This window comes from Amycolatopsis albispora, from assembly GCF_003312875.1.
Lineage (GTDB): Bacteria > Actinomycetota > Actinomycetes > Mycobacteriales > Pseudonocardiaceae > Amycolatopsis > Amycolatopsis albispora.
Genome location: NZ_CP015163.1, coordinates 2,204,426 through 2,259,753, shown reverse-complemented (window position 1 = coordinate 2,259,753; position 55,328 = coordinate 2,204,426). Strand labels below are relative to the sequence as shown.

The window sequence follows — 55,328 nt, the reverse complement described above, 5'->3', positions numbered from 1 at the left end:
GCATCCAGGTCCGCGACGGGCACCTCTACGGCACGCTGATCGACATCCTGCGCTTCGGCGCGCCGCTGATCCTGGTCGCGCTGGGCATGACGCTGGTGGTGGCCACCGGCGGCATCGACCTCTCGGTGGGCTCGGTGGTCGCCATCGGCGCCGCGATCGCCTGCGCGCAGATCAGCGCGCTGCCCGACCAGAACTCCGTCGGCGGGGTGTTCGGCGCCTTCGGCATCGCGCTCGCGCTGTGCCTGGTTCTGGGGTTGTGCAACGGTTTCCTGGTGTCGGTGATCGGGATCCAGCCGATCATCGCCACGCTCATCCTGATGGTGGCCGGGCGCGGGCTGGCCCAGCTGGTCACCGGCGGGCAGATCATCACCGTGGACTCCGATCCGTTCCGGGTGCTCGGCGGCGGGTACTGGTTCGGCCTGCCCGCGCCGATCCTGGTCGCGCTCGGCGTGGTGGCCGCGACCGCGCTGGTGGTCCGGCGGTCCGCGCTCGGGCTGCTGGTCGAGTCGGTCGGCGGCAATCCCGAGGCGAGCAGGCTGGCCGGGGTGCGGGCCCGCGGCCTGCTGACCCTGGTCTACGTGTTCTGCGGGCTGTGCGCGGGACTGGCCGGGCTGATGGTCAGCTCGAACGTCTCCAGCGCGGACGGCAACAACGCCGGGCTGTGGATCGAGCTGGACGCGATCCTGGCCGTGGTCATCGGCGGCACGCTGCTCTCGGGCGGGCGGTTTTCGCTCGGCGGCACCGTGCTCGGCGCGCTGCTCATCCAGACGCTGTCCACCACCGTCTACACCGTCGGCGTGCCACCGGAATCGACGCTGCTGGTCAAGGCGCTCGTGGTGACGGTGGTCTGCCTGGTCCAGTCCCCGGCGTTCCGGGCCCGGCTGCGGCGGCGGCGAAAGCCACCGGCGCCCGCACCCGCCGAACCCGCCGCGAAGGTGGAGGTGCCCGCATGAGCACGGTGACCGCCACCCCGGTGCGCGGCGGCTGGCGGCAGGCGCGGTACCTGCCGATCGCCGCGTCGCTGGCCCTGCTGATCATCGCCTACGGCTTCGGCGCGACCCGCTACCCGGCCTTCGGGGACGGGCAGGTGGTGCTGAACATCCTGATCGACAACGCCTTCCTGCTGGTGGTCGCCGCCGGGATGACCTTCGTCATCCTGACCGGCGGCATCGACCTGTCCGTCGGCTCGGTGGTCGCACTGTCCACTGTGCTCTGTGCCGAGCTGCTGGCCGCTGGCCTGCCCGCGCCGGTGGTGATGGTCGCGGTGCTGGCGGCGGGCGCGGTGCTCGGCCTCGGCATGGGCTCGATCATCCACTACTTCGAGATCCAGCCGTTCATCGTGACGCTGGCGGGCATGTTCCTGGCGCGCGGCATCAGCTACACGCTGAGCACGGAGTCGGTTTCGCTGGAGGATCCGCTGTTTGTCACGATCGCGCAGACGCCGGTCGAACTGCCCGGCGGACTGCGGGTCTCGGTCAGCGTGCTGATCGCGGTCGCCGTGCTGCTGGTGGCCGGGTACGTGCTGCACTACACGCGGCTCGGCCGCACGGTGTACGCGATCGGCGGCAGCAACCGGTCGGCGCTGCTGATGGGGTTGCCGGTGGCACGGACCCGCGTCGGCGTGTACACGATCAGCGGCTTCTGCTCGGCGCTCGGCGGCATCCTGCTCACCTTCTACACGCTGTCGGGCAATTCCTCGCACGCGGTGGGCATGGAACTGGACGCGATCGCGGCCGTGGTCATCGGCGGCACCATTCTCACCGGCGGGTCCGGGTACCTGGCCGGCACCGTGCTGGGGGTGCTGGTGCTGGGGGTGATCCAGACGCTGATCACCTTCGAGGGCACGCTGAGCTCATGGTGGACGAAGATCGTGATCGGCGCGCTGCTGCTGGTGTTCATCCTGCTGCAGCGGCTCATCGTGGGTCGTGCCCGGTGAACCGGTCGGTGTGGATCGACCGGCCGGGTGAGCTGGCCGTGCGGGACGGCGAGCCACCCGTGCCGGGCGCCGGGGAGGCGCTGGTCCGGGTCGCGTGGTCCGGGATCTGCGGGTCCGACCGCGAGATCATGCAGGGCACGCGGCCCGCCGAGTACGTGCGCTACCCGGTGGTGCCGGGGCACGAATGGTCGGGACGCGTCGCCGCGGTCGGCGACGGCGTGGGCGCGGACCTGGTCGGCGCGCCGGTGGTCGGTGAGGGCATCCGGTCGTGCCAAGTGTGCTCGGCGTGCCGTCGCGGGGACACGAACCTCTGCGACGGGCCGTACGAGGAAACCGGGTTCACCCAGCCGGGTGCGTGGTCGGACCACCTGGTGGTGCCCGCGCGCCTGCTGCACCGGCTGCCGGAGACCGCGGACCTGCGCGCGGCGGCGGGCCTCGAACCGGCCGCGTGCGTGGCGGCGGCGTGCCTGAAGCTGGCCGTGCAGCCGGGGGAGCGGTGTGCGGTGGTCGGCGCGGGCATGCTCGGGCTGCTGGCGGTGCAGCTGCTGCGGGCGGCGGGGGCCGGGGAAATCGTGGTGGTGCACACGCGCCTCGACCGCTCGGCGCTGGCGACGCAGTGCGGTGCCGATTCGCTGGTGCTGCCGTCCCAGCTGGACTCGCTGGCCGGTGCCTTCGACGCGGTGCTGGAGGCGGCGGGCGCGCCGGGCACGGCGTTCAGCGCGGTGCGGCTGGCGCGGCGCGGGGGCCGGGTGGCGCTGACCGGCATTCCCGGCGCGGACGACCAGCCGCTGGACCCGGTTTCCCTGGTGCTGAACGAAATCACCGTGCACACGGTGTTCGGCGCGCCACCGCGGGCGTGGACGCACGCTGTGCGTGCCTTCGCTTCGGGAGCGCTCGACCCGGGCCTGCTGGTGACCCACGAGGTGGCGCTGGAGGACGCGCACGAAGCCTTCCGGATCCTGGCCGAAGAACGCCACAAGGCGGTGAAGGTGCTGCTCGCACCCTAGCGGCTACGAGCGCCGTGGCCTGTTCGAAATTTCGGACGCGGGCGGGTACAGTCCAGGCACCAGGTCTTCGGGTGTTCGGAGGGTCCCATGAGCCGTGCGGTTCCGGCGGTCAGCCGCGCTCTCGACATTCTCGAGCTGTTCCGCGACGAGGAGGAGCTGGGCGCGCCCCAGATCGTGAGCAGGCTGGGGTTGCCGCGCACCACGGTGCACGAGCTGCTGAACACCCTGGCGGACCGCGGTTACCTGAGCCGTCTCGGCGACGAGGGCACGCGGTACCGCCTCGGGGTGCGGCTGTTCGAGCTGGGCGGCGCGTACGAGTCACGGCTGGACCTGGCACGCGAAGGCACCATCGCGGCGGCGGCGGTTTCCGCGCGCAGCCAGGAAACCGTGCACGTGGCCGTGCGCGACGGCGACGAAGTGCTGTATGTGGCCAAAACCGACAGCACGCATTCGGTGCGCATGGTCTCGGCGGTGGGCAGGCGGCTGCCCGCGCACTGCACGGCTGTCGGCAAGATGCTGCTGTCGGCCTTGTCGCGCACCGAATTCGACGTGCTCTACCCGCCGGGGCGGCAGCTGACGAGGATGACCGCGCGGAGCCTGGGCACGCCTGCCGAGTTGTGGCAGGCGCTCGACCGCGTTCGTGCCGACGAGCTGGCGCACGAGTTCTGCGAATCGAATGACGCGGTGAGTTGCGTGGCCGCACCGGTTCGCGACCGGACGGGCAAGATGGTGGCCGCGTTGAGCCTGTCGGTTCCGGTGCACCGCTGGACTTCCGTGCCCGGCACGCAGTGGGACGAGTGGGCCCGCGAAGGTGCGGAGAGCTTGACGCGCGCCCTCGGCGGCCGCTGATCCCGTTCGGTATGCCGCACAACGTCTGAATGGCCCTTGACCGGGCGGGTGTTAGCGCTCACAGTTGACGGAGCATCTTCGCTGTCGAAGGGACCGTTCAATGCCGAACCCCCATCGCCCCGCCGTTTTCGGCCGCCGTGACGCCCTGCGTGCCGGGGCCGCGATCGCCACCGCCGGACTGTTCGCCGGCGCCGCCGCTGGCGCGGCGAGTGCCGCCCCGGGCCGGGCCGGTGCCGCCTCAGGCCAGGCGGGTGCCGCCGCGGGCCACGAAGCCCCGGGCCTCGCCGGTGCCACCCGCCAGGTGGTGAACCCGCTGATCCGCCAGCGTGCCGACCCGTTCATCACCCGCCACCGCGGCCGGTACTACTTCACCGCGTCGGTCCCCGAATACGACCGCCTGATCATCCGCGCGTCGAACACCATCGGCGGCCTGGCCACCGCGCCGGAAACGGTGGTCTGGCGCAGACCGTCGAGCGGGGTGATGGGCGGCCACATCTGGGCGCCCGAGCTGCACCGCATCGACGGCCGCTGGTACATCTACTTCGCCGCGGGCAATTCCGACGACGTCTTCCACATCCGCCCCTACGTGCTGACCACCGCCGCCGAGGATCCGCGTACCGGGCCGTGGACGGTGGCCGGGCGCATCACCACCCATCTCGACACCTTCTCGCTGGACGCCACCACCTTCGCCCACCGCGGCAAGCGGTACCTGTGCTGGGCGCAGCACGATCCGGCGCTCGGCCCCGGCACCAGCCTGTACCTGGCGGAAATGTCGTCACCGCGGGCGATCACCGGCACGCCCACCAAGCTCTCCACGCCCACCTACGACTGGGAAACCCGCGGGCACCGCGTCAACGAGGGCGCCGCCGCGCTGATCCGCAACGGGCGCGTGTTCCTCACCTTTTCCGCCAGCGCCACCGACGCGAACTACTGCATGGGCCTGCTCACCGCGAACGAGTCGGCGAACCTGCTGGACCCGGCGTCCTGGCACAAGTCACCTCGGCCGGTGTTCGCCACCAGCCGCGAGAACAGCCAGTTCGGGCCGGGGCACAACAGCTTCACCACCGCCGAGGACGGCGCCGACGTGCTGGTCTACCACGCGCGGCAGTACGAGCAGATCACCGGCGACCCGCTGTACGACCCCAACCGGCACACGCGGGTGCAGCGGCTGCGGTTCACCGCGGACGGCACCCCGGACTTCGGCGTGCCGGTCGCGGACGGGCCGGTCGACCTGTCCCGGCACGGTTAGTCCGAATGCGACAGTCCCCAGGTGCCGCGGAAGGTCTCGCCCGGTGCCAGCGTGACGAGGCCGTCCCCGGTGTTGAACGCGTCCGGCGCGCAGGTCATCGGTTCCACCGTGATGCCCTGGCGCGCCGGGCGGCCGGTGCCGGGTGTGTCGTCGGTGTAGACCTGCAGGTAGCGGTGGCTGCCGTCGGCCCACACGGTGACCGTGCGGCCGGACGGCGCGGTCAGCCGCACCCGGGTGATGCCGTCGGCGTCGGCGGCCAGCCCGGTGTAGGCCGTGTCGAGCGCGGTCGAGCCGAGCTCGCGGCCACCTCGGAAGTCGAATTCGGTGCCCTCGACCGGTTTGCGCCCGGTCGGGATCAGGTTCGCGTCGGTGGGGTAGTAGGTGTCGGCAGGCAGGTCGACCAGCAGCTCGTCGACGGTTTCGCTGATCCGGACGTACGGGTGGTAGGCGGCGCCGAAGGGCGCGGGCCCGGTGCCGGTGTTGGTGGCTTCGAGGGTGCAGCTCAGCCCGCCGGGACCCAGTTCGTAGGTCAGTCGCAAGTGGAGGCTGAACGGGTAGCCGTACTGCGGCCGCAGCCGGTGTTCGAGGGTGACCGCGTGCTCGCGCTGCTTGGTGATGGCCCATTCCACCCAGCTCAGCAGGCCGTGCAGGGCCGCGTTGCGCGCCGGTTCGGTGATCGCCACCTGGTGCTCACGCCCGTCGAAGGTGTACCTCCCGGCGGCGATCCGGTTGGGCCACGGCGCGATGGCCTTGCCCTGGTGGCTGTCGCCGAGTTCGGCCGGGTCGTGGGTGAGCAGCAGTTCCGTGCCGCCGGTCCGCCACGACAGCAGGGTGGCCGCGACCGCGCCGATCAACGCGGTGTCCTCGCCCCAGCCGATCTCGGCGAGCTGTCCGGCGGCGTCGGGCGAGACAACGGACATCGGTTCTCCTCGTGGTATTTCGAACAGGTGCCGGGATTTCGCTGCTCGAACGCTATCCGGCGCCGCCCCGCCCGGTCAAAGGGAGGCGCCGGTGGTCCGTGAGATTCCCGCGGTGGCACGAGCGCTCGACGTGCTGGAGTACGCGCTGGCCGAGGGCAGGGTGAGCGCGGGTGAGGTCACCTCGCGGCTGGGCGTGCCCAGGACGACCGCGCACGAACTGCTCGCCACGCTGGCCGAACGCGGTTACCTCGCCCGTCCGGCCAAGCGCGCGGCCTACACGCTCGGGCCGGGCGTTGGCAGGCTGGGGGAGGCCTGGGCGGTCCGGCAGCGGCTGGAGGGCGAGGGTGAGCCCCTCGCCAAGGCGCTGGCGGCCTGGTACGGCCACGAGGTGGCGATCGCGGTGCCCGCCGGCGAACGGGTGCGGGTGGTGGCCTGCTCGGGTGCGCCGGACGGCCGGACCGAGGTGCTCTGCCGGGTGCTGACCGGAACTGACGGCGTGGCAAGGGAAATCGCCGACGAGGAGGTGCGCCTGGCGGCCGGTGTGCGGGGCGCGTGGGGCCCGGTGGCCGCGCTCGGCCTGCGGGTTCCGCGTGACTGCTGGCTCCGCGTGCCACCCGCACAATGGGACGCACGGGTGGCGGCCGGCGCGGCGAGGCTCGGGCGTGTGTTGACGGGCGCGACGGCCGCTGTCTAGAGTCTCGAACAGCATCCGAAATACCGAACAGGAGGCGGGATGTCGGCCGACATGCTCCGCGCCGCGACCGTGGCCGCCAGGGAACTGGCCGACTGGCCGCCGGGGCGGCTGGCCACGGCGATGAACCTGGTCGCCGACGCGCTGGCGGCCGCGGGCGACAAGCTGGTGCCGATCGCCGCGCGGGAGAGTCACCTGCCGGTGCCGCGGCTCGAAGGGGAACTCGCGCGGACCGTCTTCCAGTTCCGGCTGCTTGCCGGGGAGGTCACCGGCGATGCCTACCGCGAGCCGGTGGTGGACCACGCCGATCCGGACTGGCCCGCCGGTGGCCGCCCGGACCTGCGCCGCCTGCTCCGCCCGATCGGGCCGGTCCTGGTCTTCGGGGCGAGCAACTTCCCGTTCGCCTTCAGCGTCGCGGGCGGCGACACCGCGTCGGCGCTGGCCGCCGGGTGCCCGGTGATCCACAAAGGACACCCCGGCCACCCGGAACTGGCGGAGGCGACGGCGGCCGTGGTTTCGGGCGCGCTCAGCCGCGCCGGAGCGCCGGAAGGCACCTTCGCCTTGCTGCGCGGGGAAGAAGCGGCCCGGTCGGCCCTGCAGGCGCCGGAGGTGAAAGCCGCCGCGTTCACCGGCTCACCGGCCGGTGGCCGGGCGCTGTACGCGCTGGCCGCCTCCCGGCCGGATCCGATCCCGTTCTACGCGGAGATGGGCAGTGTGAACCCGGTCTTCGTGACACCGGGCGCGGCCGCGCGCAGGCAGGCGGAAATCGCCGCCGGGTACACCGATTCGTACCTGCTCGGCGCGGGGCAGTTCTGCACCAAGCCCGGCGTGCTGTTCTACCCGGCCGACGCGATGCCCGCGTTCGAGTCGCTGGTGGCGGACCGGATTCGCGAGCGCGCCGCGGCGGAGCTGCTCAACGAACGCATCTCGGCGGCACACGCCCATCGGCGCGCCGAACTCGCCGCGCACCCCGCGATCCGGGTGGTCGAACCGGGTGGCGACACCGCGGACGGCCCGCGGCCCGCGCTGCTGGCCACCACCCTGGACCAGGTGCGGGCCGACGCCGAAACCTTGCTGGCCGAATGCTTCGGCCCGACTTCGCTGCTCGTTTCCTACGACGGTGAACACGAACTGCTCGCCGCGGCGCGCCTGTTCACCGGTGAGCTGACCGCGACCGTGCACGGCGAAACCGCGGAACAGGTGGCCAGGCCGCTGGTGCGGCGCCTGGCGGAGTTCGCCGGCCGGGTGGTGTGGAACGGCTGGCCGACCGGGGTCGCGGTGACCCGCGCGCAGCACCACGGCGGACCCGCCCCGGCCGCCACCGGCACCTTCACCTCGGTCGGCACCGCGGCGATCCGGCGGTTCCAGCGCCCGGTCGCCTACCAGGACCTGCCGGGTGAACTGCTGCCGGAACCGTTGCGGGAGGGCGACCATGGCTGAACCGGTGACCGAAGCGCTGGCCTGGCACGGCGAAGGCCCGGTGTGGTGGCAGGACACCCTGGTGTGGGTGGACATGCTCGCCGGGGACGTGCTGTCCATGGACTCCACGGGACAGGTGACCCGCGCGCACGTCGGTTCCGTGGCCGCCGCGCTGCGGCCGCGCCGGTCCGGCGGCTGGGTGCTGGCCACCGAACGCGGGTTCGCGCTGGCGGACGAGCTGACCGGCCCGATCACCCCGCTCGGTCCACTGTGGATCGACGACGGCATCCGGATGAACGACGGCGGCTGCGACCCCGACGGCCGGTTCTACTGCGGCTCGATGGCCTACGACGCCAGGCCGGGCGCGGGCGCGTTGTTCCGGCTCGACCCCGGCGGCGACGTCGAACGGGTGCTCGGCGGCGTCACCATCTCCAACGGCTTCGCCTTCAGCCCCGACGGCACCACGGCCTACTACGTGGACACCCCGACCGGCCGCATCGACGCGTTCGACTACTCCAGCCAGGACGGCCTCACCGGGCGGCGGGAGTTCGTGAAGGTCGAACCACCGGGCGATCCCGACGGCATCACCGTGGACGCCGAGGGCGGCGTGTGGGTCGCGCTGTGGGGTGGCTCGGCGGTGCGCCGCTACGACGCCGGCGGTGTGCTCGACGCGGTGATCGACCTGCCGGTGAGCCAGGTGACCGCGTGCACCTTCGGCGGTCCCGGCCTGACCCGGCTCTACATCACCACCTCCCAGCAGGACGCCGCACCCGATCACCGGGCCGGAGCGGTGTTCGCCGCCGAACCCGGCGTCGCCGGCCTGCCCGCGCTGACCTTCGCGGGCTGAACCGAAAGGCACCCACCGTGCAGAGATTCCGCAGCTTGCTCGGCGAACTCGGGTTCGCCGAATCCGACCACGAACTCCCCAGCAGCACCAAGCGCTTCCCGGACGGCGCCCAGTACCGGGTGGAGATCCCGAGCGTCGAAGGGCCGGAGGTGCTCGACGCGGTGCTGGCCGAGGCCACCGCCCGCGAAGTGCCGGTGCACCGGGTTTCCCAGGGCAGCGGCGGAATGCTGCTCACCACGGCCGAGCTGAAGCGGATGGCCGAGACCGCGGCCGCCGCGCGGACCGAGGTGAGCCTGTTCGCGCGGCCGCTGGCGGGCTGGTCCACCGGCGCCGCCGCGCTGGCCGCGGGGGCGGGCGCGCTCGCCGCGCAGGCACGCGGCACCGAGCAGCTGGTGCACAACCTGGCCGACATCGCGCGGTCCGCCGACGCGGGCATCCGCAGCGTGCTGATCACCGATCTCGGCACGCTCGAACTGGCCGCCGCCTGCCGGGACCGCGGCCTGCTGCCGCCGAACCTGCAGTTCAAGATCAGTGTCCAGATGGGACTGTCCAATCCGGTCTCCATCCGGCTGGCGCAGCGCGCCGGCGCGGACACCTACAACGTGCCGACCGACCTGAGCCTCGGCCAGCTGGCGGCCGTGCGCGCCGCGGTGGACCTGCCGCTGGACATCTACCTGGAGGCCCCGGACGACCAGGGCGGGTTCGTCCGGCACTTCGAAATCGCCGAGATCGTCCGGGTGGCCGCACCCGTGTACCTCAAGTTCGGCCTGCGGAACTCGCCGAACATCTACCCCAGCGGCTCGCACCTGACCGACGTGGCCATCCGGCTCGCGCGGGAACGCGTGCGGCGCGCCGAAATCGGGTTGTCACTGCTGGCCGAGCTGATGCCGGACGCGGTGATGTCCCAGCTGGGGGCCGACGGAATCGCACTACCGGAACCGCTGAACCAGGGAGCAGCTCGATGAAGATCACCGCCGTGGACACCTTCGTGCTGGGCACGCCGTGGCGTGACCTCACCTTCGTCCGCGTCACCACCGACGACGGCCTCGTCGGCGTCGGCGAGACACGCATGCTGGGGCACACCAAGGCATTGCTGGGCTATCTGGCCGAGGCGGCGCCGCGGCACGTGATCGGGCACGACCCGTTCGACACCGAAGCGCTGGTGCAGCGGATGAAGTACGGCGACTACGGGCGCGCGGGCGAGATCGTCATGTCCGGCATCGCGTGCGTGGAGATGGCCTGCTGGGACATCATCGGCAAGGCGCTCGGCCAGCCGGTGTGGCGGCTGCTCGGCGGCAAGGTCCGCGACCGGGTCAAGGCCTACGCCAACGGCTGGTACACGGTGGAGCGCACGCCGGAGGAGTTCGCCGCCGCGGCCAAGAAGGTGGTCGAGCGCGGGTACCTGGCGATGAAGTTCGACCCGTTCGGGCCGGGGCAGTGGGAGCTGGACCCGGCGGAGCGGCGGCACTGCGTCTCGCTGGTGGAGGCGGTCCGCGACGCGGTCGGGCCGGACATCGAACTGCTGGTGGAAATGCACGGGCGGTTCGCGCCCGCCGAAGCCATCCGGATCGCGCGGATGCTCGAACCGTACGACCCGGCGTGGATCGAGGAACCGGTGCCGCCGGCCAACCTCAAGGCGCTGGCCACCGTGGCGGGCAAGGTGAACATCCCGGTGGCCACCGGCGAGCGCATCCACGACCGCGTCGAGTTCCGCGAGCTGTTCGAATCCGGTGCGGTGGACGTGATCCAGCCCGACATCGGGCACCTGGGCGGTATCGCCGAAACGCGGAAGCTGGCCGCCACCGCCGAGGCGCACTACACGCTGATCGCGCCGCACAACGTCGGCGGCCCGGTGCTCACCGCGGCGAACCTGCACCTGGCCGCGTGCACGCCGAACTTCAAGATCCAGGAGCACTTCAACGACTTCGCCGACGAGCACGTGAAGCAGGCGGCGCCGGGCCTGCCGGAGGTGGTCGACGGCTACTTCGCGCTGCCGGACACCCCGGGCCTCGGGGTGGAGCTGGACCCGGACTTCATCACCGAGCACCCGTCCACCGGCGCCTTCTTCGACCTGTTCAAAGAAGGCTGGGAACGACGCGGCGGGCAGTAGTCGAAAGTTTCGAGCAGCGTCGGTCAACCTGGGCTTATCAGCGGTCGAATTGACCGAATCGAGCACGGTATCGGCGGCTGGGCCTGGACGGACACCGCCAGCATGTTTCCGAAAGCTGTTCGAAACTTATTGACAGCCTCGTTGGGGCGGGCCAACACTCATGGTGCTCTCCCGCCCGCCTCAACGAGGAGGAAAACATGTCGATGGAGCACGTCCCGCCCCGCCCGATGAACCGCAGGCTCTTCCTCGGCGGCACCGGCGCGCTGGCGCTGGCCGCCACCTCGGGCCTGGTGCTGCCCGGTACCGCGGGCGCCGACACCACCATCACCACCAACCAGACCGGTAACCACAACGGCTACTACTTCTCGTTCTGGACCGACAGCGGCGGCACGGTCTCGATGACCCTGAGCAACGGCGGCAACTACCGGACCAACTGGAGCAACACCGGCAACTTCGTCTGCGGCAAGGGCTGGGCCAACGGTTCACGCCGGACGGTCAACTACTCGGGCAGCTTCAACCCGTCCGGCAACGGTTACCTGTGCCTGTACGGCTGGACCTCGAACCCGCTCGTCGAGTACTACATCGTGGACAGCTGGGGCACCTACCGGCCGACCGGCACGCACAAGGGCACGGTGACCAGCGACGGCGGCACCTACGACATCTACCAGACCATGCGGTACAACGCGCCGTCGGTGGAGGGCACCAAAACCTTCCCGCAGTTCTGGAGCACCCGGCAGTCGAAGCGGGTCGGCGGCTCGATCAACACCGGTGCCCACTTCGACGCCTGGCGGAGCAAGGGCATGAACCTGGGCAACTTCAGCTACTACATGATCATGGCCACCGAGGGCTACCAGAGCAGCGGCAACTCGAACATCACGGTGTACTGACCACCGCCCGGCGGCGGCCGCGGCGGGAGGGGCACTCGCCGCGGTTCGCCGCTTTTTCGTGTGCCTCAGGTGCTCCGGTCGGCGACCAGGCGCACGGCGAGCGCGCCGAAGATGGCGGCGGACACGCGGTCGAGCCAGCGGCGGATGGCCGGGCGCCGCAGCAGCAGGGCCGCGAGCGCCCCGGCGGTCAGGCCGACCGAGCCGTCCACCGAGAGCCCCACCGCGATGAACACCGCGCCCAGCACCAGGAACTGCACCCACATCGGCCACGCCGCGTCCGTGTGCAGGAACTGCGGGAAGAAGGCCAGGAAGAACAGGATCACCTTCGGATTGGCCAGGTTCGTCAGCACCGCCATCACGTAGGTGCGCCGCAGGCTCCGGTCGGGCACCGGCTCCGGATCGGTGTTGGCCAGCGCCTGCTTCGACGAGCGCAGCGTGGTCACCGCCAGGTACACCAGGAAGGCCGCGCCGGTGATCCGGATCGCGTCCAGCACGGCCGGGACCGCCTGCAGCAGCGCCCCGAGGCCGAGCGCGGCGGCGACGGTGTGCACGGCCAGCCCGGTGGACATGCCCAGCGCGGCGACCACGCCGGCGCGGCGGCCCTTGGCGATGCCGTTGGCGACGATGAACAGCATGTCGGGGCCGGGGACCAGGCTGATCACCAGCGCGGCGGCGACGAAGGCCAGCAGTACCGAAAGATCCACACCGGCATCTCAGCACACCCCGGCCGGCCGGGACCAGCCGTTTTCGCCCGTGCGCCGCTGCTGTCGAGCGGAATGGCCGCTTCCGGCCGCGCCACCGCTTCACTACGATCCCCCGGTCACCTCCTTTTTCGAGGGGAGCCCGGTGTGAGCGATCTTTTCGAAGTGCTGGAAAAGCGCGCGGAGGCGAATGCGCGGGCGGAGATCGCCGCCTACGGCCGGGAAATCCCGGATTACCGGCGGGAAGCCGCCGATCCACGCGGCCACGCGGCGATGCTCGACTACGCCATCTGGTTCCGCCGCCACACCGTCGAAATGACGCGGGACGGCCGGCCGCTGGGGGAGCAGGCGCTTTCCTTCATCGGCGAGATCGGCAGGCAGCGCGCGAGCAACGGGTTCAGCACCCGTGCCGCCGAATCGGTGCTGGTGCTGCACGCGAACCTGATGTTGCACGAGATCCACGACGCCGCCGGTGACGGTGAGGACCTCAACGCCCTGCTCCGGCTCACCGCGTGGTTCGGCACCCAGGGACTGCGCGGAACGGCTGCCTACATGCGCGGCTATTTGGACGAACAGGCGTTGCGCGTCAAATTGGCGCAGCGGGTGAGCAATTTCGCCGAATCGCTGCTGTCCGACACCGCCACCGCCGGGGAAATCGCCCGCAGTCTCGGTGTCCAGGTGCACGAGGAATACGTCGTGGTGGTGCTGCGGTGCCCGGCCACCCCGGAGACCGGCGAAATCGTGGAGCTGGCGTTCAAGCAGCATTCCGTGCCGCTGCTGTGGCAGGCACCGGACGAGGTGGTGGCGTTGCTCCCCTCCGGGCGCGACGACCCGCTGACCGTGGTGAAGGCGCTCGCCGAGCTGACCGGCGGGCCGTGCGCGGTGGGCGCGGCGACCGGCCGGTCGGGTTCGCTCGCCGAGGCGCTGGCGGTGGCGGGCCGGGTCGCGCGGGTGGCGCCCCGCGAGCGGATACCCCAGGCGCTGTACGGCATCCCGGATGTTTTTGTGGAGCTGGGCGTGGCCAAGGTGCCGGAGGTCGAGGAGTGGCTCGGCGACCTGGTGCGCTGCCTGGCGAACGGGCCCGATCTGGTGGCCACGCTGGACGCCTACTACCGCAACGACATGAACCGGCTGGTCACCGCGCTCGCCCTGCACATCCACCCGCGCACACTGGACTACCGGCTCGGGCGGGTCCGCGAACTGGCCGGGGTGGACCCCGGCTCGGTCCGCGGCATCCGCATCCTGAGCAGCGCGGTGGCGCGTGCGCTGCGTGAGCAGGGCTGAGGCCGGTTACTCGACCGCCAGCTCGACCGGGATGTTGCCCCGGGTGGCCTTCGAGTACGGGCACACCTGGTGCGCCTGCTCGACCAGCTCGCGCCCGGTGCCCTCGTCGATCTCGGCGGGAAGTTCCACGCGCAGGGTGACCGAGAGCGCGAAGCTGGTGTCGTCCTTGTCGATGCCCACCTCGGCGGTCACCGAGATGTCCTTGGTGTCCACTTTGGCCTGCCGGCCGACCAGGCCGAGCGCGCTGGCGAAGCAGGCGGCGTACCCGGCGGCGAAGAGCTGCTCGGGATTGGTGCCCTTGCCGTCACCGCCGAGCGCGGGCGGCATCGCCAGTGCCAAGTCGAGCTGACCGTCGGAGCTGACCGCCTTGCCTTCGCGGCCGTTGGCGGTGGCCGCCGCGGTGTAGAGCGCCATGGGATTCCTTCCGGTTGAGGTCTGCCCCAAAAGAGTTGCACACAATTGAGTTGTGCGCAACCTAATGTAGGCTGGGGGCATGACCGCGAGCCACCACCAGGCGCCGGCGGCGGCGGAGCTGCTGCGCCTGGACAACCAGATCTGCTTCGCGCTGCACGCGGCCTCCCGCGCGTTCGGCACGCTGTACCGCACGGCGCTGCGCGAACTCGACCTGACCTATCCGCAGTACCTGGTGATGCTGGTGCTGTGGGAGTCCGACGGGTTGCCGGTCAAGGAGATCGGCGCGCGGCTGCGACTGGATTCGGGCACGCTCTCGCCGTTGCTCAAGCGGCTGGAGGCGGGCGGGCTGATCCGGCGGCTGCGCAGCGAGCAGGACGAGCGCTCGGTGGAGATCCACCTGACCGCGGCCGGGGAGGCGCTGCGGGACCGCGCGGCGGACGTGCCGCGGCAGATCGCGGGCGCCACCGGCATGCCGGTGGCCGAGCTGGCGGACCTGCGCGCGCGGGTGGCCGCGCTGACCGCCGCGATCGACGGCACGCCCGAACCCGCGTCCCCCGAGGGCTGCCCCTGAGCGGTCAGCTCGCGATGTCGACCTCTCTGCCCTCTTTGGACAGTGCGAAGGCGACGAAGGACACCAGCGCGGTGAAGATCATCCAGACCGCCACCAGCCAGCCCTTGCCGCCCGCCTGCGCGACCAGCGCGGCGGCGATCAGCGGCGAGAACCCGCCCAGCGCCGCGCCGATCTCCCGTGACGCGGCGAACCCGGTGTAACGCACGCGCGCGCCGAACAGCTCGGCGTAGAACGCGGGCTGCACGGCGATCATCGGCGCGAAACCGAGCGTGGTGGCCAGGATGAGCGCCAGCCAGATCAGCATCGGCTCCCTGGTGTCGAGCAGCAGGAAGAACGGGAAGGCGAAGGCCGCGGTGAACACCACGCTGAACAGGTTCAGCGGCCGCCGCCCGATCCGGTCGGACAGTGCGCCGTACACCGGTTGCAGTGCGATCACCGCGATGCTGAACAGGATCACCCCGGTCAGCCCGACCCAGCGCTCCATGCCGAGCGTTCTGGTCAGGTAGGTCACCGTGTAGGTGGCGTAGATGTAGACCACCGCGGTGTCGCAGATGTGCGCGCCGATGCCGATGGCGAAGTTGCGCGGATACCGCCGCAGTGCGTCGAAAACCGGGAGGGACACGGTGGTCTGCTTGGCCGCCAGTTCCTGGAACACCGGGGATTCGGCCACCCGCAGGCGGACGTAGAGCGCCACGCCGATGAGCACGAAGCTGAACCAGAACGGGATCCGCCACGCCCAGGCCAGCACGGTTTCCCGGCCCAGCTGCTCGACCAGCAGGAACACCACCGTGCCGGACAGCAGTCCGATTTGGACACCGGTCTGCGCGAACGAGGTGAAGAAGCCGCGCCGCCGGGGCGGGGCGTGTTCGGCGAGCAGGGTGGACGCGCCGCCGAACTCGGCGCCGGCGCCGAGGCCCTGGCACATCCGCAGCACGGTGAGCAGGATCGGCGCGGCGATGCCGATGCTGTCGTAGGTGGGCAGCAGGCCGATCAGCCCGGTGGACACGCCCATCACCAGCGTGGTGACCACCAGCGTGGAGCGCCGGCCGATGCGGTCCCCGAGGTGGCCGAAGAGGAACCCGCCGAGCGGCCGGACCGCGAAGCCGACGCCGAAGGTGGCGAAGCCGACGATGGTGCCCATCGCCGGGTCGGCGGTGCGGAAGAACAGCTCGTTGAACGCCAGCGTGACGGCGAAGCCGTAGATGAAGAAGTCGTACCACTCGAGCGCGGTGCCGACCACGGAGGCGCTGACCACACGGCGCAGCTCGGCTGGGGCGGTCATGATCACTACTCCCTCGGTAGGGCGTGCAGTTCCTGCCAGACGGCTTCGGAGAGCGGGATGCCGTCGCGTTCGCGTTCGCGCCTGGTGCGTTCCTCGGGTTCGCCGGGAACGAGCACTTCGGCGTGGCCCTCGGCGTTGGCGGTGTCGTGCAGTTCGGCGCAGAACCGTTCGGTGTGCGCGCGGAACTCGTGCCGGGGCAGGAACGCCTCGACGTCGAAGGCGAGCAGCACGGTGCCGAACCCGCCGCGGTACCCGGTGCCGATTCCGGTGCCGGACAGCAGCCCGCCGACGATTTCGATGAGCACGCTCAGGCCGTAGCCCTTGTGCCCGCCGAACGGCAGCAGCATGCCGCCGGTGTAGAAGTCGCCGGGATCGGTGGTGGCGCGGCCGTGCCGGTCGAGCACCAGGCCTTCGGGGATGCGCTCACCGCGCTCACGGGCGACGGCGAGCTTGCCTTCGGCGACGCCGGAGGTCGCCCAGTCCATCACGATCGGCGGTTCGTCCTGGGCGCGGGGGACCGCCCAGGCGAGTGGATTGGTGCCGAGGCGGCGTTCGGCTCCGCCGTGGGGCGCGACGGTCGGATCGGCGTTGCCGAAAGCGAGGCCGACGAGGTCGTGCTCCGCCAGGGTTTCGACGTACTCGCCCAGGCGGCCGACGTGGTTGCAGTCGCGGATGGTGGCGATGCCGGAGCCGGTGTGCGCGGTGGTCTCCCGCAGTTCGCGCACCGCCCGGTGAGCGGCGAGCTGCCCGAATGCCCGGCGCCCGTGCACCACGACGGATCCGGCGCGGGTGCGCTCGGCCTCGGGCACGGCACGGGGGTCGATCTGTCCACTGTGGATCTGGCGCAGATAGCCGGGCAGCCGCCGGACGCCGTGCGAATCGTGGCCGAGCAGGTTGGACCGGACGAGGGAATCCGCCACCGCCGCGGCGTCCGATGTGGACACCCCGGCCGCGGTCAGGATGCGCGTCGCGAGCCGCGTCAGCTCGGAAACCGTCACCCGCATCCGTTCCACCTGACGGAACGCCGTTTCATCTCCACCACCCGATGGTGGCACACGAACCGCCCTTTTGTGAAGCGGGTCACAGCGACCAGGCGAGACGAGGCCGCCGATGCAATGAATGTGGCTTTCATTGCGCCAGACGCTATGAAAGCCACATTCATTGCACGGGGCGGCCTCGCGGCGGCAGCGGAGGTCAGGGGGCGCCGAGTGCGGTCGAGGCGTCCGCGGCCGCCTTCGTGACCAGCGCCGGTACGTGCTCATCCGGTTCAGCCAGGTGGACCAGGGTCGCCGCCGAGATGGCGCCCAGCACCTGCCCGGTGTGGTCCTGGACCGCCGCGCCCACCGCGCGCACGCCGGGCTCGTTCTCCTCGTGGTCCTCCGCGTACCCCCGCGCGCGTACGTCGGCCAGTTCCGCCAGCAGCGCGTCCACCTCGGTGATGGTGTGCGCGGTCCGCGCCGCCAGGCCGGTGCGCCCGGCCAGCGCGCGGACCTCCTCGTCCGGCAGGCGGGCCAGGATGGCCTTGCCGATCGACGTGCAGTGCAGCCCCAGGCTCATCCCGACCCGCGACGCCAGGTGGTACGGCTTCGCGCCCTCCAGTTTGGCCACGTACACGGCTTCGTCCCCCGACAGCAGCGCCAGGTGAACCGTCCACCCGGTGCGTTCCTGCAGCTCACGCAGCACCGGCCGGACCTGCTCGGCGACGTCCAGCCGCTGCAGGAACCGGCCCGCCAGGCTCAGGATCCGCGGCCCGCCGACGTAGCTGCCGTGCCCGTCCGGCCGCGCGAACCCGTGCCGCACCAGGGTTTGCAGGATGCGGTGCACGGTCGGCTTCGGCAGCCCGGCGGACGCGGCGATGTCGGCGACCCGCGAGTGGTCGGCGAGCGCTTCGAGCACGCTGAGTGTCTTGTCCGCCGCCGACAGCGGTGCCTGGCCTGCCATGGCACCAATGTAGGCGACGGATCAGCGGACCACCCGGAACCACAGCCCGCTCCCGCCGGTCGGCTCCAGCCGGATGTTCGTGCCACCGGGGTGGGCGAACAGGCGGACCCCGTCGCCGAGCAGCACGGGCGCGACGAACACCAGGATCTCGTCCAGTTCACCGGCTTCGAGGCACTGCCGGGCCACGTCGGCGCCCAGCACGTTGACGTACTTGCCGTTCGCCGCCTCCTTCGCCAGCGCGACCGCCTTGGTGAGGTCGCCGGCGAAGGTGACCCCGGGCACCGGGGTCGCGGGCGCGTGGTGGGTGAGCACCACCTGCGGTCCCGACCAGCCGCCGCCGAAGGCCTTGCCCGCCTTCTCCGGGTCGTCGCGGTGCGGGTCGTCACCGCGGAAGGTCCGGTTCCCGGCGAGGATCGCGCCGACCTGCGGGATCAGCTCGTCGACGGCGGGGTCCGGCGCGAGGTGCGCGGTCAGCCACGACATGTCGCCGCCGGGACCGGCGATGAACCCGTCGAGCGACATGGTCGCCGAGTACAGGAGCTTGCTCACGGGGTTTCCTCCCTCGATGGTGGGCCTACCCCGGTTGAGACGGCAGCGGCTCCGGAAACTCATCGGTCCACGTCGCGGGCAGCCCGAAGGCGGGGAACAGACGCGGCTCGTGGATCGCGTGCACCTCGGTGACCTGGTCGTTCGCGATCCGCAGCAGGCCGATCGCGAAGGCCCGGAACTCGTCGTCACCGGGCCGCCGGACGTAGGAGGCCACCGCGGGCTGGTGGTTGGCGCCGATCGGCCGCAGCAGGAACCGGCCGACGTGGTCCGGCGAACCGGTGTCCCAGCTGGCCGCCAGCGCGGCCAGCACGGAGTCGCGGCCGCGGAACCACATCGGCCACGGCGGCATCGTGGTCCGCACGTCCTCGGCCAGCAGTTCGGCGACAGCGGTGAGGTCGGCGCGCTCCATCGCGTCGATGTACTTGCGCAGCACGGCCCGCTCGCGCTCGGTGGGGCTCGGCCAGTCCAGCCGCCGCGCGGGCAGGTGCTCCCGCAGCGTCGCCCGCGCACGCTGGAGCGCGCTGTTGACCGAGGCCACGCCGGTGCCGAGCTGCTCGGCGACCTGCTTCGCGGGCCAGCCGAGCAGATCCCGCAGGAGCAGCGCGGCCCGCTGACGCGGTGGGAGGTGCTGCAGCGCGGCCAGGAACGCCAGCTCGATCGTCTCCCCGGCGACGACCTCGTGGTCCGGTTCGGTTTCCGCGGGGGCCGCGGGCTCCCAGAGCCGGTCCGGGAACGGTTGCAGCCACGGGATGTCCTCACGCGGTTCGAGCGAGACGCCCGGATCGGACGGGCCGGTGCGGTGGTGGGGGAGCACCCGCCGCGACCGGCTGCCCAGCACGTCCAGACAGGCGTTCGTGGCGATCTTGTACAGCCACGCCCGCGGGGTCGAGCGGCCCTCGAACCGGTCGATGTTCCGCCACGCGCGCAGGAACGTCTCCTGCACCACGTCCTCGGCTTCTTCGAACGAGCCGAGCATGCGGTAGCAGTGCACCCGCAGTTCGCGCCGGTGCCGCTCGGTCAGCGCGGTGAACTCGTCAGCGTCCACTTTCCGGTTTCCCCGTCGGGAAGAGGATGGGGCTGAGCAGGTACCGCGTGCGGCCGGGCGCGGGCTCGTTGCGCAGGTGGGGCGCGATCGCGTCGTGCAGGCCGTCACGCAGCGCGGCGAGTTCGGCCGGGCTGAGCCAGATCTCGTGCTGGCGGTAAGCGACCGCATCCGCCGGATCGGCGTCGGTGCCGGTGTGCTGACGGTCGAGATAGGCGTCGAACTCGGCGATCAGCATGGTCATCGCGGCGGCGAACCCCCGCCGGTGCTCCGCCGGCGAGACCACGGCGTCGATCACCGCGCGCTCGCGGCTGAGCCGGTACCGCCGTTCCGCGCCACCACCGTCCACTTCGAGCACACCGGCGTCGGCGAGCAGGCCGACGTGGCGGTAGACCGTCGCCTTCGAGACATCGGGCGCGCGCTCGCACAGGCCGGTGGTGGTCAGCGCCCGGTCACCGGAGAGCGCCTGCACGATCCGCAGCCGCACCGGGTGCGCCAGCAGTTCCCAGGTATCCACCCCGGAACGATCTCATGGCCGGCAAGCCCGCCGCACCCGGCTTCGGTTGTTCCAGGAGAAGAATGCCGAGGGCAGGAATTGATAATCTCGGTTGATGACAGCATGGTATGAATCGCAGCGTTTTCTCCGCAAGCTCCGGCGATTCTCCGCCGGTGCCGAAGCGGTGGCCGAGCACGCCGAACACCGGGAACTGTTCCGCCGGTTCTCGGCCTGCAGCCTGATCACCGAAGACCTGTTCTGCGACAATCTCGCGCTGGTGCGGGAACGGCTGCGCGATCTCGACGGCGCGGTGGTCGAATGCGGCACCTGGAAGGGCGGCATGGCCGCGGCCATGATGCACATCGGCGGGCCGGAGCGCGACTACCATTTCTACGACTCCTTCGAAGGCGGGCTGCCGCAGGCCACGCCCACCGACGGGGAGGACGCGATGACCTGGCAGGCCGCCACCGACGATCCGCTGTACTTCGACAACCTGCGGACCCGCGCCGAGGATTTCCGCGCGCTGGTGGGGGAAGCCGGGTTTCCGCGCGTGCACGTCCACGAGGGCTGGTTCGAGGACACCGTGCCGCGTTACGACGGCGAGCCGATCGCGGTGCTGCGCCTCGACGGTGACTGGTACGACTCCACCATGGTCTGCCTCGAACACCTCTATCCGCACGTCAAGGCCGACGGCATCATCATTCTCGACGACTACGACGCCTGGGACGGCTGCAGCCGCGCGGTGCACGATTACCTTTCCCGGACCAAATCGACCGCGCGCCTTCGCCGGTTCGGGGAAACCGGGATCACCCTGCTGCACAAGATCGACACCTGAAACACCACGAAGGCGGATTTCCCGGTGGCCCGGGAAATCCGCCTTTCCGTGCGGTGCGGGACGGATCAGTCGGGCACCGAGCCGCAGGTCATGTTCGTGATCGTGCCGGTCATCGCGGCCGCGCGGTCGGAGGCGAGGAAAACCGCGACGGCGGTCATTTCGGCCAGCGTGGGCGTGCGCTGCAGCATGGTCCGCTCGGCCAGCACGTTGGCGTGGCCTTCCGGATCGAGTCCCTCGGTGGCTTCGACCGGCGTGTCGAAGACGTTGGTGTGCCAGTCTTCGGCCCAGGCACCGGGAATGCCCTCGGACCGCAGGCCGAGCACGCGGACGCCGTGGAGGCCGATTTCGGCGGCCAGGCAACGGGTGAAGGTCTCCACGGCCGCCTCGGCCACCGCAGTGCCGCCCATCAGCGGGCCGACCAGCTTCGCCGGCGGGGAGGTCAGCGTCAGGATGACCCCGGACCGCTGCTTGACCATGCGCCGGGCCGCCGCGCGCATGGTGTGGAAATTTCCCACGGTGGCGATGTCGATCGGCCGGGAGAAGTCCTCGGCGCTGATGTCGAGCAACGGCACCCCGTGCACGTCACCGTGTGAAATCAGGTTGAAGGACACGTCGATCTGCCCGGCGTCGGCGGCGATGGCGTCGAGGTGGTCCTGGACCGCCCGCTCGTCCATCGCGTCGACCACCCCGGCGTGCGCGTCCCCGCCCGCCGCGTTGATCTCGGCGGCGACGGCTTCCAGTGGTGCCGCGGTGCGCCCGGCGAGGTGCACGGTGGCGCCGTCCTCGGCGAAGGCGCGGGCGACCGCCCGGCCGATGGCCCCACCGGCGCCGTAGACGACCGCGGTTTTGTTCGCAAGCAACATGGGCTCTCCTCCAGCGCCGCCTCTGACCGGATGTCACCACGAAGTTACCGGCCGGAACCACCTCCGGGCGTATCGGATATTGCTCGGTGTTCAACCGGTGGTTGGTTTTTTCCCGCGATCGCGGTAGCCGATCCGGCGGCAGCGGCTGCCCGATCCGGAGCAGTTCCGGGTCCTCCTGGCCGATCCGCCGTTTCGACGCGGTGGCACGGGGTACCGCAAAACCATGACGACAGATGTTTTCGTGGTGGGACTGGACGAAGCGAACGAGCGGACCCTGCGGCGGATCCCGGGGGCGAGCGACTACCGCTTCCACGGGTTGCTGACCATTGAGGACATCCAGCACGGGGAGATCCCGATCGAGGAGCTGCTGGACAAGGCGCAGCGCGAGCTGGATGCCTTCGACGGCGAGATCGGGGCCATCGTGGGCTACTGGGACTTCCCGGTGAGCACCATGGTGCCGTTGCTGTGCCGCCGGTACGGGCTGCCGTCGGCACCGCTGGAGGCCATCGTCAAGTGCGAGCACAAGTACTGGTCGAGGCTGGAGCAGGCCAAGGTGATCGACGAGTACCCCGAGTTCGCCATCGTCGACCTGGCGGGAAGTCCGGAGAAACCGGAGAAAATCGACTATCCACTGTGGCTCAAACCGGTGAAGTCGTTCTCCTCGGAGCTGGCTTTCCACGTCGCGAACGACCAGGAGTTCGCCGACGCGGTGCGCGAGATCCGCGACGGCATCAGCCGCGTGGGCAAGCCTTTCCAGTTCATCATGGACCAGCTGGAACTGCCCCCGGAGATCGAGAACATCGGCGGTGAGGCGTGCCTGGCGGAATCCGCGCTCAGCGGGGTCCAGGCGGCCGTGGAGGGGTACGCCTACCAGGGCGAGATCGTGGTCTACGGCGCCCTCGACTCGATCAACTACCCGGACACGGCGTCGTTCCTGCGGCACCAGTACCCCTCGCAGCTGCCGGACGAGGCGCAGGCGCGGATGGCGGAGGTCTCCGAGCGGGTGATCCGGCAGGTGGGCATGGAGAACGGCACGTTCAGCGTGGAGTTCTTCGTGCACCCGGAGAGCAACCAGGTGTGCCTGCTCGAGGTCAACCCGCGGTTGTCGCAGTCACACGCGGAGATCTTCGAGGACGTCGAAGGCGTGCCGAACCACTATCGGGTGGTGCAACTCGGCCTCGGCCGTGACCCGGCCGCCCCCGCCCGGCGGGGCAAGTGGGCGGTCTCGGCGAAGTGGTACCACCGCCGGTTCGAGGACGGCCTCGTCGAACGGGTGCCGACCGAGGAGGAGATCGCCGAGATCGAACGCCGCATCCCCGGTGTGCAGATCGAGCTGGTCGCCGAGGAAGGCCAGCGGCTGTCCGACATGCCCGCGCAGGACAGCTACAGCTTCGAGCTGGCGGACCTGGTGATCGGCGCGGCCAGCGTGCCGGAGATGGAGCGGAAGTTCGACGACGCGGTGGCGGCGCTGGACTTCCGGTTCTCGGACTGAGGCTTTGAGGTTCAGCCTCAGCGGCGGACCACGTGCGCGAGGCGGCGGGTGGCGTCCCGCGCCTCGGGCAGCGTGGTCAGCATCCAGGCGTGGAACATGCCCTCGTACTCCCAGTACTCCAGATCGATGCCGCGCTCGGCGGTGACCGTGCGGAACCGCCGGGCGTCGGCCAGGAGCACGTCCCTGGTGCCGACGAACAGGCTCAGCCTGCCGAGGTCGGCGAGCTTGCCGTTGACCGGGCTCAGCCACGGATCGGCCAGCGGCAGCTCACCCGCGTAGAGGTGGGCGGCCTCGGCCAGGCCCGGCACGCTCAGGTACGGGTCGATGCGGTCCAGCGCGGGCAGGCTCGGATGGGTCATCGTGGCGTCGAGCCACGGCGACAGCATGACGATCTCCTTGGGCTGCGGCCGGCCCCGGTCCCGAAGCCGTTCGGCGAGCACCAGTGACAGCGCGCCGCCGGCCGAGTCACCCATCAGGATCTGGCTCCGCGGATCGGTGTCACCGAGGATCCGGTCGTGGACCCGCTCGACCAGCGGCACCGTTTCGGCGGCGGTCGAGCGCGGCGCGAGCGGGTAGACCGGCACGGTCACCGTGCCACCGGTGAGCAGCGCCAGCCGCCGGGTGAACTCCCAGTGGTCGCGCTGGATCTCGTGCACGTAGGCGCCGCCGTGGAAGTACAGCACGTGCTTGGTGCTGGTCGGCGCCTTCGGCCGGATGGTGTAGCACAACGTGCCGTCCACCTCGGTGCGCTCGACGCTGGTACCGCGGTACACCAGCGACGGCGGCTCCTCGCGGTCGTGGCGCCTGCCGGAGTCGACGCTCTCCCGGAGCTTCTCCGGGTCGGCGAACACCTGCTTGCGGCGCATCAACCGCATGGACGCGATCATCGCCTTGGCTCGAATGCTCGGTGCGGAACGCATACCAGGGCATACCCCGTCGCGCCGATCGGTATACCTGGCTCAGTCGTGCCCCCGCCGCGACAGCAGCCGGATGACCGCCCGTTCGAGCGTTTCGCGGCGTTTCTCGTCGTCGAGGTCACGGGCCCGCCGCACCGCGCGCTCGATGGTCTCACCCTCCTCGAACGCCCGCACCACGCGCGGGTCCACATAGGAGTCGCGCGCCACCGCGGGGGTGTTGCCGAGTGCTTCGGCGACCTCCTTCATCACGGCGGTTTCGGTGCGTTTCGACACGTGGTCGCTGTCGCGGCCGAACGCCGCGGCGGCCAGCACGGTGGCGTTCCAGGTCCGGAGGTCCTTCGCGGTGAACTCGTCACCGGCCAGTTCCTTGAACCGGTCGTTGATGTCCTCCGCGCGCACCTCGTGCCACGCGCGGCCGGATCGGTGCACCAGCAGCCGGTCGCTGCCGGAATTGTTGCGCCGCAGGGCTTTGACCGCCTTCACCAGCTCGGGGTCGCGGACCGAGACCGCCCGGTCGGCGCCGCCCTTGGCGGTGTAGCGGAAGCGGAGTTCGTCCCCGCTGACCCGGACGTGCTCACGCAGCAGGGTGGCCACCCCGTGCGAGCCGTTCTCCTCGGCGTACTCCTCGCCACCGGTGCGGAAGATGCCGCGGTCGAGCAGGCGCAGTGCCGCGGCGAGCACCCGCCGCCTGCCCAGCCCCGGCCGCGCCAGGTCTTCGGCGACGGCCCGCCGCCACCGAGGCAGTTTCCTGGCCAGTTCCAGCACGCGGTCGTGCTTTTCCTCGTCCCGTTCCCGGCGCCACTGCTCGTGGTAGAGGTACTGGCGGCGGCCGGCGTCGTCGGTGCCGACGGCCTGGATGTGCCCGGCGGGGTCGGCGCAGATCCACACGTCGCGCCAGGCGGGCGGGATGACCAGGCCGCGGATGCGGTCCAGCGTCGCGGCGTCGGTGACCTTCGTGCCGTCCTCGGTCAGGTAGGCGAACCCCCGGCCGCGCCGGACCCGGCGGATGCCCGGGCCGCCGACCTCACTGCGGACCAGCAACGCACCCTCCTCCGGTCTGGTGGATTCCGAGCCCGGATACCCCGCCCGATGGCGGGCACACGCGCGGGTGGCAGGTCCCGGCCATCGGCTGGTGAACGGCTGCCCGGTTCGGCACGCTCTGCGTGGGTCTCCGACCAAGGGAGGAAGCATGAAGCGCAGGAGGTGGGGCGCGGTCCTGGCGGCCGCCACGCTGGTCACTGGGGTCGCCGGGGTCACAGTGATTGGTCCGGCTGGGGCGGAACAGGCGGACACGGCCGCCGAGCGGTACGGCTGGGGCACCCCGATCCCCGAAGGCAGCGACGAGTTCGACTACGGCTCCGCCGACGCGCCCGCGGTCCCGGACCAGGCCAAGTGGAGCCTCGCCGGTGGTGAAGGCGGCTGCTGGCCGGGGCACGCGGGCAACGGCAGGCGCTGCGACGCCCACTCGCGTGTGTTCGGCGGTGTCCTGCGGCAGACCGGCGCGGAGAACGGCGACACCGGCTGGCTCGGCGCCAAGTTCGGGCAGCGGTACGGGCGCTGGGAGGCACGTGTGCGCTCGGAAGCCACCTCGGCCGACAACGGCCGCCAGTACCACCCGCTGCTGATCCTGTGGCCGGACTCGGACCGGTGGCCGGAGGACGGCGAGTACGACTACCTGGAGAACTCCGCGCCGGGGGAGGACTGCGCCGAAGCCTTCCTGCACTACCCGCACGACGCGGACGTGCCGGTGCAGCAGGAGTTCGCGCAGCGCTGCGGTGTGGACCTGACGCAGTGGCACAACATCGCCATCGAATGGACGCCCGAGCACCTCAAGGGCTTCGTCGACGGCACCGAGTGGTTCAGCTTCTCCGGTGGGGCCAGCGACGTGCGGCAGTGCATCCAGTGCGCGCCGTCGATGCACCAGACCATCCAGCTGGACAACTTCCACGGCACCGGCCTGCAGAGCGCGGTCTACGAGGTCGACTGGGTCCGGGCCTACGCGCCCTGACCGCCGTGCCGGGGATCTTGACCGGCGGGGGTCCGCGCGGAAAGCTGAACGTGCCCGGTCGGCAACCCAGAGCGAAGGTCCCCATGCTGCGAAAAGCGCTGGTCCTGCTGTTGACGCTGCTCAGCCTGACGGTCACGCCACCGGCGGTGGCCGCACCCGGCCGGGCCGTGGTGCTCGAGGAACGCCTGGTCGGCGACCGCATGCTGGAACTGCTCGTCCGCTCGCCGGCGCTGGGCGCCGACGTGGGCGTGCGCCTGCTGCTGCCGGAGGACTACGGCAGCAACCCCGGCAAGCGGTGGCCGACGCTGTACCTGCTGCACGGCTGCTGCTCGGCCGCCGAAGGCCATGTCGAATGGACCACCTACAGCGACGTGGAGGACTACACCGAAGACCTGGACGCGCTGATCGTCATGCCGGAGGCCGGTGACGTCGGCTTCTACTCGGACTGGCTGTCCGGCCCGGCGTGGGAGACCTTCCACCTCACCGAACTGCGGCGGCTGCTGGAGCACCGGTACCGGTCGGGGCACGTGCGCACGGTGGCCGGGCTGTCCATGGGCGGCTTCGGCGCGCTGTCGTACGCGGGGCGGCATCCCGGCATGTTCCGGGCCGCCGCCTCCTACAGCGGCGTCGTGCACACCACGCTCGGCGGTGAACCGGGTGCCAGGGGCCTGATGGAGCTGATCGCGGGCTTCGGCGAGGACCCGCTCAAGCTGTGGGGTGATCCGGTGGAGCAGGCGCGGATCTGGGCTGCGCACAACCCGTACGACCTGGCCAGGCGCCTGCGCGGGACGGCGGTGTTCATCGCCTCCGGCAACGGCGAACCGGGGCCGCTGGACCCGCCGGGCACGGCGGCCGATCCGCTCGAAGAGGTGCTGGGCGCGGAAGCGGTGGCGACCGCGGACCGCCTGCGCGAGGTGGGGGTCAGCGTGACCACCTGCCTGTACGGGCCGGGCACGCACACCTGGCCGTACTGGGAACGGGAACTGCACCGTTCGCTGCCGATGCTGGCGAAGGCGATGGGCGTGCCGTTCACCCCGCCGGAGCCGCTGCCGCCCGCCTGCTGACTTCACCGGCGGCTGCGGAAAATGGCCGAGGGCACGGTCACCACGCAGTTCGAGGCGCTCAGCGAAGCAGCCGAGGGCTGTGACGTGCTGGTTGCCCGCCGTCGCCGGTGAAAAGGCCGGAGGGTTCGAGCAACCAGGAGCTGTGGGACCTCGACGCCCGGCAGTTCAACGAGCTTTTCGGCGCGAAGCTGAACGAGCACCGCGTGGCCGCCGGGCTGGCCCCGATCGATGACGTGCGCGGCCACGTGTTCGGCGAGAAACCGGTGCTGACGGCGGATCCCGTGCTCGGGCTGTCGCGGGGAAGATCCGCGTGGACGGCGCGACGGTCGCGGCCAAGCTGCTCTAACCGTCGCGCAACCAGGAATACACGCCGATCACCCAGGGCCGCCAAGTCTCGAGATCGGGTTCGTCGACCGTGGTCCCGGCCGGGAACTCGTGCCGTCCGCGCGGTGGCAACCAGGCGGCGGTCAGCAGGTCGGAGCCGTGGGTCAGCAGCATCGCGGTGCCCGGCCGCGCGACGACCAGGCGATCGAAGAGGAGCCGCGCCTCGCGTCGCTGCTCCTCGGTGTCCCGGCGCCGATACCAGAACTCGATCTCGACGCGGTAGGCGTCGATGGCCTGGCACTCGCCGGGCGCCGGGTCGGCCAGCGCGGTGTGGTTGTGCCGCACCGCCAGCCCGACCATTCCGTCCACAGTGGACGCCGGACCGCGGAGGCCGATGTGGTCGGGGTCGCCGTCCTGCACCGGGATCGGCTCGAAGCCGAGTTCGCGGCGGAACCAGGCGGCTTCCCGGGCGATCGGCTGGTCGCTGTCGAGGTAGAGGTATTCGTAGGAGCCCATTTCAGCCCAGCGCCTCCCGCAGCCGCTGCGTGACTTCCCAAGCCGCCGCCGCGTGTGGTGCCGGTGACGTGTCGACCAGGTGGTACCTGACCTTCACCAGCACCACGCGCACGGCGATCGACGGCCCGAGTTCGGCCGGGTCCACGGCTGGAGGGAGTTCGCCGTAACCGCGGGGTTTCGGCGCGCCGGCGAGGTTGAGGAGCACGCCCTGGCTGATCGCCGGGGCGCATTCCTCGTGTAGTTCGCGGTGGTAGTCATCGAAGCCGTAGTCGAGGTCGGCGTCGAACTCGTAGCCGGACCGCCCGGCGGGCAGCGGTTCGAAGTCCAGGGTGAAGCTGGTGTGGTCGGGCGCGCAGTTGGCGGGGTTCCCGGTGCGGATCGCCAGGCCGCGGACCGCCCTGCCGGGGAAGGTCATGTCCGCAGCCTAGCCACCGCGTGTCAGCCGTTGCGGCGTTCGTAGCGGGCTCGCGCCAGTTCGCAGGCGGTGTGCAGGAGTTCCCGCGTGTCCGCCTCGGTCCGCGGTCCGGGGTTCACCACGGCGAGCCAGCCGACGGTGCCGTAGACCGGATGCGGCATCAGCGTGTCGAAGGCGCTGTAGTCGACCTCCCCGGCGGGCGTGTCGCGCGGGGCGTGGCCGGTCCACTTCACGAAGTTGTCCTTGCCCGCCGCGATGTTCACGCGGAACACGTCCGGCCGGTCCAGGCGGGACAGCTCGTCGCCGGGGTAGTTCTTGGTGACGATGGTGGCGAACGGCTGGGTGTTCGTCGGCATCACCCCGTCGGGGGCGTAGTAGAAGAACGTGTCACCCCACGCCAGCTCCGGCGTGCCGTCGCCCTCGGACGGCTGAACGGTCAGCACCCCGTCGAGGCCGTCCACGTATCCGATGATCTCTTCTGGCTTCATGTGTTCCAGCGTTTCATTAAGGTGCTCGTGGAGACTTCGGGCGGCGAACCGTATGGTCAGCGCGTGTCAACTCTCAACACGGCCACCGTGGCGCGGCGAGCCGGGTGCTCGGTGCAGCAGGTGCGCAACCTGGAGCGCGACGGCGTGCTGCCCGCGGCCGAGCGCACGGCGTCGGGGTACCGCCTCTACCGCGAGGTGCACGTCCGGAGCGTGCTCGCCTACCGCGCGCTGGCCGCCGGAACCGGGCCGGTCGAGGCGAAGAAGATCATGCGGGCCGCGCACACCGCGCCCGCGCTCGCGCTGGCCCTGCTCGACGCGGCGCACGCGCGGCTGCACACCGAACGCACGGACCTGCGCCTCGCCCAGGAGGCCGCCGAGGCCATTTCCGCCGAACCGATTCTCGACGTCAGCCCGTCGGACGCGATGAGCGTGTCCGAACTCGCCGCCGCGCTGGGGGTGCGCCCGTCGACTCTGCGGCACTGGGACGCCGAAGGGCTGGTCGTGCCCGATCGCGACGAGGCCAAGGGAGCGCGGCGGCGGTATTCACCGGCTCAGGTGCGCGACGCGCGGATCGTGCACCAGCTGCGCGGCGCCGGCTACCGCGTCGGTCCACTTCGGACACTGATGCCGCAGATCCGCCTCGGCCGTCGCGGGGAGGACCTCAAGGACATGCTGGCCGCCAGGGAAGCGGCGCTGACCAGCCGGTCGCGGGCCCTGCTCGACGGCGCGGCCGCGCTCAGCGCCGCGATGTCAGGCGACGTCTGAACTGTCCAGCCCGGCCCGCACCAGCGGCGTACCGGTTTCGGCGATCTGCGCGGCCGCCTCGTCGTCGAGCCCGTCGTCGGTGATGATCTTGTCGATCTCGTCCAGCCGCAGCACGCGGTACCGCGCGAACCGGCCGAACTTCGCGCTGCCCGCGACCAGCACCGACGTGGTGGCCGCGGCCAGCGCCGCCCGCTTGACCTCCACCTTCGCCTCGACCGGCGTGGTGACCCCGTGCCCGACGTCCCACGAACTCGACGACAGGAAGGCGATGTCCAGCGACAGCTCCCGCAGCGCGAGCGTGGCGAGCCTGCCCGCGGTCGACCGGTTCGCCGTCTCCACCCGGCCGCCGACGCAGATCAGGTCCACACCGGGGTGGTCGCAGAAGTCCGCCACGGTGGCCAGGTCGTTGCTGACCACGGTCAGGTCCCGCACCTCGCCGAGGAACGGCCGCATCGCCTGGATGGTGGTCCCGGCGTCGAGGTAGACCGTCATCGAGTCGGTCACCATGGTGGCCGCGGCCCTGGCCATCGCGGTTTTCTCGGCCCGGTCGGTGCCCGCCTTCTCGGTGCGGTCGGGCTCGCGCAGCAGCCGGGTGGCGATCTTCGCGCCGCCCGGCGTGGCCTCCACGCTGCCCCGCTTCTCCAGCGCGGCGATGTCACGCCGGATGGTCATGTGGCTGACACCGAGCAGCTCGGTGAGCTGGTGGTAGCTCAGCACCTGCGCGTGCCGCAGGTGTCGCAGGATCTCCTGCCGTCGCTGCTCGGGAATGAGCGGCGGGCTCGCCATGGGCTACCTCCTCGGGGCGCTCAGTGTAGGCGGCGGAGTTCGTGTGCCCCAAGGACTGGCCCACTGCCGCGCCAGCGCCGCGGTCGCGACCTCGTCCAGTTCGCGCCGCGCGTGCCCGCTGGTCAGCAGCGTGATCCGGCAGGCCTCCTCCAGCTCCACGGCCCGATCGACCGCCTCGCCGAGCGTTGTGCCCGCCACCACCGAACCGTGGTTGGCCAGCAACGCCGCCCGCAGTTCCCACGGGCTGTCCCGCAGGTCCTCGCCGAGTCCCGGATCGCCGGGCGGGCGGTAGGGGAGCAGCGGCGTCTGGCCGACCCGCATCACGAAGTACGGCGTGAGCGGCGGAACCGCGCTGTGCCCGGCCCACGGTTCCAGGCAGGACACCGCGACGGTGGACGGCGAATGCACGTGGACGACCGCCCGATGCTTCTCGTCGCGCTGGTAGAAGGCGAGGTGCAGCGGCCATTCCTTGGACGGCTTCGCGCCGTCGACCAGCCTGCCGTCGAGATCGAGCACGGCGACCTGCTCCGGCCGCATCCGCCCGAGCGAAACGCCGGTGCCGCTGAGCAGGATCCGGTCGCCGTCACGCACGCTGATGTTGCCGCTGGTGCCCGGGCTGAGCCCCTCCTCGACCACGCGGACCCCGGCGGCGAGCAGTTCGTCGAGCGCGCTCACGCGAGCCGGTCCCATGCCGAGGTGAACAGGTCGTCCGGCCCGAAGTTGCCGCTCTTGAGCGCCAGCGCCAGCTCGGTTCCGGTGCTGGTGACCGCGCCGCTCCAGCAGATGCCGGGCGCGATCTCCGGCCCGATCCGCAGCAGGCCGATGCCGAGCGCGCGCACGATCGCGCCGCTGGTCTCACCGCCCGCCGCGAGCAGCCGGGTGATCCCGGCTTCGTCCACGAGCCGCCGCGCCACCCCGGCCAGGACCCCTTCGACGGCGGGCGCGACCGCGTGACCGTCTATTTCGGACACCACGTCCCCGGGTTCCCCGGCCGCGTAAACCACCGGCGCCGCTTGCTGCGCGCGGACCCAGTCGAAGATGCGGCCGACTTCGGCGTCCGGTTCGTGAACGGCCGCACGGGGATCGACCCGGCGTACCGGCTGGGTGCGGGCCGCGGTGGCGATCTGCCGCCGGGTGGTCGCCGACGCGCTGCCGCACAGAACGACGCGGCCGGTGTCCGGAACGGACTTCCAGTCGTCGCCGGGCGTGCCGGGACCGGGCAGCCCGCAGGCGAGCCCGGAACCACCGCTGAGCACCGGGCTGTCCGCGACCGCCGCACCGAGCACCCGCAGGTCCTCGTCGTCGATGGTGTCCACCACGACGTACCGGCCGGGTGCGGCCTCGATCGCCGCGCGCACCGCGTCCACGCCCTGGCTGATCGTCGTGTGGTGCACCTCCGCCACCGGGTGCGGGGTCTGCGGGCGAAGCAGGTCGGCGACCCGGGAACGTGTCATCGGGGTGAGCGGGTGGTGCCGCATGGAGGAGTGCTCGAGCAGGTCGGCGCCGACGAACAGGTGTCCGAAGTAGACGGTGCGGCCGTTGGCGGGCAGTGCCGGGGCGACCACCACCTTGTCCGCGCCCAGTTCGGCCGAGACCAGGTCGAGCACCGGGCCGATGTTGCCCGCGTCGGTGGAGTCGAAGGTCGAGCAGTACTTCACGTAGACCTGGCGCGCGCCCCAGTCCCGCAGGCGGCGCACCGCGGCTCGCGACGCGTCCACCGCCTCGGCGACCGGCGCGGTGCGGGTCTTGAGCGCGATGACGAGGGCGTCGAGTCCCGCGCGTTCCGGTGCGCCCGGGTCGTGGTCCTCGATGGCGACCGCGACCCGGTACCCGGTGCGCCGCAACATGATCGCCAGATCGGTGGCGCCGGTGAAGTCGTCGGCGATGGCTCCCAGCATGGGCCCATCACACCGCATGTGAAGATTTGGTGCAAGTTTGTAAAAATCTAGATCGTGTGTCACAGTACGGCCCTCAGATTGGAGCAACGGTGATCCACTCCCATGCCGCGCGGGACCGCGAGCCGGTCCGGATCGCGCTGACCGGCGCAAACGGTGGTTACGGCCGTACGCTGCTCGCGCAGCTGAGGCACACGCCAGAGCTGATACCGGAGGTGCTCGTCGAGCCCGGCACCGAAGGTATGCGCCGCACCCTCGCCGAACTCGGCCTCGATGCCCCGGCCGTGCTGGCTGATGGCAGCGCGCTCGACTGGAGCGGTATCGACGTGCTCGTCGAGGCGACCGGTCAGGTCGCCGTCGGCACCGCCTACGCCGAAGCCGCCCTGGACCACGGCGTGCACGTGGTGATGGTCAGCAAGGAGGTCGACACCGTGGCCGGGGTCGCGCTGGCGGCCAAGGCGCGGGCGGCCGGGCTCAGCTACCTGCCCGGCGACGGCGACCAGCCCGCCAACCTGCTCCGCCTGGTCGACTGGGTGTCCGCCACCGGGCTGGAGATCGTCGCCATCGGCAAGTCGGGGGAGTACGACCTGGTCTTCGACCCGGCCACCGGCACCGTCACCCAGGCCGGAGTGAGCGTCGAAGCGCCGGAACTGGCCGGGCTGCTCGACCTCGGCCCGGACCCACGGACCACTTTGGACCGCCGCGCCGCGCTCGTCGGCGGGCTCAAGCGCTCGGCGGCGGCCGACCTGTGCGAGATGACCGTGGTCGCGATGCGCACCGGCGCCGTGCCGGACGTCGAGGGCCTGCACTACCCGGTCGCCAGGATCGCCGAACTCGCCGACGTCTACGCCGCCCGCGAGGACGGCGGCATTCTCGGCCGCGACGGGGTGGTGGACGTGTTCTCCGCCCTGCGCCTGCCCGGGGAAGCCAGCTTCGCCGGAGGCGTGTTCGCGGTGGTGCGCACCGGCGACCCGGTCACCTGGGAACTCCTGCGCGGCAAGGGGCACGTGGTCAGCCGCGACGGCAAGTACGCCTGCTTCTACTGGCCGTACCACGCGATGGGCGTGGAAACCCCGCTCACCATCCACGCGGCGGTGGCCGGGACCGCGGCGCCGGTGCCGTCACCCACCACGCTGCTGGCGGCGAGGGCGGCCACCTCGCTCGGCCCCGGCACCTCGTTCCAGGTGACCGGGCACCACCACGAAATCAACGGGGTCGCACCGGTCATGGTGCCGCCGTCGCCGGGCGTCGCGCCCTACTACCTGCTCGGGGGCACGCGGCTGCGCCGTGCCGTCGCCGCCGGGGAACTCGTGTGCCTGGACGACCTCGAAGGCGTCGATCCCGGGCTCGCCGCCGTCCACTCCAGCCGAAGGGAGCCGGGAGCATGAGCGCCGAAATCATCGCGCTGGTCGTCTTCGCGGCCGTGTTCGCCATTTCCGCGATTCGCAACGTCCACATGGGAGCGCTGGCCCTGGTCGCCGCGTTCATCGTGGGCATCGGCGTGGTCGGCGAGGGGCTCGACGAGATCCTCGAAGCGTTCCCGGTGGACGCGCTGCTGATCCTGCTGGGCATCACCTACCTGTTCGGCATGGCCAGGGAGACCGGCACCATCGACTGGCTGGTGGACCGCTCGATCCGGCTGGTCGGGCCGCGGGTGGCGCTGCTGCCGTGGGCGCTGTGGCTGATCGGCACCGGCGTGGCCTGCCTCGGCACGTCGCACGCCGCGTTCGCCGTGGTGCCGATCGCCATGTCGCTGGCCACCACGCACCGGATCAGCCCGACGCTGATGGGCATCGCGATGAGCTCGGCGATCGTCGGCGGCGCGCTCGCGCCGACCAGCATCAACGGCATCACCGTGGCCACCATCGCCGAGGACGCGGGCCTGCCCTACAACGCGGCGCTGATGTTCGGGCTGTCGGTCGGGGTGAACGCGCTGGTGGTGCTGGTGGCCTTCCTGATGTTCGGCGGGCCCGAGCTGGTGCGCCGCTCGCGCCGGGACGCCGCCGAGCCGTCCGGTGGTGGCGGTACCGCGGTGCTCACCGAGGCGCCGCCGGTCAACCGCACGCAGGTCACCGTGCTGGTCACGCTTTTTGTGCTGGTGGCGGGGTTCTTCACGCTGACCGTGCTGGATGTGGACGTCAACCTCGGCGTGGTCGCGCTGACCCTGGCGGTGTTCCTGTCGCTGCTGGTGCCCGACGTCGGCCGCAAGGCCATCTCGAAGGTGGACTGGGGCACGATCCTGCTGCTGGGCGGCATCCTCACCTACGTCGGCGTGCTCACCCGGCTGGGCGCGATCGACCAGCTCGGCGAGCTGGCGCGGTCGGTGAACGTGCCGCTGATCGCGGCGGTGGTGATCTGCGTGATCGCCGGGCTGGTGTCGGCCTTCGCTTCCACGATCGGCATTCTCGGTGCGCTGATCCCGCTGGCCGTGCCACTGCTGGTGGCCGGGGGCGGGCTGGAGATGACCGGGTTCATCTACGCGCTGGCGATCTCGGCGTCCCTTGTGGACTGCGCGCCGTTCTCCACCACGGGCGCCACGATCGTGGCCTCGGCGGCGGAACCGGAACGGCCCCTGCTGTCGAAACGGCTGACGGCGTGGGGCTTCGCCATGGTCCTGATCGGCCCGGCGTTCACCATTCTCACCATGGTGCTGCCGCAACTGCTCCTCACCTGACGACAGCCCCGGAGCAGGCCGGGGTGTCACGAAAGCCACTTTCGAGACGCCAGACGTCTCGAAAGCCACATTCGTGACATCCGGTCACCCCTGCGGCTGCGGCGCGAGGTGGCTCGGCGGGAGCTAGGCTCGGCCGGGTGCGGATTCTGGTGGTGGAGGACGACGACGGCGTGGCCGCCGCGGTGGTGGACGCGCTGGTGTCGGCCGGGCACGGCGCGGTCCGTGCCCGCCTCGCCGCCGAGGTGCCCCAGTTGCGCCAGGACGCCGACCTCGTGCTGCTCGACCTCGGCCTGCCCGACGCCGACGGGCTCGCCGTGCTGCGTGAGCTCCGCCGCGCCGCCGACCTCCCCGTGCTGGTGATGACCGCCCGCTCCGCCGAGCGCGACATCGTCCGCACCCTGCGCCTAGGTGCTGACGACTACCTCGTCAAGCCGGTCCGCCTGCCCGAGCTGCTCGCGCGCATCGACGCCGTCGCCCGGCGGCGGCCCCGGTCGCGCCCGGCGCCGGAGGTGGTCGAACTCGGCGACGTGCGCATCGACCTGGCCGCGGCCAGGGTCACCGCCGGTGGCACCGAAATCGCCCTGACCGGCAAGGAGTTCGACATCCTCGCCGTGCTCGCGAAGGCGGCGGGCACCGCGGTGAGCAGGCAGGCGCTGGTCGAGCAGGTGTGGGGCGAGGCACCCGGCCCGCGCACGCTCGACGCGCACGTGGTGACGCTGCGTGGCAAGCTGGACCGGCCCGGCCTGCTGGCCACCGTGCGCGGCTTCGGCTACCGGCTGGGCCGCTGAGTCCGATTCGTTACGACCCACCGTCCTAAGAAACGGTGAAGACCGGCGCCGGCGAGCGTCCGGCGTTCCTACGGTCGTCGGCACCCATCTCCGGCGCAACGAGGAGCCCGAGCCCATGAACACTTCCGCCACGCGGCTGGAACCACAGCTGACCCCGCCGACCGGCAAGGCCAGGTTCCGGGGACTGGGACCGGGCCTGCTGGCCGCGGCCACCGGCGTCGGGGCGGGAGACCTGGTCGCCACCATGGTGGCCGGCGCCCAGTACGGCACCCTGCTGCTGTGGGCGGCGCTCATCGGCACCGTGCTCAAGCTGGCCCTCGGCGAGGGCGTCGGCCGCTGGCACCTGGCCTCGGGCACCACGCTGCTCGACGGCTGGCGGCGGCTCGGCCGCTGGGCCACCGGCTTCTTCGGCCTCTACATCGTGATCTGGGGCTTCGTCTACGGCGCCACCGCGATGTCCGCGGTCGGCCTGCCGCTCAACGCGCTGTTCGGCGGCCTGCCCGTGCGCGGCTGGGCGATGATCGCCGGTGTGGTCGGGCTGGCGCTGGTCTGGGCGCAGCGGTACCACTTCTTCGAGAAGTTCATGACCGTGCTGGTGCTGATCAAGTTCGCCTCGGTGGTCGCGGTGGCCGTCCTGGTCACCCCCGACCTGGCGGAACTGGCCAAGGGCCTGACCTTCCAGCTGCCCGCCGGGTCCACGGTGTACGTGCTCGGCCTGATCGGCGGTGTCGGCGGCACCATCACCATGGCCGCCTACGGCTACTGGATGTTCGCCAAGGGCTGGAAGGGCACCGGCTGGTTGTCGATGATGCGGCTGGACAACGCGGTCGGCTACCTCATGACCGGCATCTTCGTGGTGGCCATGCTGATCGTCGGCTCGACCATCCTCTTCGGACAGAAGCTGACCCAGTCCGACAGCGGCCTGCTGATCCTCGGCAACGAACTGGGGGAGCGGTACGGCCAGTGGGCGCGCATCCTGTTCCTGGTCGGCTTCCTCGCGGTGACCACCACCTCGCTGCTGGGCGTGTGGAACGGGGTGAGCCTGCTGTTCGCCGACTGGACCCGGACCATCCGCCTGCCGCACGGCCGCCGCGCGGAACTGGTCGACGCCGAGGTGCCCGGTGAGGACAAGGGCGAGACCACCGCCTACCGCGCCACCGCGGTGGAGAAGTCCCTGCCGTTCCGCGGGTACCTGCTGTGGCTGACCTTCCCGCCGATGTTCCTGCTGTTCCTGGACAAGCCGTTCGGGCTCACCCTGGTCTACGGGGTGCTGGGCTCGGTGTTCATGCCGTTCCTGGCGATCACCCTGATGCTGCTGCTGAACTCGAAGCGGATCGAGCGCGACGGCCGGTCCGGCTGGCTGTCCAACGGCCTGCTCGGCGCGGCGTCGGCGTTGTTCCTGTTCCTGATGATCACCGACCTGGTCGAGCGCTTCGGCTGAGCGAGCGGTACACATCGGACACTTCGGCCAGGAACTCGGTGTCCCCGGCCAGATCCGCGCCCCCGGCGACGTCCACCGGACGATCCGCCGGGGGCACGCCGCCGTCCCGTGCCCTCAGCGCGGCGGCGATCGCGGCGGCTTCGGCCGCGGCGGTCCCGGTGGCCGAACCCGGACTTCGGTAGGGGCGCAACGCCAGCAGCCCGTCGCGGATCTCGATCACCCGGCGGTACAACCGCAGCCGCAGATCACGCACCACCAGCACGTCCGGGACGCCCGGCGGGTCCAGCGCGATCGCCGGATCGGCCCGGTACAGCGCGCGCCACAGCGGCCCGAGCCGCCGGAACTGCCGGTGGCGCCGCAGCCAGCCGGCGGCGGCGGGCAGGGCCGCGCCGAGCAGCACCAGCAGGTACGCGGTGGTCGGCAGCACCTTGCTCGGCAACACCGTGCGCCCGAAGGCGAAGCTGGCGTCCAGCCGGGGCGCCACCGCCAGGATCGACTTGTTCAGCAGGTACAGCAAGCACAACGCGGTCCCGGTGACCACCAGGCGCAGGCTCACGCGCAGCACCGCGTCCCCGGCTTCACGGGCGTACCGCAGGCCGAAGCCGATCACGGTGAGCAGCGCCGGCAGCTGCGCGGCCGCGTAGACCAGGCAGTACTCCATCACCCACGGCGACTGCGGCCGCAGGTCCGGCATCAGCGCGAACAGCCGGCACATCAACGCGAACGCGCCCGCCGCCCACCACGCCTGCCAGCGCGCGCCCCGCGCGTGCCCGGTCAACCCGGCCATGAACTCCTGCCCGGCCCACGCGGCGAGCACCATGCCCGCGTGGCTCAGCAGGCGCGCGAGATGCCCGTCGCCCAGCGCGGCGTAGACCGGTGGCAGCTGGGCGGTCAGCGAGCAGGCAAGTCCAAAAAGGACCCAGTGGACGCGGCGCCGGGCCGGATCACCACCGCGGCCACGGCTCACCAGCAGCACCCACGCGAGCAGCGCGGGTGCCCATTCGCGGACTGCTTCAGCCACAACCGTTCCCGTCGAGCGCGGTGCGCAGGCGGCCGGTGAGCGTGTGGTCCGCGGTGGCGCGTTGCCGGATCAGCGAAGCGAGCAGTTCGGCCTCGCGTTCTTCGGCCGACGAGTACCCCGCGCGGCCGAGCACCCGGCGCACCATCGCCGGATCGAGGCCGGGCAGCAGCGCTTGCCCGGCGGCGGGGTGGTGGTCGCACAGCACGTGCGCCAGTTCGTGCAGGATGATGTGTTCCCGGTGCGGCGGCGTGGTTTCGCTCTCGTGGAAGATCAGGTCGGTGTGGTCGGTGGCGATCCACAGCCCGCACACGCCGGTCAGCCCGCTCATCGGCAGCAGCCTGATCGGCCTGCCCCGGCGCGCGGCCACCTGCTCGCACAGGGCGTGCACGTCGAAGGGCACCGGCAGCGGCAGGTCCCGCAGCAGCGCGGCGTGCCGCCGGGCCAGGCGGCTCACGGCTCCGGTGTCGGTGGTGCCGGCGGGTTCGGCTGGGGCAGTCCCTCCAGTTCCCGCACGCGGTCCACCATCTCCGCGATCGCCTCCAGGCTCTTGGGTGACAACCCGCTGGCGCGCAAGGCGATCTGCCGCACCGGCGCGTCCCGCAGCGCGGTGAGCAGGGTGAGTTCGGCGTCGATGCGGCGGGTTTCCTCGTCGTCGAAGAAGTACGCCGCCGGAACGCCGAAGAAGCCCGCGAGCGCCTCGAGGTGGCGTTTGGTCGGGTTGTCGCGGATGCCCTTGCGCAGCTGCCACAGGTAGGTCGCCGAGATCGTCGGGCCACCGCGGGCACGCAGCGCCTCGGCGACCTCTTCGAAGGAGTACTCACCGCCGTCGCGGGGGCGCACCGTGCGGAACAGGTGATCCACCTTCGCCGCGAGGCTACCCACGTCGTCGGACATGGCGGGCAGTGTACCGATTGACCGCCGACTCACTTGTGCTTATGATTGCGCGCGCTTCGTCAACTGAGATGAAGAACCCATCGCGAGCTGAGGGGGCTCGCGATGGGTGGTTCCGGCGGTCAGTCGCCCGCGCGCATCGCGGCGATCGGTGCCGGGCGCATCGCGATCCGGGCCGGCATCGCGATCGAACCCCAGCCGAACAACACCGCCGCGGCGACGATGCCGAGATAGGCCAGTGGCGGCACGGAGGGCAGTGCGGAGCCGGTCAGGCCGAGGCTGATCCCGGCCAGCGGTGGCAACGCCGCCAGTGAACCGAGGCCCACCGCGGCCACCACGACAACCGCCGCCTCACCGCGCATCATCGCCCGTAGCTGCCGTGGTTTCGCGCCGACCAGGCGCAGCAACGCGAACTCACGCACCCGGGCGGCCGTGGCCAGCACGAGGATGTTCACCACCGCGATGGCGATGAAGCCGAGCAGCAGCAGGTTCAGCAGGAGGTTGACCGCCGACTGCGCGGACGCGGCATTCGGCGCGGCGGCGAACGCGCGGGGATCGGCCAGCTCCAGTCCAGGATGGACGGTCAGCGCTTCCCGTAGCGCGACGGGATCCGTGCCGGGTGCGGTGGCCAGCAGGAGTTCGTCGTTGAGGCGGCTGCCGGTGTGCGCGAGCACCACGTCGTTCGGCAGGGTCACGTCACCGAAGCCGAGCCCGCTGCCGTAGACGGCCACCACGGTGGCGGTGTGCGAGGTGCCGTCGCCGAGGCTCATGGTCAGCGGCTCACCGACGTCCACGCCGAAGGTGCCGGCCGCGATTTCGCTCAGTGCCACCGTTTCCCCGGTCAGCGCGCGCAGGTCACCGCGCCGGAGATCGAGGTCCAGCACCTCGCCGAGCCGGTCGGCGGTGACTCCCTGCGCGGGGTAGGCGTTGGTCACCTGCTCGGCGAGTTCCTGGTAGCTGACCAGGACCGAGGTGCGTGCCACCGGCGTCACCGACTCGACCCCCGGCACCCGCCGCACGGCGTCGGCGACCGCCGGAGCGATGCCGCCGACGGCCGTGACCACGTGGTCAGCCCGGATTCCTTGCTCCACCTGGGTTCTGGCGGCGGCGTCGGTGGTGGTCGCGGTGAAGATCTGCACGGAGGCCAGCGCGACGCCCATGATCAGCGGTGTGGCCGCCGAACCGAGGCGGCGCGAGCGCGCCCGGGTGTTGGCGCCCGCGAGATAACCCGCGGTGGCGCGCAGCAGGCCCAGCCGGGTGAGCAGCGCGGCGGTGGCGGTGAGCAAGCGCGGTCCGAGCAGCGCCACCGCGATCACCAGCAGCAGCGCCGAACTGGCCGCGCCCGCGATGGCCGGGCCACCGGAAACCACCAGGGGAAGCGTGATCCCGGCCGCCGCGCCGACGGCGGCCAGCACCCAGCCGGTCACCTGGCGGACGCGGCCCAGGCGCGGCGGTTCCACAGCGGCTTCGCCGAGCGCCGCGGCGGGGCTGATCCGCGCGGCCCGCCGTCCCGCGATCAGGCCCGCGCCCAGCGCCGTCAGCAGGCACGCGAGCACGGCGGCCACCACCGGCAGCGGCCCGGCGGTGAACCGGAACGCGGCGGGCACCGCACCGAGCTCGGCCAGTGCGTCGCGCAGCAGGAAACTCAGGCCGAACCCGGGCAGCGCGCCGAGCGCGGCGGCCACCGCGGCCACCACCGCGGATTCGGTGGCGATCAGCCGGTACACCTGGCGCGGCGTGGCCGCGACCGCCCGCAGCAGCGCGAACTCCCGCCGCCGCCGCTGGATCGACAGGCCGAGTGTGCTGGCCACCACCAGCAGCACGATCATCAGCATGGTGCCGCCGAACGCGGTCGACATCACCACCAGGAACTGCCGCGCGGCACCGACGTCGAGGAACTCCGCTTCGGCGCGGTCGTCACCGACGGCGGTGGTCACCCCGGGCACGGCCCGCTCGATGCGCGCGGCGAGATCCTCGGCGTCGGCGCCTGGTTCGGCGAGCACGGCCACCGCGTCGATGCGGTCCGGCCGCCCGGAAACCAGGCGTGCCTGCGTGTCGGTGAGGAACGCGGCGGGCTCACCCCGAATGGTCCCGACCACCCGGTATGGCGTGGGTACCGCGCCGATCTCCAGCTGGACCAGCTCGCCGACGGGCACCCCGGCCGCACCGGCGAGCACGATCTCGTCCGGCGAGGCGGGCGGACGACCGCTCTCGAGCGCGGCCGGTCCGAGCCGTGCCGACGACCAGCCGTGCACCACCAGCGGAAACGAGCCGCCGCGCAGTGCGGCCCGCACGCTCACGTCACCGATCGCCGCGCGCACGCCCGGTACCGCGGCGATCCGGCCGGCGGTGTCCGCGGCGAGCGGCACGCGATCGCCGAACCGCTGGTTCAGGCCGTCCTCCGTGGTGACCTCCTGCTCGGCCGTCACCACCACCGTCGCGGCGGCGTAGCGCAGCGGTGAAACACCGGCGCGCAGGCCCGATTCGAGCAGCACGCCGCTCGCGGTGATCAGCGCGGAACCGAAGAACACCGCCACGAACGCGGCGGCGAAGGCACCGCGTCGCGCGCGGATCGTCCGCCAGGCCAGGGAAAGCACGGTTCACCACTCCCCGAGGTGGGTCATCCGCTCGGCGATGTGCTCGGGCGTGGTGTGCGCGAGTTCGCCCGCGATGCGGCCGTCGGCGAGGAAAACCACGGAATCGGCGTACGAGGCCGCCACCGGGTCGTGCGTGACCATCAGCGCGGTCTGCCCCCAGCGGTCCACGGCCTGGCGCAGGGTGCCGAGCACCTGCCGCGCGGTCCGCGTGTCGAGCGCGCCGGTCGGCTCGTCGAGGAACACCACGTCGGGCCGGGTGATCAGCGCGCGGGCGATGGCCACGCGCTGCTGCTGACCGCCGGAAAGCTTGCTGGGACGGCGATCCAGCGGCACGTCCAGCTCGACCGAGCGCACCACCTCGTCGAGGAAGGCGGGATCGGCGGGACGACCGGCCAGCCGCAGCGGCAGCAGGATGTTCTCCCGCACGGTCAGCGCGTCGAGCAGGTTGTAGGCCTGGAAGACAAACCCGATCCGCGAGCGGCGCAGCTCGGTGAGCGCGGCTTCGCGCTGCCCGGTCAGCTCGGTGCCGCCGAGCAGCACCCGGCCCGACGTCGGCCGGTCCAGCCCGGCCGCGCAGTGCAGGAAGGTGCTCTTGCCCGAGCCGGACGGCCCCATCAGCGCGGTGAAACCGCCCCGGCGCAGGCTGATCGTCACCCCGTCCAGTGCGCGCACGGCGGCGGCCCCGCTACCGTAGGTCCTGCTGACGGATTCGAGCCGTACCGCATCGGTGAGGCCGTCCGCGACTGTGGTCATCTTGTGTCGTTCCTTCCGGTTCTTTCGGCGGGAACGACGCTAGGGGCGCGGTGAGCGCGGCACAGTGACGCGGAATCCCGTGCCGGTGGTGTAGTCCGCTACACCGTGCCGTTCGCCGAAGGGCCAGCGCGGCGGGCACCCGCTTCGGTAACCTGGGGCCGGATCATGGGCGAGCTCCGAATACGCGAAGCCGGACCGGCGGACCTGCCGGTGCTGACGCACGTCATGGGGCAGGAGCCCTACTTCACCGACCGCCTCTCCCGCCAGAAGAACGGGCTGGGCAGGCTGCTCGTGGCCTGGCAGGACGAGCACCCGGTCGGCGTGGTCTACCTGTGGCTCGAACCGGCCGAGGAACCCGAGCTGCGGCAGCACCTGCCGGACACCCCGCTGCTCACGCACCTGGAAACGCACGTGGAGCACCGCGCCCGCGGCATCGGCACCACCCTGGTCCGCGCGGCCGAGCAGTGGCTGGCCGCCAAGGGCTACGAGCGGGTGGCGCTGGCGGTGGAAACCACCAACACCCGCGCGGCACGCCTGTACGCCCGCCTCGGCTACCGGGAGTGGCCGCACTCCACGGTCCGGTGCCTCTCGCTGACCGACAGCGCGGGCCGCCGCAACGTGGAGATCTGCCGGATCATGGTCAAGCCACTGGCTGCGCCACGCGGGTAGTCAGGCCTTCGAGCCCGAGCACCTTGACCGCGATCCGCACACCACGGGCGACCCCGGCCTGGCGGTCCAGGTCGTCGGAGTGGCTCCGCCACGAGTGGCGGTCTTCCCGCCACGCGCCGACGTAGTCCACGCAGAGTTCGGGCGGGATGATCTGGCACCGGCCGCGCGCCGCCTTGAGCGACTTGAGCATCCGCGCGCGCCGCGCGTCCTCGGGCACCCGGCTCGTCACCATCGCGATCACCTCGCTGATGAACTTTTCCCTGCGGTCCAGGAAATCCCGCCAGTAACCGCGCCTGCCGGCCCGCTGGATGGTGCCTTCGGTGTCGAGCAGCCAGAACAGGCCTTCGGCGAGGCAGTCGCCGAGTTCCTCGAGCCGCGCCCGCAGTTCGTGGGCGAAGGGGTCGTACTCCTTCTGGACGGCGTGGCCGGCGACCGCCGTTCGGCCGAGTCCGTGCTCGTTGAGCAGGAAGAACCAGTCCTCGTTGTAGATGTTGGGGAAGAACGAGGTCAGCGAGCCCCGGCCGACCGCCAGCGCACCGCCGCCGATGAAGGTGTCCTGCTTGCCGCCCGCTTCGCGGTAGGCGTGGCAGACGACCGAATTGTCCGGGTAACCGCCGATCGCCAGGCCGACGCCGGCGTGGTCCTCGGTCAGTGCGGCGGCCCGCTCGAGATCGGCGGCGTCCGGCACGAGGATGTCGTCGTCGAGGAAAACCACGCGTTCCCAGCCGGCGAGCCTGGCCAGCAGGAGGCCGAGGTTGCGCTTGTCGCTGGTGTCCTCGCGGCGTTCGTACGGCTGGCCCCGCAGCAGTTCCGAGGTCCGGAACGCGGGCAGCACCGCCGGCCGCAGGTGTTCGGTCTCGATCGCGAGGAGGCCGGTCCCGCGCCGCTCGGCCAGGTCCGCGATCGTGTCCGCCGATGACCACTTGCTGCAGAGCGTGACCAGCGTGCAGTCCAGCCGCGCGGCGAGCTCGATCGCGGGCCGCAGCGCGCTGCCGTGGCGCGCGGTGGGCACGATGATCGCGTCCACCGGCGCGGTGCGGTTCCCCGCCTCCGCGGTGCGGAGCAGGTGGCGGTGTGAACCGTGGTGGTGCGCCGTGGCGACCGGTCCTGCGGCGTTGTGGGTCAAGTGCTGCTCACCGGCCATTCGTGCGCTTTGGTCAGGGGAAGGGTCCAGTCGGGGGTGACCACCAGGCCGTTGACCACCTGGATCCGGCTGATCAGGGCGAACTCGTCCAGCCCGGTGAACCGCGTGCGCAGGTACTCGGCGTTGCGGTCGCGGAACCGGGCGTCGGTCAGCGCGCGCACCACCCCGTAGGTGCCGCGGCCGAAGGTGCCGTTGCAGATGGTCACCGTCCGCTTGGCGTTGAACGGGTTCGGCGCCCGGTAGAACAGGGCGACGTCTTCGAGCAGCAGCAGCCTGCCGCCGGTCTTGCGGACCTTCGGCAGGAAGCGCTTGAGCTCGGCGCCGGTGCCGATCTCGAAGCAGCTGAGGTCGTTGTCCTCGGGCCGGGTCAGCTGGCGCACCGGCAGTTCGGCGCGCTCGAGCAGGTCCTGGGTGACGAAGTTCCAGTCCACCCCGCCGAGCAGGATCAGGTGGCTGGTGTAGTCGTCGGTGGCCAGTTCGGCCGGGGTGCGCAGGTGCACGTCGCTGGCCGGGTTCGCGGCGCGGACGTGCCCGTGGAGCTCGACCAGCGCGTCGAGGTCGGCGTACTTGTACACGTCCACGAAGTCGGGGTCGTCGGGATCGGCGAGCGGCATCTTGCCCTTCAGCCGCTCCGGCAGCTCGGAACCGACGATGGTGATGTCCTGGTTCGGGGTGAACCGCCACGGGCTCTGCGCGTACGGGTCGCCGAGCGCCGCGGGCTTGGCGACGGGGGCGTCCTCCCGCAGCTCGGTCAGCTCGCGGAGCAGCTTTTCCCGCTGGGCGCGTTCCTCGCCGGTGAGCTGGCCGTAGCCCAGCACCCGGTACGGGGTTTCGGCCACCGAACGCTCGGTGGCGAAGAAGGTGGCGTAGGCCTCGAGCTGCTTCAGCGGCGGCTTGGCCTTCTGCCGGAGGCTCTCCCACGACGAGACCGACGGAACGCTGATGCCCAGCGCGGCGGCCAGTTCCGCCTGCGTGATGTGCTTGCCCGGCCAGGCGCCACCCTCGCGCAGCTCGCGCAACCTCCGCGCGAGCGGCCGCCCTTCAGGTGAATTCACCTCGTCCACTTCCTTCAGTAGAACTTCAGGCAACGCTCCGAAGAATCGGAACTATACCGATGATCTCTTGGGTATCGCTTGGAGGGTCGTAAAGTTGACTGGTCTCGCCCGCTTGGCGCAGTCCGCCAGGTATTCCTTGCACTGCCCGTGCAGTGGCCCTAGTCTGAAGTCCGCAGTACTTCGGCAAGTATAGCTGAATATTTCTGAAGTTGCCAGCTGGAGAAGGTAAGGAGCCCATGATGAAGTCTGCGTCATCCGACCTCCGACCGGCCGGCTTGTCCTGGTGCGCGCGTCCCCGCCGCACCAAGACGGTCGGCCGCACCTGAGCGGCAGGCGAGGTGGTCATGGTGAGCGAACTGTCACCCATACCACTGCAGCGCACGATGATCGTGGTGGACATCGAGGGGTCCACCCGCCGGAACAACTCGGCGACCGCGGTGCTCCGCCACGACCTGTACGAGCTGTTCGAGGCGGCGCTGCTGGACTGCGACATCACCGAGGAGCTGCGGGACCCGTTCACCGACCGGGGTGACGGCCTGATGGCCTTCGTGCACGCGGTCGACCAGGTCCCGAAGACGGCGATGCTGACCAAGTTCATCCCGGTGCTGACCCGGCTGATCGGCGAGCACGGGGCCCGGCGCCCCGAGCGCAAGTTCCGCATCCGGGCCGCCATGCACGCCGGTGACGTGCACTTCGACCTGCGCGGGCCGTTCGGTGAGGACGTCACCCTCACCACCCGCCTGGTCGACGCCCCGGAGCTGAAGGCGGCGCTGGCCGAGACCGAGGCACCGCTGGTGCTCGCGGTCTCCGAGCAGCTCCACCGGTCGGTGATCCGGCACGGCTACGAGGGCATCGACGAGGACCGCTTCGAGCAGACGATCGAACTGGACATCGGCGGCAGGCGCGTCCCCGGCTGGGTGCAGCTGCCCGAGCCGAGGGTGCCGGGAAAGGCGATCCCGCTGCGCGACCGGGTGTCCCGCGCCAAACCGGGGGCGCGGTTCCCGGCGGTGCGCACGCCGCTGCCGCGCCGGCTGCGGCGCGACGTGCCCGACCCCCGCGATCCCACCGGGAACGATCCGGGGGCACGCAGACGGATCTCCTCGTAGTCAGTCCCGTTTGGTCAGCCCGTTCAGCACCGCGGTGACCTCGTGGCGGCCGGTTTCGCCGAGCGGCCGGAGCGGGCGGGGCAGCCCAGGGGCGGTCAGCAGGCCGATCTCCACCGCGATCGCCGAGACGACCCGGTAGCTGCCGTAGCGGGCGAACAGTGTCCACAGTGGAGCCAGTTCCGCCGACAGCGCGCGAGCCCGGGCGGCGTCGCCGTCGGCGGCGGCACGCGCGATGGCCAGGCAGGTCTTCGGGAACAGCCCGCCGAGCACGCTGTACCAGCCGTCGCACCCGGCCAGCAGGCCGTCGGCGGCGAACGCGTCCCCGCTGATGCCGATCGACACCGAGTCCGGAAGGACCGACCGCAGGCCGCCGACCCTGGCGCGGACCTGGTCCGCGGGCACCCCGGGGATCTTGATCGACTTCACCCGCGGCAGCCCGGCGATGCGGGCGTGCAGCTCGTCGGAGAACTTCACGTGCGTGGTGCCCGGGTTGTCGTAGACCACCAGCGGCACCGAAAGGTTCGCCGTCACGTCCTCGTACAGGCCGAACACCTCGTCGTCGGTGAGGGCCTGGTAGGTCATCGCGGAGAGCAGCACGGCGGCGGCCCCGGCCCGCTGCGCGTCCTCGACGTGGTCGAGCACATCGCGTGTGCGCAGGGCACCGACGCCGATGATCACCGGCACGGAGCCGGCGCTCTTCACCGCCAGTTCGGCGGCCCGCGCCCGCTCCTCCCGGTTCAGATAGGGATAACCGCCGGTCGAGCCGAGCGCACCGATCGAATCGACGCCCGCGTCGGCGACGCGGCCGACGAGCCGCTCATACGCCGCTTCGTCGATCCCGTCACTCGTGATCGGCGTGAACGGGAAAGCACTGAGTCCGGTGAACACCAGGAACCTCCTACTTGGTGGTGCGGTCGAGACGGATGCGCACGGCGACGCCGGCGCAGACGATCACGGCGAGTCCCCCGAACATGGTCGGCCAGGTCAGTTCCTCGCCCAGCAGCAGGGCCGCCACCGCGATGGTCAGCACCGGCTGCACCAGCTGCACCTGGCTGACCTGCGCCATCGGGCCGATGGCCAGCCCGCGGTACCAGGCGAAGAAGCCGAGGAACATGCTGACCGCGGCGAGGTAGGCGAACGCCGCCCACTGCGCCGCCGTGCCGGTCTGCGCCTGCTGCGTCACCGCGACCACGGTCAGCGCGAGCATCAGCGGCGACGCCAGCACGAGTGCCCAGGACACCGTCTGCCACGACCCCAGTTCGCGGGCGAGCAGCCCGCCCTCGGCGTATCCCGCGGCGGCCGCCAGCACGGCGCCGAACAACAGCAGGTCCGACCAGTGCAACCGGCCGAATCCGCCGCCCTGCAGGGAAGCGAACACCAGCGCGGCCAGTGCGCCGACGCCGGCCATCACCCAGAACGACCGCGGCGGGCACTCCTTGCCGCGGAGCACGGCCAGCACCGCGGTGGCCGCGGGCAGCAGGGCGATCACCACGGCACCGTGGCTGGCCGGGGCGGTGGTCAGCGCGTACGAGGTCAGCAACGGGAAGCCGAGCACCACGCCACCGGCGACCACGGCGAGCCGCGCCCACTGGCGGCGGTCCGGCAGGCGCTGCCGGGTGAACGCGAGCGCGGCGGCGGCGAGCAGCGCGGCGACGACCGCGCGTGCCGAGCCGATGAACAGCGGCGAGAGCCCGCCGACGGCCCCCCGCGTGAACGGCACGGTGAACGAGAACGCGGCCACGCCCAGCAGTCCCCAGGCCAGCCCCGCCCGCGACGGCGATAACGTTGCGGCAGGCTGAACGATAACGCTACTCTTTCCTGACATGGCCAACGATAGCACCGAGCGGATCATGCGTGGGCTCCGCGCGTGGATCACCCAGGCACCGCCGGGCGCGCGTGTGCCGTCGAACCGCGCGCTGGTGGCCGAATACGGTGCCAGCCCGATCACCGTGCAGAAGGCGATGCGGGCGCTCGGCGCGCAGGGGCTGATCGAAAGCCGTCCGGGCGTGGGCACCTTCGTGCGTGCCGTGCGCACCGCCCGCCCGCTCGACTTCGGCTGGCAGACCGCCGCCCTGCGCGCACCGCGGGCGCCGATCCCGGCCCTGTCGACCCCGCTGCGCAGCATGTCGCCGGACGCGATCGGCCTGCACGCCGGTTTCCCGGACCGCGCGCTGCTGCCGGAACGGCTGGTGCGGAGCGCGTTCACGCGTGCCGCGCGTGGTGACACCGCGCTGACCCGGCCCGCCACCGCCGGGCTGGCCGAGCTGCGGGCCTGGTTCGCCACCGAACTCGCCGAAGCCACGCCCGCCGGGCTGACCCCGCCCACCGCCCGCGACGTGGTGGTCCTTCCCGGCAGCCAGAGCGGGCTGAGCTCGATCTTCCGCGCGCTGGTCGGCTTCGGGCAGCCGCTGCTGCTGGAATCGCCGACCTACTGGGGTGCGATCCTCGCCGCCGCGCAGGCCGGGGCGCACGTGGTCCCGGTGCCCAGTGGACCGGCGGGCCCCGACCCCGACGAACTCGCGCGTGCCTTCGACGAGACCGGGGCGCGGGTGTTCTACGGCCAGCCCAACTACGCCAATCCCACCGGCGCGCAGTGGGAGGCCGACCGCGGCGAGCGGATCCTGGAGGTCGTCCGCGCCCGCGGCGCCTTCCTGGTCGAGGACGACTGGGCACACGACTTCGGCATCGAAACCACCGCGCGCCCGCTGGCCGCGCTCGACGACAACGGCCACGTGGTCTACCTGCGGTCGCTGACCAAGAGCGTGTCGCCCGCCGTCCGGGTGGCGGCGGTGATCGCCAGGGGACCGGCCCGCGACCGCATTCTCGCCGACCGCGGCGCGGAATCCATGTACGTCAGCGGAACCCTGCAGGCCGCGGCGCTCGACGTGGTCACGCAACCCGGCTGGCGGACCCACCTGCGTGCGTTGCGCCAGCAGCTCAAGGCCCGGCGCGACCTGCTCGTCGCGAGCCTGGCCGAGCACGTTCCGCAGGCGCATCTCGAATCCGTGCCCCGCGGCGGGCTGCACCTGTGGGCCCGCCTGCCCGACGAAACCGATCTCGACCAGCTGACCCGCGACTGCGAGGCCGACGGTGTGCTGATCGCGCCCGGCAACGAGTGGTTCCCCGCCGAACCGTCCGGCCCGTACATCCGGCTGAACTTCTCCGGCCCGGACCCCGACCGGTTCCCGGACGGCGCCCGCGTCATCGGGCGCGCGCTCAGCGGAAGATCGCCAGCGCCCACATCTTGAGCAGCCGGTCCTCCTCGTCCCAGGTCTCGACCTTGCCGAGCACCCGCGCCGGGAACGGTGCCCGGCCCTCGGGCAGCACGTCCTGCTCGCGCAGCCCGCTCCGGCTGATCTTGACCCGGACGTGGTCGGTCCCCGAGGTGTAGGGCGCGCGCAGCCGCAGGTAGTCCTTGTCCGACTCGTCGCCTTCCTGGTACTCCTGGAAAAGCCCGTCGATGGACAGGAACATCCGGCTGTCGCTCAGCCTCGCCTGCCCGGCCGAGTTCCCCGCGAGCGACCGGTGCGCGCTGACCTCGCCCTTGCGGAAGTCCGCGTACACGATCGCGTCGGCCTTTTCCAGTGCCCGCACCACTTTGCGGATCGCGGTGATCGGCTGTTCCTCGGTTTCGTAGGCCTCGGAACGGGCGCCTTCGCGCTGGCGGCCGCCGCCGACGGAGAACCAGTGCGTTTTGGCTTCACCACGGCCTTCCGCGCTTTCCCTGGTGTACTCCTCGACGCGCCGCTTGAGCGCGGTCAGGTTGCCCTGGTACTGGAGGATGTCCATCACCAGCGGCTCGTTGAGGTAGACCAGGAACTCGTGCTGGTCGCCGACGGTGCCGGGCGCGGCCCGGCGCCTGCCGCGCAGGTACAGCACCACCGCGGCGGTCACCAGCGCCGCGCCGGTGACCATCAGCAGCCAGAACCACGGACTATCGACAGCCACGGATCTCCTTGAAGGCCTGGGAAAGCGAGGTCGCGTTCGCGTCGACCATGCGGCCGCCGGTGGCGCTCGCGGCCTGGCCGAGCTCGGCGGGGTCGGCTTCGCCGAAGCGGATGGTGTAGGTGTGCACGGCTTTCGCCGCCGGTGGCTGCGCCTGGTGCTCCCGCAGGAACTCCGGCAGGCCGAGCCCGGTGTTGTTCTCCCCGTCGGTCATCAGCATGATCGTCACCGGCTGCTCGGGGTGGTCGCGGGTGAGCGTGGCCGCCTTGTCGTAGGCGGCGTCCAGCGCCGACCACACCCCGGTGGTCTGTTCGCCCGGCTCGGCCGCGATGTGGTCGCGGAGGGCGTCGAGATCGGCCTGGCCGGTGATGGTGAACTCGCGTTCGTCGAGCACCCGGCCGCCGAAGCGCAGGATGGTGAGCCGTTCCCCTTGGTAGAACCGGAGGAACTTGCCTTCGGGGGAGGTGTCCGCGCCGCTGAAACCGGCGAAGGTCGCGCGCAGGTCGGCGATCCGCTGCCCGCGCATCGAGGCGGAGAAGTCCAGCACGAAGATCAGGTGGGCCGGGTCGCGCGAGCGCGGATCGGCGTAGGCGGCGGCGAGCCGGTCGACGGTTTCCTTGCGCTCGGGGAAGTACAGCGTGTTCGTGCCGAAGTCGGCGAACCGCGGGTCACGCGGCACTTCGGCGCTGAGCGGGCGGCGCAGCGTCTGCTCCATGATCCGGCGCTGCACCGGCTCGGTGCGGAACCAGTCGGACACGCGCTGGAAGCTGTCGCGCTTGGCCGGGTCGAGCAGCAGCAACGGGTAGTCGGCGAGCACGATGCCGTCGCGCGGGTACAGGATTTCCAGCGGCTCGGCCAGTTTCGCGTTCATCGACAGCAACACGGATTCGTAGTTGATCAGCGCGTCCGCGGTGTCCGGGCGGGCGGTGTAGTCGTCGGCGAGCCGCCGCGAGGTCTCCGCGGTCAGTGTGCGCCCGGCGAAGAACCCGCGCAGCCGGTCGCAGGTGATGTCCTCCTCACGCAGCGCGCCGCCGGTGCCCGCGGCCGCGGTCGCCACCCCGATCAGCGCGGACAGGCCGCTGGCCGCGTGCTGCGGATCGGCCATGCCGAAGCGCACCACGCCGCTCGCCGAGCGGTCGGCCAGATCGGCCCACGACAGGTGCTGGTCGGCCGTCGAGGTCCGCAGCAATTGCGCCACGCGCGGGGTCACACCGACGGCCAGCGGCGTGAACATGAACCGGCTGCTGATCGGCCGGTCGCCGGTGTACCCGAGCTGCTTGAGCTTCAGCTCGAAGAAGCGGTCGGTGGCCAGCCAGGCCAGGTCGTGCTGGTAGTTCCCCGGGTTCAGCGCGTTGGTGGCGTCGATCGTGCCGCGCTCGTCCAGCTGCAGCTCGATCCCGGTTTCGCGGCGCAGGTCGTCGAGCAGCGGCCGCATGTCGGAAAGTTCGTCGGAGGCGAGCACCCGCAGCACGGTGTGCGGCGGCGGTGGATCGGAGGTGCACGCCGCGAGCAGCCCGAGCACCAGGCACAGCACGGCGAGCTTCCGCGCCGGGCGGGTCACCGGCAGCCGCCGATCGTGGTGATGAGGCGTTCGAACAGGTCGACCGGCGGCAGGTAGGCACGGGTGTGGTCGTTGCCGGACGACGGCGCCTCCAGCCCGCGCTGGGCGAGCAGGCCGGTCAGCTGCGGGCTGGCCGTGTCCTGCTCGGCGTCGAGCACCCGGAACCCCAGCTCGACCGCGCGGTTCCGCAGTTCCGGATCGTTGCGCAGCAGCTCGGCGAGGCGGCGGCCGTTGTCGTTGAGCGCGATGAACGACGGCTGCGTCTCGAAGTGGTCGGCGGGGTAGAGCAGCACCCGTTCCTCGTCGGGCTGACCCGGCGGGCGGCGGAGCTGGTGCGCGAGGTACTGGTGCTCGTAGATCACCACGATCGGCGCGATCCGCTGCCCCTCCGGCGAAAGGTAGTACGGCACGCGGTCGGGCGTCGGCGCGCCCTGCGCGCGGTAGAGCGGTTTCAGCGACTCGGCGAGCGCGGTCACCTCGTCCTCGGCGGCGGCGATCCGGCTGCCGTTCTTGGCGTAGGCGATCAGGCCCTGGTAGGTGCCGCCGGAGTTGGACAGGCACACGTCGGAGGTGTGCGCCAGCACCAGGTTGTTGTTCTGGATGCCGTGCTCGCGGATGCCGATGTCGTTCCAGCGCCTGCCCTGCTCGGTCAGCTCGACGAACCGGCTGATGTCGACCTCGTAGAACAGCGGTTTCTCCCGCCCGGCGGTCATCGGCGCGGCCACGCCGGCGTGCTGCAGCGCGAGCGCGTACGGCCGGTAGGTGGCCAGCACGATCGGGCTGACGAACGGCACGTAGGCCTGCGCGTCCTTGCCGCTGCCGAGCCTGCTGGACATGATCAGGTCGGCGGCGGGCTGGCCGGACGGGAAAACGAAGTCGTAGCGGTCGATGTCGTGCGTGGCCACCTCACGCGAGCCCGAGTTGTCGACGATCACCTCGAAGTGCTTGCGCCGCAGGATCTCCTGGACGGTGGCGTCGCGGAAGAAGTCGACCTTGGAGCCCATCTTGCCGCGCACCACGGTGACCGCGGGGGCCGGCGGCGCCGGCGCCATCAGCAGCGGGGTCAGCACCAGCACGACGAGCCCGAGCAGGCCCAGTGCCAGCACCGGGGTGAGCGCCGGGCGCGCGGGCGGTTGCCTGATCTTCAGCAGCGGCTCCGCGGCCACGAACCCCTCCCGCTTCCCCAGCCCGCTCCGAAACTCCAGGAATACCCGCGCCCGGTGAACGGCACCGGACAGCCGGGTAACGCTTTGTCACCCCATCGGGTGATGGGGCGGCCGGGAGGCGCGACGCGAACGCGATGCGGTGGCGGACCCGGGGCGGGTACGTACAGTGGTGATCACCCCTTGCCCGCCGTCCCCCGGAGTGCGCATGCTCGACATCGGCCTGGTCACCTGGCTGGTCACCATCGGCTTTGTGGTCGCCCTGCTGGCAGTGGACCTGGTGCTGGCCGCGGTCCGGCCGCACCGGGTCGGGTTCGCCGAGGCGACCGCGTGGTCGGTGTTCTACGTGCTGGTCGCGGTCGGTTTCGGCGTGTGGTTCCTGCTGGCCTACGGGGGACAGGCGGGCACCGAGTACTTCGCCGGGTACATCGTCGAGAAGAGCCTGTCGGTCGACAACCTGTTCGTTTTTGTGATCATCATGACCACGTTCGCGGTGCCGGAGAAGCACCAGCACAAGGTGCTCACCTTCGGCATCGTGCTGGCGCTGCTGATGCGCGCGGCGTTCATCGCGGTCGGGGCCACGCTGCTGTCGTTGTTCTCGTTCATGTTCCTGATCTTCGGGCTGGTGCTGATCTTCACCGCGGTGCAGTTGTTCCGGCACCGCGACGAGGATCCCGACGTGGAGAACAACGTGGTGGTCAAGGCCGCGCGCCGGTTGCTGCCGACCACCGAGGACTACGTCGAGGGCAAGCTGGTCACCAAAGTGGACGGTCGCCGGATGGTGACGCCGCTGTTCGTGGTGCTGGTCGCCATCGGCGGGGTCGACCTGCTGTTCGCGCTGGACTCGATCCCGGCGGTGTTCGGCGTGACCGAGGAACCGTACATCGTGTTCACCGCGAATGCCTTCGCCCTGCTGGGCCTGCGGGCGTTGTTCTTCCTGGTGAAGGGCCTGCTGGACCGGCTGGTGTACCTGTCGGCCGGGCTGGCGCTGATCCTGGCCTTCATCGGCGTGAAGCTGATGCTGCACTGGGCGCACGTGGACATCAGCGAGAGCGTGCCGGAGATCCCGACCCCGCTCAGCCTCGGCGTGATCATCGGCATCCTGCTGGTGGTGACCGTGGCCAGCCTGGTCAAGACCCGCCGCGACCCCACCGCCAAGGCCCACCCCGGCTCGCTGCGCGGCCACCGCGAACCGGGGGAGAAGTAGCCCCTAACCCAGTAGCAGGGCGATTCCGGCCAGTACCGGGATGGAGAGCATGGTGGTCAGCAGGATGACGTCCCTGGCCAGTTCGGTGTCCTGGCCGTGGGAAGTGGCGTAGACAAAAACGTTCTGCGCGGTCGGCAGCGCGGAGGTGACCGTGACGGCCAGCAGTGCGGTGCCGCTGAGCTGCACCGCACTGCCGAGGCCGAAGGCCAGTGCGGGCTGTGCCACCGTTTTCAGCCCGACCGCCAGCCAGATCGGCCCGGCCTGGGCACCGGTGGCCGGGCGCGGCGAGCCGTGCAGGCTGGTGCCGTAGGCCAGCAGGGCGGCGGGCACGGCCAGGCCCGCGAGCAGCTCGATCGGCCGCAGCACCAGCTCCGGCGGGCGCCAGCCGAGCATCGACAGGGCCAGCCCGATCGCGCAGCCGATCACCACCGGCGTCCGCAGCGGCTGGGTGAGCAGGCGCCGCAGGGAGCGGTCCGGCTGGTCCGAAGCCAGCACGGTCAGCCCGATCGGCGCCAGCACCAGCACCTGGAACAACAGCACCGGCGCCACATACGACGCGTCGCCGAGTACGTAGACCGCGATCGCCACGCCGAGATTGCCCGCGTTGACGTACGAAGTGGACAGCGCGCCGGTGGCCAGCTGCGCGGCTTTCGGGCGGCGCCACCAGTACACCACCGCCGAGTACAGCAACGCGCACAGCACGGCACTGCCCGCGGTCGCCACCAGGGTGGTGGACAGCAGTGCGGACGG

The 55,328-nt window shown here is 71.4% G+C and carries 57 protein-coding genes (2 of these 57 running past the window's edge); 26 read left to right on the top strand and 31 right to left on the bottom strand.

Translation table 11 applies throughout. The features are described from left to right. The 5 genes from A4R43_RS10480 to A4R43_RS10460 all read left to right on the top strand — a co-directional run. Window positions 1-953: the 3' portion of an ABC transporter permease gene (locus A4R43_RS10480; RefSeq protein ID WP_113692153.1), read on the top strand. It extends 85 nt beyond the left edge of the window; the window shows 953 of its 1,038 coding nt (coding positions 86-1,038); its start codon lies off the left edge, out of view; its stop codon occupies window positions 951-953. Then, the gene (gene yjfF / locus A4R43_RS10475; protein WP_113692152.1) at window positions 950-1,936 is read left to right on the top strand and encodes a galactofuranose ABC transporter, permease protein YjfF; all 987 of its coding nucleotides are present in this window, start codon (window positions 950-952) and stop codon (window positions 1,934-1,936) included. The genes A4R43_RS10480 and yjfF overlap by 4 nt, the downstream gene beginning before the upstream one ends. Continuing rightward, the gene (locus A4R43_RS10470; RefSeq protein WP_236808889.1) at window positions 1,933-2,943 is read left to right on the top strand and encodes a zinc-dependent alcohol dehydrogenase; all 1,011 of its coding nucleotides are present in this window, start codon (window positions 1,933-1,935) and stop codon (window positions 2,941-2,943) included. The genes yjfF and A4R43_RS10470 overlap by 4 nt, the downstream gene beginning before the upstream one ends. Before the next feature lie 87 nt (window positions 2,944-3,030). After that, window positions 3,031-3,792, top strand: a complete 762-nt coding sequence (locus A4R43_RS10465) for an IclR family transcriptional regulator (protein WP_113692150.1) — start codon at window positions 3,031-3,033, stop codon at window positions 3,790-3,792. A gap of 100 nt (window positions 3,793-3,892) precedes the next feature. Continuing rightward, on the top strand, window positions 3,893-5,041 hold the full coding sequence (locus A4R43_RS10460; RefSeq protein ID WP_113692149.1) for a glycoside hydrolase family 43 protein: 1,149 nt from the start codon (window positions 3,893-3,895) through the stop codon (window positions 5,039-5,041). On the opposite strand, the gene A4R43_RS10455 is transcribed toward A4R43_RS10460, so the two are convergent. Next, window positions 5,038-5,961, bottom strand: coding sequence for an aldose 1-epimerase family protein (locus A4R43_RS10455; protein ID WP_236808888.1), 924 nt, complete (start codon window positions 5,959-5,961; stop codon window positions 5,038-5,040). The genes A4R43_RS10460 and A4R43_RS10455 overlap by 4 nt on opposite strands. Window positions 5,962-6,052: 91 nt before the next feature. Between A4R43_RS10455 and A4R43_RS10450 the strand changes: the two genes are divergently transcribed. The 6 genes from A4R43_RS10450 to A4R43_RS10425 all read left to right on the top strand — a co-directional run bounded on the left by A4R43_RS10450 (window position 6,053) and on the right by A4R43_RS10425 (window position 11,915). Beyond that, window positions 6,053-6,655 carry a helix-turn-helix domain-containing protein gene (locus A4R43_RS10450; protein WP_113692148.1) on the top strand — a complete coding sequence of 201 codons (603 nt, stop codon included), beginning with the start codon at window positions 6,053-6,055 and terminating at the stop codon, window positions 6,653-6,655. Between the two features lie 39 nt (window positions 6,656-6,694). Beyond that, window positions 6,695-8,092, top strand: coding sequence for an aldehyde dehydrogenase (NADP(+)) (locus A4R43_RS10445; RefSeq protein ID WP_113692147.1), 1,398 nt, complete (start codon window positions 6,695-6,697; stop codon window positions 8,090-8,092). Then, window positions 8,085-8,918, top strand: a complete 834-nt coding sequence (locus tag A4R43_RS10440) for an SMP-30/gluconolactonase/LRE family protein (protein ID WP_113692146.1) — start codon at window positions 8,085-8,087, stop codon at window positions 8,916-8,918. The genes A4R43_RS10445 and A4R43_RS10440 overlap by 8 nt, the downstream gene beginning before the upstream one ends. A 17-nt stretch (window positions 8,919-8,935) precedes the next feature. Next, window positions 8,936-9,883, top strand: coding sequence for a U32 family peptidase (locus A4R43_RS10435; RefSeq protein WP_113692145.1), 948 nt, complete (start codon window positions 8,936-8,938; stop codon window positions 9,881-9,883). Continuing rightward, the gene (locus A4R43_RS10430; RefSeq protein ID WP_113692144.1) at window positions 9,880-11,028 is read left to right on the top strand and encodes a mandelate racemase/muconate lactonizing enzyme family protein; all 1,149 of its coding nucleotides are present in this window, start codon (window positions 9,880-9,882) and stop codon (window positions 11,026-11,028) included. Before A4R43_RS10435 ends, A4R43_RS10430 begins: the two co-directional genes overlap by 4 nt. Before the next feature lie 197 nt (window positions 11,029-11,225). Beyond that, window positions 11,226-11,915 carry a glycoside hydrolase family 11 protein gene (locus A4R43_RS10425; protein ID WP_113692143.1) on the top strand — a complete coding sequence of 230 codons (690 nt, stop codon included), beginning with the start codon at window positions 11,226-11,228 and terminating at the stop codon, window positions 11,913-11,915. A gap of 65 nt (window positions 11,916-11,980) precedes the next feature. Here the strand turns inward: A4R43_RS10425 and A4R43_RS10420 are convergent, their stop codons facing one another. Continuing rightward, a complete protein-coding gene (locus A4R43_RS10420; protein WP_113692142.1) occupies window positions 11,981-12,619 on the bottom strand; it encodes a LysE family translocator in 639 nt (212 codons plus the stop codon). 144 nt (window positions 12,620-12,763) lie between these two features. On the opposite strand from A4R43_RS10420, the gene A4R43_RS10415 reads away from it, so the two are divergent. Then, window positions 12,764-13,900, top strand: a complete 1,137-nt coding sequence (locus A4R43_RS10415) for a PucR family transcriptional regulator (RefSeq protein ID WP_113692141.1) — start codon at window positions 12,764-12,766, stop codon at window positions 13,898-13,900. A gap of 6 nt (window positions 13,901-13,906) precedes the next feature. Here the strand turns inward: A4R43_RS10415 and A4R43_RS10410 are convergent, their stop codons facing one another. Beyond that, window positions 13,907-14,314 (bottom strand): organic hydroperoxide resistance protein, encoded by a 408-nt coding sequence (locus A4R43_RS10410; protein ID WP_113692140.1) that lies wholly within the window; start codon window positions 14,312-14,314, stop codon window positions 13,907-13,909. 79 nt (window positions 14,315-14,393) lie between these two features. On the opposite strand from A4R43_RS10410, the gene A4R43_RS10405 reads away from it, so the two are divergent. Further along, a complete protein-coding gene (locus A4R43_RS10405; protein WP_113692139.1) occupies window positions 14,394-14,885 on the top strand; it encodes a MarR family winged helix-turn-helix transcriptional regulator in 492 nt (163 codons plus the stop codon). Window positions 14,886-14,889: 4 nt separating this feature from the next. On the opposite strand, the gene A4R43_RS10400 is transcribed toward A4R43_RS10405, so the two are convergent. The 6 genes from A4R43_RS10400 to A4R43_RS43905 form a co-directional block, all read right to left on the bottom strand. Then, complete coding sequence (locus A4R43_RS10400) at window positions 14,890-16,167, bottom strand: MFS transporter (RefSeq protein WP_113697480.1); 1,278 nt, start codon at window positions 16,165-16,167, stop codon at window positions 14,890-14,892. A 5-nt stretch (window positions 16,168-16,172) separates the two neighbouring features. Further along, the gene (locus A4R43_RS10395) at window positions 16,173-17,171 is read right to left on the bottom strand and encodes an Ldh family oxidoreductase (RefSeq protein WP_162788405.1); all 999 of its coding nucleotides are present in this window, start codon (window positions 17,169-17,171) and stop codon (window positions 16,173-16,175) included. Window positions 17,172-17,361: 190 nt separating this feature from the next. Beyond that, window positions 17,362-18,108: an IclR family transcriptional regulator gene (locus tag A4R43_RS10390; RefSeq protein WP_113692137.1), complete on the bottom strand. Its 747-nt coding sequence runs from the start codon at window positions 18,106-18,108 to the stop codon at window positions 17,362-17,364. Window positions 18,109-18,129: 21 nt separating this feature from the next. Beyond that, on the bottom strand, window positions 18,130-18,657 hold the full coding sequence (locus A4R43_RS10385) for a dihydrofolate reductase family protein (RefSeq protein WP_113692136.1): 528 nt from the start codon (window positions 18,655-18,657) through the stop codon (window positions 18,130-18,132). Window positions 18,658-18,682: 25 nt separating this feature from the next. After that, window positions 18,683-19,702: an RNA polymerase subunit sigma-70 gene (locus A4R43_RS10380; protein ID WP_236808887.1), complete on the bottom strand. Its 1,020-nt coding sequence runs from the start codon at window positions 19,700-19,702 to the stop codon at window positions 18,683-18,685. Next, window positions 19,692-20,216: a helix-turn-helix domain-containing protein gene (locus A4R43_RS43905; RefSeq protein ID WP_162788404.1), complete on the bottom strand. Its 525-nt coding sequence runs from the start codon at window positions 20,214-20,216 to the stop codon at window positions 19,692-19,694. Before A4R43_RS43905 ends, A4R43_RS10380 begins: the two co-directional genes overlap by 11 nt. Window positions 20,217-20,310: 94 nt before the next feature. Here A4R43_RS43905 and A4R43_RS10370 point away from each other — a divergent pair, with 94 nt between their 5' ends. Then, on the top strand, window positions 20,311-21,030 hold the full coding sequence (locus A4R43_RS10370; RefSeq protein ID WP_113692134.1) for a TylF/MycF/NovP-related O-methyltransferase: 720 nt from the start codon (window positions 20,311-20,313) through the stop codon (window positions 21,028-21,030). 65 nt (window positions 21,031-21,095) lie between these two features. On the opposite strand, the gene A4R43_RS10365 is transcribed toward A4R43_RS10370, so the two are convergent. Continuing rightward, window positions 21,096-21,893, bottom strand: a complete 798-nt coding sequence (locus A4R43_RS10365; protein ID WP_113692133.1) for an SDR family NAD(P)-dependent oxidoreductase — start codon at window positions 21,891-21,893, stop codon at window positions 21,096-21,098. Between the two features lie 223 nt (window positions 21,894-22,116). On the opposite strand from A4R43_RS10365, the gene A4R43_RS10360 reads away from it, so the two are divergent. Beyond that, window positions 22,117-23,385, top strand: coding sequence for an ATP-grasp domain-containing protein (locus A4R43_RS10360; protein ID WP_113692132.1), 1,269 nt, complete (start codon window positions 22,117-22,119; stop codon window positions 23,383-23,385). Between the two features lie 17 nt (window positions 23,386-23,402). On the opposite strand, the gene A4R43_RS10355 is transcribed toward A4R43_RS10360, so the two are convergent. Beyond that, a complete protein-coding gene (locus A4R43_RS10355) occupies window positions 23,403-24,260 on the bottom strand; it encodes an alpha/beta hydrolase fold domain-containing protein (RefSeq protein WP_236808886.1) in 858 nt (285 codons plus the stop codon). 84 nt (window positions 24,261-24,344) lie between these two features. Beyond that, window positions 24,345-25,343: a DNA topoisomerase IB gene (locus tag A4R43_RS10350; RefSeq protein ID WP_236808884.1), complete on the bottom strand. Its 999-nt coding sequence runs from the start codon at window positions 25,341-25,343 to the stop codon at window positions 24,345-24,347. A 148-nt stretch (window positions 25,344-25,491) separates the two neighbouring features. Here A4R43_RS10350 and A4R43_RS10345 point away from each other — a divergent pair, with 148 nt between their 5' ends. Both A4R43_RS10345 and A4R43_RS10340 read left to right on the top strand, forming a co-directional pair. Then, complete coding sequence (locus A4R43_RS10345) at window positions 25,492-26,310, top strand: glycoside hydrolase family 16 protein (protein ID WP_162788403.1); 819 nt, start codon at window positions 25,492-25,494, stop codon at window positions 26,308-26,310. An 83-nt stretch (window positions 26,311-26,393) separates the two neighbouring features. Next, window positions 26,394-27,374, top strand: a complete 981-nt coding sequence (locus A4R43_RS10340) for an alpha/beta hydrolase (protein WP_113692130.1) — start codon at window positions 26,394-26,396, stop codon at window positions 27,372-27,374. Window positions 27,375-27,716: 342 nt separating this feature from the next. On the opposite strand, the gene A4R43_RS10335 is transcribed toward A4R43_RS10340, so the two are convergent. Genes A4R43_RS10335 through A4R43_RS10325 form a run of 3 tightly spaced genes read right to left on the bottom strand, consistent with a single transcriptional unit; the run spans window position 27,717 to window position 29,117 of the window. Then, entirely contained in the window at window positions 27,717-28,214 is a 498-nt protein-coding gene (locus A4R43_RS10335) for a hypothetical protein (protein WP_113692129.1), read from the bottom strand. A 1-nt stretch (window position 28,215) separates the two neighbouring features. Continuing rightward, on the bottom strand, window positions 28,216-28,629 hold the full coding sequence (locus tag A4R43_RS10330) for a hypothetical protein (RefSeq protein ID WP_113692128.1): 414 nt from the start codon (window positions 28,627-28,629) through the stop codon (window positions 28,216-28,218). Between the two features lie 23 nt (window positions 28,630-28,652). Next, window positions 28,653-29,117 (bottom strand): DUF6194 family protein, encoded by a 465-nt coding sequence (locus A4R43_RS10325; protein WP_113692127.1) that lies wholly within the window; start codon window positions 29,115-29,117, stop codon window positions 28,653-28,655. 63 nt (window positions 29,118-29,180) lie between these two features. On the opposite strand from A4R43_RS10325, the gene A4R43_RS10320 reads away from it, so the two are divergent. Next, window positions 29,181-29,882, top strand: a complete 702-nt coding sequence (locus tag A4R43_RS10320; protein ID WP_113697477.1) for a MerR family transcriptional regulator — start codon at window positions 29,181-29,183, stop codon at window positions 29,880-29,882. Here A4R43_RS10320 and A4R43_RS10315 read toward each other — a convergent pair. The 3 genes from A4R43_RS10315 to otnK are packed head-to-tail and all read right to left on the bottom strand — an operon-like array spanning window position 29,868 to window position 32,566. Beyond that, complete coding sequence (locus tag A4R43_RS10315) at window positions 29,868-30,668, bottom strand: DeoR/GlpR family DNA-binding transcription regulator (protein WP_113692126.1); 801 nt, start codon at window positions 30,666-30,668, stop codon at window positions 29,868-29,870. The two genes, A4R43_RS10320 and A4R43_RS10315, sit on opposite strands and share 15 nt — an antisense overlap. 3 nt (window positions 30,669-30,671) lie before the next feature. After that, on the bottom strand, window positions 30,672-31,343 hold the full coding sequence (locus A4R43_RS10310) for a class II aldolase/adducin family protein (protein ID WP_205215294.1): 672 nt from the start codon (window positions 31,341-31,343) through the stop codon (window positions 30,672-30,674). Beyond that, complete coding sequence (gene otnK, locus A4R43_RS10305; protein WP_113692124.1) at window positions 31,340-32,566, bottom strand: 3-oxo-tetronate kinase; 1,227 nt, start codon at window positions 32,564-32,566, stop codon at window positions 31,340-31,342. The genes A4R43_RS10310 and otnK overlap by 4 nt, the downstream gene beginning before the upstream one ends. An 89-nt stretch (window positions 32,567-32,655) precedes the next feature. On the opposite strand from otnK, the gene A4R43_RS10300 reads away from it, so the two are divergent. The 4 genes from A4R43_RS10300 to A4R43_RS10285 all read left to right on the top strand — a co-directional run bounded on the left by A4R43_RS10300 (window position 32,656) and on the right by A4R43_RS10285 (window position 37,466). Next, a complete protein-coding gene (locus tag A4R43_RS10300) occupies window positions 32,656-33,951 on the top strand; it encodes a homoserine dehydrogenase (RefSeq protein WP_113692123.1) in 1,296 nt (431 codons plus the stop codon). Next, a complete protein-coding gene (locus A4R43_RS10295) occupies window positions 33,948-35,237 on the top strand; it encodes an ArsB/NhaD family transporter (protein ID WP_113692122.1) in 1,290 nt (429 codons plus the stop codon). Before A4R43_RS10300 ends, A4R43_RS10295 begins: the two co-directional genes overlap by 4 nt. A gap of 137 nt (window positions 35,238-35,374) precedes the next feature. Further along, window positions 35,375-36,025 carry a response regulator transcription factor gene (locus A4R43_RS10290; RefSeq protein ID WP_113692121.1) on the top strand — a complete coding sequence of 217 codons (651 nt, stop codon included), beginning with the start codon at window positions 35,375-35,377 and terminating at the stop codon, window positions 36,023-36,025. Window positions 36,026-36,140: 115 nt separating this feature from the next. Further along, entirely contained in the window at window positions 36,141-37,466 is a 1,326-nt protein-coding gene (locus A4R43_RS10285) for an Nramp family divalent metal transporter (protein WP_113692120.1), read from the top strand. Here the strand turns inward: A4R43_RS10285 and A4R43_RS10280 are convergent. The 5 genes from A4R43_RS10280 to A4R43_RS10260 all read right to left on the bottom strand — a co-directional run bounded on the left by A4R43_RS10280 (window position 37,438) and on the right by A4R43_RS10260 (window position 42,728). After that, window positions 37,438-38,487, bottom strand: a complete 1,050-nt coding sequence (locus A4R43_RS10280) for an MAB_1171c family putative transporter (protein WP_113692119.1) — start codon at window positions 38,485-38,487, stop codon at window positions 37,438-37,440. The genes A4R43_RS10285 and A4R43_RS10280 overlap by 29 nt on opposite strands. Next, window positions 38,480-38,941, bottom strand: coding sequence for a hypothetical protein (locus tag A4R43_RS10275; protein WP_113692118.1), 462 nt, complete (start codon window positions 38,939-38,941; stop codon window positions 38,480-38,482). The genes A4R43_RS10280 and A4R43_RS10275 overlap by 8 nt, the downstream gene beginning before the upstream one ends. Continuing rightward, window positions 38,938-39,381 carry a helix-turn-helix domain-containing protein gene (locus A4R43_RS10270; RefSeq protein ID WP_113692117.1) on the bottom strand — a complete coding sequence of 148 codons (444 nt, stop codon included), beginning with the start codon at window positions 39,379-39,381 and terminating at the stop codon, window positions 38,938-38,940. Before A4R43_RS10270 ends, A4R43_RS10275 begins: the two co-directional genes overlap by 4 nt. Before the next feature lie 119 nt (window positions 39,382-39,500). Then, window positions 39,501-41,975, bottom strand: a complete 2,475-nt coding sequence (locus A4R43_RS10265; protein ID WP_113692116.1) for an ABC transporter permease — start codon at window positions 41,973-41,975, stop codon at window positions 39,501-39,503. Between the two features lie 3 nt (window positions 41,976-41,978). Next, window positions 41,979-42,728 (bottom strand): ABC transporter ATP-binding protein, encoded by a 750-nt coding sequence (locus A4R43_RS10260; protein ID WP_113692115.1) that lies wholly within the window; start codon window positions 42,726-42,728, stop codon window positions 41,979-41,981. 165 nt (window positions 42,729-42,893) lie between these two features. Here A4R43_RS10260 and A4R43_RS10255 point away from each other — a divergent pair, with 165 nt between their 5' ends. Next, window positions 42,894-43,397, top strand: coding sequence for a GNAT family N-acetyltransferase (locus A4R43_RS10255; RefSeq protein WP_113692114.1), 504 nt, complete (start codon window positions 42,894-42,896; stop codon window positions 43,395-43,397). On the opposite strand, the gene A4R43_RS10250 is transcribed toward A4R43_RS10255, so the two are convergent. Both A4R43_RS10250 and A4R43_RS10245 read right to left on the bottom strand, forming a co-directional pair. Then, window positions 43,369-44,523 carry a hypothetical protein gene (locus tag A4R43_RS10250; protein ID WP_162788402.1) on the bottom strand — a complete coding sequence of 385 codons (1,155 nt, stop codon included), beginning with the start codon at window positions 44,521-44,523 and terminating at the stop codon, window positions 43,369-43,371. The genes A4R43_RS10255 and A4R43_RS10250 overlap by 29 nt on opposite strands. Continuing rightward, the gene (locus A4R43_RS10245) at window positions 44,520-45,596 is read right to left on the bottom strand and encodes a helix-turn-helix domain-containing protein (RefSeq protein ID WP_236808883.1); all 1,077 of its coding nucleotides are present in this window, start codon (window positions 45,594-45,596) and stop codon (window positions 44,520-44,522) included. The genes A4R43_RS10250 and A4R43_RS10245 overlap by 4 nt, the downstream gene beginning before the upstream one ends. A gap of 344 nt (window positions 45,597-45,940) precedes the next feature. On the opposite strand from A4R43_RS10245, the gene A4R43_RS10240 reads away from it, so the two are divergent. Then, window positions 45,941-46,702 carry a nucleotidyl cyclase domain-containing protein gene (locus tag A4R43_RS10240; protein ID WP_113692111.1) on the top strand — a complete coding sequence of 254 codons (762 nt, stop codon included), beginning with the start codon at window positions 45,941-45,943 and terminating at the stop codon, window positions 46,700-46,702. Here A4R43_RS10240 and A4R43_RS10235 read toward each other — a convergent pair whose 3' ends face one another. Then, a complete protein-coding gene (locus A4R43_RS10235) occupies window positions 46,703-47,590 on the bottom strand; it encodes a dihydrodipicolinate synthase family protein (RefSeq protein ID WP_113692110.1) in 888 nt (295 codons plus the stop codon). Between the two features lie 10 nt (window positions 47,591-47,600). Then, window positions 47,601-48,443, bottom strand: coding sequence for a DMT family transporter (locus A4R43_RS10230; protein WP_236808882.1), 843 nt, complete (start codon window positions 48,441-48,443; stop codon window positions 47,601-47,603). Between the two features lie 82 nt (window positions 48,444-48,525). Between A4R43_RS10230 and A4R43_RS10225 the strand changes: the two genes are divergently transcribed. Then, on the top strand, window positions 48,526-49,950 hold the full coding sequence (locus A4R43_RS10225; protein WP_113692108.1) for an aminotransferase-like domain-containing protein: 1,425 nt from the start codon (window positions 48,526-48,528) through the stop codon (window positions 49,948-49,950). Here the strand turns inward: A4R43_RS10225 and A4R43_RS10220 are convergent. Genes A4R43_RS10220 through A4R43_RS43240 form a run of 3 tightly spaced genes read right to left on the bottom strand, consistent with a single transcriptional unit; the run spans window position 49,919 to window position 53,374 of the window. Next, window positions 49,919-50,650: a hypothetical protein gene (locus A4R43_RS10220; RefSeq protein WP_236808881.1), complete on the bottom strand. Its 732-nt coding sequence runs from the start codon at window positions 50,648-50,650 to the stop codon at window positions 49,919-49,921. The two genes, A4R43_RS10225 and A4R43_RS10220, sit on opposite strands and share 32 nt — an antisense overlap. Continuing rightward, the gene (locus tag A4R43_RS10215; protein WP_205215291.1) at window positions 50,637-52,208 is read right to left on the bottom strand and encodes a substrate-binding domain-containing protein; all 1,572 of its coding nucleotides are present in this window, start codon (window positions 52,206-52,208) and stop codon (window positions 50,637-50,639) included. The genes A4R43_RS10220 and A4R43_RS10215 overlap by 14 nt, the downstream gene beginning before the upstream one ends. Next, window positions 52,205-53,374 (bottom strand): hypothetical protein, encoded by a 1,170-nt coding sequence (locus tag A4R43_RS43240; protein WP_236808880.1) that lies wholly within the window; start codon window positions 53,372-53,374, stop codon window positions 52,205-52,207. Before A4R43_RS43240 ends, A4R43_RS10215 begins: the two co-directional genes overlap by 4 nt. Window positions 53,375-53,579: 205 nt before the next feature. Here A4R43_RS43240 and A4R43_RS10210 point away from each other — a divergent pair, with 205 nt between their 5' ends. Next, window positions 53,580-54,578 carry a TerC family protein gene (locus A4R43_RS10210; RefSeq protein WP_113692106.1) on the top strand — a complete coding sequence of 333 codons (999 nt, stop codon included), beginning with the start codon at window positions 53,580-53,582 and terminating at the stop codon, window positions 54,576-54,578. Window positions 54,579-54,581: 3 nt separating this feature from the next. Here A4R43_RS10210 and A4R43_RS10205 read toward each other — a convergent pair whose 3' ends face one another. After that, window positions 54,582-55,328: the 3' portion of an AEC family transporter gene (locus tag A4R43_RS10205; RefSeq protein WP_113692105.1), read on the bottom strand. 168 nt of this gene lie beyond the right edge of the window; the window shows 747 of its 915 coding nt (coding positions 169-915); its start codon lies beyond the right edge, outside the window — the gene reads right to left on this strand; the stop codon is at window positions 54,582-54,584.

Excerpts from the sequence above, each read along its gene's own strand:
- yjfF (WP_113692152.1), top strand. The coding sequence starts at position 950 with ATGAGCACGGTGACCGCCACCCCGGTGCGCGGCGGCTGGCGGCAGGCG.
- A4R43_RS10465 (WP_113692150.1), top strand. The coding sequence starts at position 3,031 with ATGAGCCGTGCGGTTCCGGCGGTCAGCCGCGCTCTCGACATTCTCGAG.
- A4R43_RS10460 (WP_113692149.1), top strand. The coding sequence starts at position 3,893 with ATGCCGAACCCCCATCGCCCCGCCGTTTTCGGCCGCCGTGACGCCCTG.
- A4R43_RS10455 (WP_236808888.1), bottom strand. The coding sequence starts at position 5,961 with ATGTCCGTTGTCTCGCCCGACGCCGCCGGACAGCTCGCCGAGATCGGC.
- A4R43_RS10445 (WP_113692147.1), top strand. The coding sequence starts at position 6,695 with ATGTCGGCCGACATGCTCCGCGCCGCGACCGTGGCCGCCAGGGAACTG.
- A4R43_RS10440 (WP_113692146.1), top strand. The coding sequence starts at position 8,085 with ATGGCTGAACCGGTGACCGAAGCGCTGGCCTGGCACGGCGAAGGCCCG.
- A4R43_RS10430 (WP_113692144.1), top strand. The coding sequence starts at position 9,880 with ATGAAGATCACCGCCGTGGACACCTTCGTGCTGGGCACGCCGTGGCGT.
- A4R43_RS10425 (WP_113692143.1), top strand. The coding sequence starts at position 11,226 with ATGTCGATGGAGCACGTCCCGCCCCGCCCGATGAACCGCAGGCTCTTC.
- A4R43_RS10410 (WP_113692140.1), bottom strand. The coding sequence starts at position 14,314 with ATGGCGCTCTACACCGCGGCGGCCACCGCCAACGGCCGCGAAGGCAAG.
- A4R43_RS10405 (WP_113692139.1), top strand. The coding sequence starts at position 14,394 with ATGACCGCGAGCCACCACCAGGCGCCGGCGGCGGCGGAGCTGCTGCGC.
- A4R43_RS10400 (WP_113697480.1), bottom strand. The coding sequence starts at position 16,167 with ATGACCGCCCCAGCCGAGCTGCGCCGTGTGGTCAGCGCCTCCGTGGTC.
- A4R43_RS10395 (WP_162788405.1), bottom strand. The coding sequence starts at position 17,171 with ATGCGGGTGACGGTTTCCGAGCTGACGCGGCTCGCGACGCGCATCCTG.
- A4R43_RS10390 (WP_113692137.1), bottom strand. The coding sequence starts at position 18,108 with ATGGCAGGCCAGGCACCGCTGTCGGCGGCGGACAAGACACTCAGCGTG.
- A4R43_RS10370 (WP_113692134.1), top strand. The coding sequence starts at position 20,311 with ATGACAGCATGGTATGAATCGCAGCGTTTTCTCCGCAAGCTCCGGCGA.
- A4R43_RS10365 (WP_113692133.1), bottom strand. The coding sequence starts at position 21,893 with ATGTTGCTTGCGAACAAAACCGCGGTCGTCTACGGCGCCGGTGGGGCC.
- A4R43_RS10360 (WP_113692132.1), top strand. The coding sequence starts at position 22,117 with ATGACGACAGATGTTTTCGTGGTGGGACTGGACGAAGCGAACGAGCGG.
- A4R43_RS10355 (WP_236808886.1), bottom strand. The coding sequence starts at position 24,260 with ATGCGGTTGATGCGCCGCAAGCAGGTGTTCGCCGACCCGGAGAAGCTC.
- A4R43_RS10345 (WP_162788403.1), top strand. The coding sequence starts at position 25,492 with ATGAAGCGCAGGAGGTGGGGCGCGGTCCTGGCGGCCGCCACGCTGGTC.
- A4R43_RS10340 (WP_113692130.1), top strand. The coding sequence starts at position 26,394 with ATGCTGCGAAAAGCGCTGGTCCTGCTGTTGACGCTGCTCAGCCTGACG.
- A4R43_RS10335 (WP_113692129.1), bottom strand. The coding sequence starts at position 28,214 with ATGGGCTCCTACGAATACCTCTACCTCGACAGCGACCAGCCGATCGCC.
- A4R43_RS10330 (WP_113692128.1), bottom strand. The coding sequence starts at position 28,629 with ATGACCTTCCCCGGCAGGGCGGTCCGCGGCCTGGCGATCCGCACCGGG.
- A4R43_RS10325 (WP_113692127.1), bottom strand. The coding sequence starts at position 29,117 with ATGAAGCCAGAAGAGATCATCGGATACGTGGACGGCCTCGACGGGGTG.
- A4R43_RS10315 (WP_113692126.1), bottom strand. The coding sequence starts at position 30,668 with ATGGCGAGCCCGCCGCTCATTCCCGAGCAGCGACGGCAGGAGATCCTG.
- otnK (WP_113692124.1), bottom strand. The coding sequence starts at position 32,566 with ATGCTGGGAGCCATCGCCGACGACTTCACCGGCGCCACCGATCTGGCG.
- A4R43_RS10295 (WP_113692122.1), top strand. The coding sequence starts at position 33,948 with ATGAGCGCCGAAATCATCGCGCTGGTCGTCTTCGCGGCCGTGTTCGCC.
- A4R43_RS10285 (WP_113692120.1), top strand. The coding sequence starts at position 36,141 with ATGAACACTTCCGCCACGCGGCTGGAACCACAGCTGACCCCGCCGACC.
- A4R43_RS10270 (WP_113692117.1), bottom strand. The coding sequence starts at position 39,381 with ATGTCCGACGACGTGGGTAGCCTCGCGGCGAAGGTGGATCACCTGTTC.
- A4R43_RS10260 (WP_113692115.1), bottom strand. The coding sequence starts at position 42,728 with ATGACCACAGTCGCGGACGGCCTCACCGATGCGGTACGGCTCGAATCC.
- A4R43_RS10255 (WP_113692114.1), top strand. The coding sequence starts at position 42,894 with ATGGGCGAGCTCCGAATACGCGAAGCCGGACCGGCGGACCTGCCGGTG.
- A4R43_RS10240 (WP_113692111.1), top strand. The coding sequence starts at position 45,941 with ATGGTGAGCGAACTGTCACCCATACCACTGCAGCGCACGATGATCGTG.
- A4R43_RS10225 (WP_113692108.1), top strand. The coding sequence starts at position 48,526 with ATGGCCAACGATAGCACCGAGCGGATCATGCGTGGGCTCCGCGCGTGG.
- A4R43_RS10210 (WP_113692106.1), top strand. The coding sequence starts at position 53,580 with ATGCTCGACATCGGCCTGGTCACCTGGCTGGTCACCATCGGCTTTGTG.